The sequence below is a fragment of the Kitasatospora sp. NPDC048194 genome (genome assembly GCF_043202455.1).
In the GTDB taxonomy this organism is placed as follows: Bacteria; Actinomycetota; Actinomycetes; order Streptomycetales; family Streptomycetaceae; genus Kitasatospora.
The window spans coordinates 1-41,839 of the sequence record NZ_JBIDAK010000049.1; the positions used below are offsets into that span (position 1 = coordinate 1).

A 41,839-nucleotide genomic window follows, 5' to 3' on the forward strand; every position below is an offset into this window, starting at 1 on the left:
GTCGGGTGAGCGTCCTGTGGGCGCTCCTGCGCGACAACAGGGTCTTCACCCCCGCTCCGGTCGCGCAGGCGGGTTGACTTCGTCATTGAGACTCCTGGACAGCTTGTTGGCGTCGACACCCTTCGAGCTACCAAGAGGCCCTGCTTTCATGCGCGACTGTCGCCGCAGTCACCCGATCGAGACCCCCGTTCGACCGACAGCCCTCAAGATCGGAACAACGACCTTTCAAGGCGTAGGCATGTAATCCCAGGGAAGCTCAACTCCCGTGACGGTGTGCAGCCGTGCCATGTCCTGCCGGTCCTTGTCCGTGGCTTCATAGCCGAGGTGGCACTGCACCTGCGTCGTCGCGTCGACACACGGGACCTGGCGCCCGCCGATGGTCCCGGTGACCGGTGCCGGGTAGTGGAACCATTCACCGCCCGGGAGAAGCTGCTGCCCGCCCTCGCGGGAGGAGCCGACGATGGGGTGCAGGTCGATCTCCCGGCCTGCACTGTCCGCGACGGCCAGCCCGGTGGGAAGCCAGTCCCGCAGGACCTCCGTGAACCCGGCTTCGACCAGCGCGTCCCGCACTACGTCGAGCTGGTCCGACAGGACGACCAGGTCGAGATCCGAATGGATTCGGGTTGTCTCCCCGATCAGGGCATCGACACCCCAGCCGCCGTCCACCCAGACTGCAGCCCCTGCGCTCTTGAGCAGGTCCAGCACTTCGAGTACATCGGATTCATTCAGCACCAGGGCACTCTGGCAGCGCAGACGATCTGTCGCCACCGAGATATCCGACGGTTCGGCGCGGTTGACCACCGGCTGCTGCCCGGTTCCAACCAGCGCGCGTCCTGGCTCACCCGTTCGATCAACAAACCCCATGATCGGTACGACAACGGATTCTGAGACTGCGGTAGTGCTCACCCAGGTCCGTGCTCGCGCTCGTGCGACAGGCCGCGAACTCTCCTTCCCGATCCTGCAGGCGATCACGGTCAAGGACGGGAAGATCACCGAGGTCCGTCCGTTCTACTGGGACACACGGGTCATCGCCGACGCCTGCGCAGCGCCGAGGGTGACCGGCTGATGAGAATGGTGAGTCCGCTGGTCACTACCACTGGTTGATGGCCGCTACCAGCACGGTTGCCGCATAGCGGACCGCGAGGGTCGTACCGTGCTGCCTCTCAGCAGACTGTCCCGGTGCCGTCCAGCGGCCCGGAGCGGGGTCGGCCACCAGCAAGGACACCCGATGGTCAAGAACCACGCGGAAGAACGCCGCCCGGGCCCGCGCCGCCGAGACCGGCGAGACCCACCAGGCCGCCGGCGCCGCGTGGCTCACGAGGCCGACGGCAGATCGCGCAGGGTGCCCGCGCACACCCCGTCAGATCGCCCATAGACACGCCCAACGCCTTTGTGAGGACCTCTTACCGCCAGTCGGTGGTGGCGGCGATGACGACCTGGGCCAAGGCCACGGGTTGATTGCGGGCGATGAGGTGTCCGGCGCCCGGATGAGCCGGACTGCGGTGTGGGGAGCCAGCCGCAGCAACTGGTCGATGTCCTCGTCGGTGAGCGACGAGCCGTTGTCGCCATGGACGAGCAGGACGGGCAGGTCGAGTTCCGCGGTGATCTGCCGTAGGCGGGGAACCTGGGCGAGGATGTCTTCGACGAGCTCGGTGTGGGTGCCGAGCAGGCCTGCGGAGGCGAGGAAGCGGCGGACCCTGGCGGGTTCGAGGCAGGGGACGACGTCGACCAGCACCAGCCCTGCCACCCTGGCTCGCACTGCCGGATCCATGAGGGCGGCGATGGCGGCGAGGCCGCCGAGTGAGGCACCGACGACCACGCTTGCTGGTGGCTCGGCGTGCACCATCGCGGTGATGTCGTCCGCGTACGAGGACAGCGTCCGAGCACGGCCCCCGCTGTCGCCGTGGCCTCGCTGATCGAAGGCCACGCACCGGTACCCGGCATCGACGAGGACCTCGCCGACCGGCCCCCACACCTGCCGGCGTTCGCCGCCGGCGTGAAGGAGTAGAAAGGTCGGTCCGGCACCGACCTCCTCCCCGCGCAGGATCACATCGGGGCGCGTGATCCGTCGTACTCGTGGCAAGGTAGGGCCGGTCATGAAACTGACACCTTCCCTCCGTGTCATGTGAGGTCCCAGGTGATCTTGGACAGTCGGCACAGGGATGTCTCTGTTCACGAGTTTCGGTTCTGGCTCAACTTCTGTGATCCAGCTACCCCGTAATTAGCCTCGGCACGGTACGCGTCAACGATCGTGAGCAGCAGTGACACGTTCGGGATGTCGGCTACTTTCTCGGAAGCGGCCGAGAACAGCTTGCCGGTTCTGCTGACGGTTACGCGGCCGCCCGTGGTCGACACCGTGGCCTCACTCCAGGGGATGAGGCCCCGCTTTCCCCGTATCCCGGCCTCGCTGATGGTGAACTTCCCGAAGGTCAGGGACTGTCCGTCGTCCAGCGCTGCTCGCGCGCTGGAGATCAGGGCGCGGGTGACCTGTTCTTCGGCCCGCCTGCCGAGGAGGGCGTACTGGCGGGCCGGCGAATCGGTACCTTCCGCATGCTCGTCGTAGGAGCCGGTGATCGGTATTCTCGTGCCGTTCGATCCGATCAGGGTGTACGAGAAGGACATCGACTCGCGTTTCAGCTGCGGGTGGCGGGTGACGGTGACGTCCCGGTACAGCTCTGTCGTCTCGTCCCAACGCAGCGCCAGCGGGGTGGCCCCCTGGTCGTGCCGGACAAGGCCGTGCTCGAACTCGTAGACCCGGTTCCCGGAGACCTGCTGACCGGGGACGGCGACCAGCGGAATGGCGAGGGTCTTGCAGTGCCGGCCGAGCCGCCGCTCACCGGCGATCCGGGCGATCTCGGGCGGCACGCCAGCCGGTTCGGAGCCGACCGCGGACCAGCCGGGCCGCCGAAAGCGGACGCGGCGCACGACGCCGCTGCGGTCGACGACGAGTCGGCACAGTTCCTTGTCCGCGGCCAGGACGTGCCAGCCTCGCCCGTCCGGAGCGTGCGTGTGGGCGTACAGCGAGAAGGAGTAGACGGTCTGGAGCCGCTCCGCCGCGACCTTGATCCCGCCGTCCCCGCCCGCGCGCGCATCGAGATGCTCTTGCAGATGCTCCTTGGCCTCGGCCTCGGTGCCGAAGAGCCGAGCATTGAAGGTCACCCTGAAGCCAAAGGCTGCATCAGCGTCCGGAACCACTGCGGCCCATCCCCAAGTCCCCACCTCCTCAGGCTAACTCGGCCGGACCACGAAGGCGTGACCGGGCGGCCGCTCCGGACGTCCGGGGCCTGCCGGTAGAGGGGTTGACCGGAGACCCTCGTCCTGCTTTGGCTCTCGGGCAGCCTCGCGCCCTCGACCGATGCGCGCAAACGACAAATACCGCCGCTTGGTGCGGGTTGATGCTGGTGGCTCGCCTGTTCACCTGTCGCCGGTTCGTCATGGGGACGGGCCTGCCGGTGACTCGGCGCATCTCGGCAGGGGTCAAGTCGGGTTCATCACCCAACCTTTTCCGTAGCGCCGGTCGCTGCGGCGCGTTCGATGGCCGCGAGCAGCCGGTGATGGGCTGCGGCGGTGTGGAAGTCGGGTTGGGGCCGGCGCCCTTCGGCGATCGACTCGGCGATCTCCTGGTAGAGGGCCGCGACGTTGGCGACCGGTCCACCGGCAGGGTCGAAGGGGACGGTCCGGTAGTGGTCGGGCACCCGCACCTGCTCGCCGTTGACCCGGATGTCCCAGTCGGTCCAGTGCATGTACGTGCCTGGTCGGGTGGGGGCAACCGCCACAGCGCCCTCGGATCCGACGAGCTTGATGAGGAAGCCGTCCGGGCTCCCACTGCCTCCGTGTACGGCGACGGACGCGGAGGCGCCGTTCTCCAGGACGCCGTGGAGCAGGACCTGTGCGGGCACACCCTTGGGCACCGTGCGGCCGGTTCCCGTGACGGCGACGTGGTCGTGCGGGCGGGGCAACCTCGCGGAGACCTCGACCAGCCTGCCGGCCATCCGGTGCAGGGTGGCCAGGAAGTGGCCGGCCATGATGGTCAGGAGTGAGGTGCCCGCAGTCGGGTCGGTGGTCCATGCCAGCTCCGGCGCGATCCGGGGGCCGCCCAGTGGGTCGCCGGCGGCGACCAGGACGGCCGATTCGAGTCGGCCGATCGCGCTGGCGGCGATCAGGTCGGCGACGTACCGGGCGTCCGGGGACTGGTACCCCTGCAGGTTCACGGCGTGCACGACACCGGCCGCACCGGCCGCTCGGACGAGGTCCTCCGCTTCTGCGGCGTCCACGCCCAACGGCCATTCGGACAGCACGTGCTTGCCCGCCTCCAGCGCGGCCCTGATCACCTCGGCGTGCCCGGAAGCCCGGACCGACACCACGACCAGGTCCACGTCGGGATGGGCAGCAAGGGCTTTGGCATCGGTGAAGGCGCGTGGTACGCCGTGGGCAGCCGCCGCCTTGTCGGCGCTGGCCCGGTTGGTCGTCGCGACCGCGGTCACCTCAAACGCGGCGAGTGCGGCGAGTGCGGGCAGGTGCGATGCACCGGCCCAGCCGCTCGCTCCCACAACCCCGACCCTGATCATGTGCCCTCCCCTAGTTCTGTACCGATCGATACGAAACTAGGAGAATCGGGGCCGGGATTCAAGGGGTAACGTACCGATAGGTAAAAAACTTGAGGAGGTGCCGCATGTCAGGCGGTCGCCCACGTGCCTTCGACCCGGAAACCGCGCTCGACCGGGCACTGGAGGTCTTCTGGCGGCAGGGCTACGAGGGGACGTCCCTGTCGGACCTGACCGCGGCCATGGACATCAACAGGCCGAGTCTGTACGCGGCTTTCGGCAACAAGGAACAGCTGTTCCGAAAAGTGCTCGACCGCTACTTCACCAGCCCCGGAGCCTTCGCCGCCGAGGCCCTCGAGGCGCCCACCGCGCAGACCGTGATCGAACGGCTGCTCCTCGGGGCCGTCGAGCTGACCACGGGGCGCGACACCCCGCACGGCTGCCTGAGCGTCAACAGCGTCCACGCCTGCGGCCCGGACTCCGAACCGATCCGCCAGGAGGTGATCGCACGGCGAATGGCCGGCGAAACCGCGCTCCGCCACCGCTTCGAGCAGGCAGCCGACCTCCCGGCAGACACCGATCCGCGCGTCCTCGCCCGGCTGGTGTACACCGTCACCGACGGCATCGCCGTACAGGCGGCGAGCGGCTGCACTCGCGACCAGCTGCACCAAGTGGCCGACCTGGCATTGCGTAGCCTGTTCCAACTGCCCAGCTGACCGGACGTCACTGCCTGTGGCAGCGGTACAGCCGTCAGCCCCAAGGGATCGCTTGGTGATCCGGGAACGCCTGCCGGTGGGGCGGCTCGGCCGCCGGAATCGGCGTCATGGGACACCGAGCGGTTGGCGCTCGCGTCCGGCTCCCGCGATCGGTGACGCCTGCTGGGCGTGTGCTCCCGCCCTGGTGACGGTGCCGTGTTTAGCGTTGGCGGTGATGAACGAGGCGACGCGTGAATCGTGATGCGGATCATCCAGGCACGTCACCTGGTGAGGACAGGCCGGATCTCCGGCTGTTCCTGGACGATCAGTCGGAGGGCATCGCTCAGCAGTTGCGTGCTCTGGCCAGGGCGAAGGACCGGCTGCAGGGGCTGCTGTCGGCGGTGCTGGCCATCGGCAGCGAGCTGGACCTGCCGACGGTGCTGCACCGTATCGTCACGACCGCCATGGACTTGGCCGACGCGCGCTACGGCGCGCTCGGCGTGCTCGCACCCTCTGGCGACCACCTGGAGCAGTTCGTCACCGCCGGCCTGACCGACGACGAACGCGGGGCCCTCGCCGGGATCGACTTCCCCCACGGCTGCGGCGTCCTCGGGCACCTGATCCACCACCCCGAGCCGCTGCGGGTGGACGACATCCCCTCCCACCCGGCCTCGGTCGGATTCCCGCCCGGCCATCCGCCCATGCGCGCCCTGCTCGGCGTGGCGGTCAGCGTCCGCGGCGAAATCTACGGCGACCTCTACCTCTCCGAACGCCATGACGGCCGGCCGTTCGACCAGGACGACGAAGAGGTCGTACGCGCCCTCGCCGGAGCCGCCGGCATCGCCATCGAGAACGCCCGCCTGTTCAGCTACATGCGCGACAGCGCCGAACAGTTCCAGCGCCTGCTGCTGCCCACCCTGCCGGACCTCACCCCGTTCTCCGGCGCCGCGATCTACCGCACCGCCGCCGAACCGGCGAGCGTCGGCGGCGACTGGTACGACGCCGCCGTCCTGCCCGACCACGCCTGCGCGGCCGTCATCGGCGACGTCGTCGGCCACGACCTGCAGGCTGCCGCCGCCATGGCCCAGACCCGCAACATGCTCCGCGCCCTGCTCTACATCCGCAAGACGCCGCCCAGCGCGGTGCTGACCCAGCTCGACCACACCGTCCAGGCCATCACCGACCTGCCCGTCACCACCGCGCTGCTGGCCCGGATCGAACCCGCCGCCGACGGCTGGACCCTCCACTGGACCACCGCCGGCCACCTCCCCCCGCTCATCCTCACGCCCGACGGACCCGCCCGGTACCTGCACGCCGAACCTGGCATCCCTCTCGGCGTCGACCCCGACATCCGTCGCCCCGACCACACCCACCTCCTGCCCGGTGGCACCACCGTCCTGCTCTTCACCGACGGCCTCGTCGAACACCCCGATCACGCCATCGACGACCGCCTCGCAGCCCTTGCCGACCTCGCCGCCGCCCACGCCCACCAGCCCCTGGACGACCTCGTCCGCACCCTCGCCGACAACCACCCCAGCGACGGCCACGACGACATGGCCATCCTGGCCATCCGCACCCCCACCGAAGACCGACTCGACGGGCCGCTCCTGGTCGAAGGGTGACGCCGGGCCGGCGGCGGCCGCCGAGGGCGTCCCGAGCGCAGGCCCGATCGACCGCACCGTCCGCGTGATGCCGCAGCTGCGAAACCATGGCCGCATGACCCCCGCAGCCTTGACGGACGACCGAGAGGCACCCCCGGGCGGAGCCCGCCGACCGGGGCGGCTGGGCTGCCGGTCACCGCAGCCCCGCCACCCGGCCGTCCGCCCGGTCCTCCCTCCGGTCCTCCGCCCGGTCGTCCGTGCCGAAGGTGCGGCGGTAGGAGGCGGGTGAGACGCCGAGCGCCGCCCGCATGTGGGCGCGCAGGGAGTTCGCGGTGCCGAAGCCGGCCCGGTGGGCGACCAGGTCGATGGAGAGGTCCGTGGTCTCCAGGAGCTGTTTGGCCAGTTCGAGCCGCTGAGCGGTGAGCCACTGGACCGGGGTCATGCCGACCTCGTCGCGAAAGCGCCGGGTGAAGGAGCGCAGGCTCATCCGGGCGTGCTCGGCGAGCCGGCCGAGGGGCAGCGGTTCGCCGAGATGGTCGAGGGCCCAGGCCCGGGTGGCGCTCGTGTCGGCGATGGCGGGGTCGGGGACCGGACGGTCGATGTACTGGGCCTGCCCGCCGTCCCGCCACGGCGGTACCACGCACATCCGGGCGGTCCGGTTGGCGACGGCCGCGCCGTGGTCGCGGCGGATGATGTGCAGGCACAGGTCGACGCCAGCGGCCACCCCCGCGGAGGTGAGCACGTCGCCGTCGTCGACGAAGAGCACCTCCTCGTCGACCCTGACCGCCGGGTAGGCGCGGCGAAACTCGGGGGCGAGGTTCCAGTGGGTGGTCGCGGGTCGCCCGTCGAGCAGCCCGGCCGCGGCGAGCACGTAGGAGCCGGAGCAGATGGACACCAGCCGGGTGCCGGGGCGGATGCGGGCGACGGCCGCGGTGACCTCGGGCGGCAGCGGACCGCCGCGCCCCAGCTCCGGCATCGCGTGGGTGGGCGGGACGACCACGGTGTCGGCCGCGGCCAGGGCTTCCGGGCCGGCGGCCGGCTGCACGGTGAAGCCGGCGTCGCTGAGGACGGCGCTTCCGTCGGCGGTGCAGACCGTGACCTCGTAGAGCGGGCGGCCCTCGGCGTCCTGGGCGCTGCCGAAGACGCGCGAGGGGATGCCGAGTTCGAACGGCGGGACCCCGGGCAGGGCCAGCACGGCGATCCGGTGCGGCCCGGGCACCGCCGCCGCCCGGTGCGAGGTGTTCTGCGGTGCTTCGTCCCGGATCCGTCCCATGGCCAGATCCTGTCACATAGTGGCCGGACGGCCAACACCATGGACGCCCCGGATGCCGGAGGGTTGACCCCGTCGTGCCGGGGACCCCGGCGGTGAAGCGAATCGACCGGTCCGGCCGGACCGGGGAGAACGAGGCGTACGGACATGCGTGCAGTGGTGGTGGAGCAGTGGGGCGGACCCGAGCAGCTGGTCGAGCGGGAGCTGGCGCGGCCCGAGCCCGGGCTGAACGAGGTCCTGGTGCGGGTGCACGCGGCCGGGGTGAACCCGGTGGACTGGAAGACCCGGGCGAGCGGGGGCCTGATCGAGTGGGGCGACGTACCGGCGGTCGGCTGGGACGTGTCCGGCACCGTGGCGGCGGTCGGCCCGGGGGTGGGCGTCCACCGCCCCGGCGACGAGGTCTACGGGATGCCGCTGTTCCCCCGCCAGGCGGGCGCGTACGCGGAGTACGTGGTGGCACCGGCCAGGCACCTCGCCCCGAAGCCGACGAACCTGACGCACGTGGAGGCGGCGGCCCTGCCGCTGGCCGGACTGACCGCCTGGCAGGCCCTGGTCGACGCGGCGGACGTGCGCCCCGGTGAACGGGTGCTGGTGCACGCCGCGGCCGGCGGGGTCGGCCACCTGGCCGTCCAGATCGCCAAGGCCCGCGGCGCCCACGTCATCGGCACGGCCAGCGCGGGCAAGCACGGGCTGCTGCGCGAACTGGGTGCGGACCAGGTCGTCGACTACCGGGCGGTGCGGTTCGAGGACGCCGTGTCCGACGTGGACGTGGTGCTCGACGGGCTCGGCGGCGAGATCGCCGAGCGCTCCCTGGCGGTCCTGCGGCCCGGCGGCCGGCTGATCACCCTGCCCGGCCCGGACGACGTGCCCGCCGCCCGCGACGGCGTACGGGCCGACTGGGTCCTCGTGGAACCCGACCACCTGGGCCTGCGCGAGCTGACCGCCCTGGCCGACCGGGGCGCACTGCGGCCCGTGGTCGAGACCGTCCTTCCGCTCGGCCAGGCGGCGAAGGCCCACGAACTCGGCGAGCGGGGCCGCACCACCGGCAAGATCGTCCTGACCGTCGTCTGACCGGTCGGCCGGGCGGCAGGCACCCACCCTCCGCCCGGCTGCTCGGGTCTGCCCGCGGGCCGCCCGTCCAGCGCAGTGGCGGAGACGGCGAGGCCGGCCCCTGCTACCGGGCCAGGGCTTCGGGCGCGACGCCGGCGGCCTTCGACCTGCGGACCTTGACCTTGGCCTTGGTCAGCCGTGTGAGCGCGGCCGAGACGTCGGCGGCCTGGGCGTCGGTGAAGGCCGCTTTGAGGATGGTCGCGGCCACGGGCGCTCCGCCCGGCCTCTTCACCAGGACCGACCAGGCCAGGGGGGTGTCGGTGGCTCGGGTGACCGACACCCACGGGAACCTCAGCTCCCCGGACGCCGTCCGGATGACAGCCTCCTGATCGGTCATCACGACCGACGTGGGACCCGCCTGGCGCTGGGCGGCACGGGAAGCGGCCTTCTTGGCGACCACGGTGATGTTCTGGACCTGGATCAGGCAGGCGATGAGCGCGGCGACCGCGAAGAGGACACCGCCCGCCGCCAGGCAGAGCAGAGCGAGCAGCAACCAGGCACCGGCGACCGCCCAGCGCACTGCCGGTGCGGGGACGTTGGCTCTCACCGCGGTGGCGAGCTCCTCAGGTGCTGCGTCGTACTCCACCTGGACGTTCATGTTCGTTTCGTTCCTTCGTTCGCAAGAGGGCACATCATGGCCGGGGCGCCGCGCCCGACACAAATGCGATGCGGCTGCGCGGCCCGGGCCGCCTTCACCGCGCAACTGTCGGGGGCGGGCTGCGGCGGGGCGGCGAATGTGCCAAGAGAGGGCCTTCGGGGCACCAAGCGGATGAATCATGCATCGCGGACGACTGGCGCGCCGGGATCCGGGATAGGGGGGACAGGGCCCGTTGGCGTCGTGGTCACGCGGCGGCCCGGGCCCGCATGCGCACGGCCCCCGGAACGTGATGTGGAAAGCGAGCCCGATGTCCTGTCCGCTCCCCCGGCCGGCACCCGCTGCGAGGCCCCTGTTCGCGGTGGAGGGGGTGGACCCCGACGTGCCGGGCGCGGTCGGCCGGGTGCTCGACGAGCACTTCGACCGGTGGGTCGTTCGAGCTGCTGCCATCGACGGGACGTTCGCCGCCGACATCGCGCGCCGGGTGGCGGCGTTCACCCGGCGCGGTGGCAAGCGAACCCGGGCGCAGTTCCTCTGGTGGGCGATGCGTGCTTGCCGCTCCGGGGACGTGCCGGGCGGCGCGGCCCTGACCACTGCCGCCGCGGTGGAGCTGTTGCAGACCTGCGCGCTCGTTCAGGACGACGTCATGGACGGCTCCGACAGGCGCCGCGGCGGGCAGGCCCTCCACGCGGACGTGGCCGCGCAGTACGCACCTGGTGCCGGTGCCCGGCCGGCGGCGGACCTGGGGGCCTGCTCGGGTGTCCTGGCCGGGGATCTGGCTCTCGTGTGGGCCGACGATCTCGTCTTCACGGCGCTGGCGCAGGTGCGCCCGCACCGGCGCGAGCAGGTGCGGGACATCTGGTCGAACCTTCGGCTGGAGCTGGTGGCCGGTCAGTACATGGACTTCCATGGCCAGGTGACCCGCTCCCGTTCGCCGGGGCGGGCGGTGCGGACCGCGTGCCTGAAGAGTGCGATGTACTCGGTGGAACGGCCCATCCACCTGGGTGCCGCGCTGGCCGGTGCCGACCGGCAGCAGACGGGGGCCCTGCGCCGGGCGGGCCGTTGTGCGGGCATCGCCTTCCAGCTCAGGGACGACCTCGACGGGCTCTTCGGGGATCCGGCGGACACCGGCAAGCCCTGCGGTGACGACGTGCGAGCGGGCAAACCCACGTTCCTCGTCGCGGTGGCGCACGCCCGGGCCGTCGCTCGCCGTGACAGCGCGTCCTTGGATGTGCTCGGGCGCTGCCTGGGCGATCCGGACCTGGACGACGGCGGCCTGGCAGAGGTCCGGCGGGTCCTGGTCTCCACCGGGGCCCGGGCGGCGGTCCAGGCCAGGATCGAGCGCCTGTCCGAGCGCAGCCTGGAGCACTTGGAGAGAGCCCGGCCACAGGCTCCGGGCGCCGAACGGCTGGCGGACCTGCTGAGGGCGGCGGCGGGACTGGCGCGTGGTCCGCTCCGCGGTGAAGAGGGCGGCCCGTGAGCCGCGCCGCGCCGGCGGCCGATCACGTCGTCGTCGTGGGAGCCGGCCTGGCCGGGCTGTCGGCAGCCTGTCACCTGATCGGTGCGGGACGGCGCGTCACCGTGGTCGAGCGGGGGGACGTGCCCGGCGGCCGGGCGGGGCGCATCCGCCGCGGCGGCTACCACTTCGACACCGGCCCCACCGTGCTGACCATGCCGCACCTGGCCGACGAGGCGTTCCGGGCCGTCGGCACCTCGCTGCGCGAGCACGTCGACCTGCTGCCGCTGCGCCCGGCTTACCGAGCCCGCTTCGCGGACGGCAGCGCATTGGACGTGCACACGGACGCGCAGGCGATGGAGGCCGAGGTGGAGCGCTTCGCCGGGCCGCGGGAGGCGGCGGGCTACCGGGAGCTGCGCCACTGGCTCACCCGGCTCTACCACGCGCAGATGCGGCGCTTCATCGACACCAACTTCGACTCTCCCTGGCAGCTGCTCAACCCGGACCTGGCCCGCCTGGCGGCGCTGGGCGGATTCGGCCGGCTCGCCCCGCGGATCGGACGCCATCTGCGCGACGAGCGGCTGCGCCGGGTGTTCTCCTTCCAGTCCCTTTACGCCGGGGTGGCTCCGGGCCGAGCGCTGGCCGCCTACGCGGTCATCGCCTACATGGACACCGTGGCCGGGGTGTGGTTCCCGCGCGGCGGCATGCACGCCCTTGCCCGGGCGATGGCGGGGGCCGTCGCGGCGGCTGGTGCCGGGTTCCGGTACGGGAGCACGGTCGTGCGTCTGGAGCGGTCGGGGCAGCGGGTGACGGCCGTCGTCACGGACCGCGAGCGCATCCCGTGCGACGCGGTCGTGCTCACGCCCGACCTGTCCGCGACGTACCGGCTGCTGGGACGGGCGCCGCGCCGTTGGACGCCGTTGCGGTTCTCGCCGTCGGCGGTCGTCCTCCACCTGGGCACTGACCGCACCTGGCCCCAACTGGCGCACCACACCCTGTCGTTCGGCCATGCCTGGGAACGGACCTTCGACGAACTGACACGTACCGGGGAGCTGATGACGGACCCCTCGCTCCTGATCACCCGGGCGACGGTCACCGATCCGTCGCTCGCCCCGGCCGGCCGGCACACCCACTACGTCCTGGCGCCGGCGCCCAACACCGTCGTCGGCCCGGACGCCGCGGCCTGGAACGACCTGGCGCCGGGCTACCGCCTCCACCTGCTGGACACCCTGGAGCAGCGCGGTCTCACCGGCATCGCCGGGGCCGTCGAGGAGGAGTGCCTGGTGACTCCGGCCGACTGGACGGCCCTGGGGTACGCGGCGGGCACACCCTTCTCCGTGGCCCACACCTTCACCCAGACCGGTCCGTTCCGGCCGCGCAACCTGGTGCGGGGGCTGGAGAACGCGGTGGTGGCCGGCTGCGGCACCACCCCGGGCGTCGGCGTTCCCACGGTGCTGATCAGCGGGAAGCTCGCCGCCGCCCGCCTCATCGGCACGCCGCGCCCGGGCCGCCGCGTACCAGCGCCCGCGGCCCTTCCCGGTCGGCGGGGCGGCGCATGACGGCCCGTGAACTGGACGCCGCGGGCGTGACGGCGCCGGCCCTGCGGGCGGCGTACACCGCCTGTCGCGACCTCAACGCCCGGCACGGGCGCACCTACTTCCTGGCCGCTCGGCTGCTGCCGGTGGAGTGCCGGTGCGCCGTCCACGCCCTGTACGGCTTCGCGCGCTGGGCGGACGAGATCGTCGACGGGCTGGACCGGCAGGAGACGCCCGTCGAGCGGGACCGCCGGCTGGGGCTGCTGGAGGAGGACCTGGCCGCGGGCCTGCGGGGCGGCGGCGCGGACCAGCCGGTGGTGCGGGCGGTCGCGGACACCGCCGGCCGGTACGGCATCGACCCGGAGTTGTTCACCGACTTCCTGGCCTCGATGCGCGCCGACCTCACCGTCACCGACTACCCGACCTACCAGGACCTCTACCGCTACATGCACGGTTCGGCGGCGGTGATCGGCCTGCAGATGCTGCCCGTGCTCGGGACGGTGACGGGCCGGGCCGAGGCCGAGCCGTACGCGGCGGCCCTCGGAGTGGCGTTCCAGCTGACCAACTTCCTGCGCGACGTGGGTGAGGACCTGGACCGCGGCCGGGTCTACCTGCCCGGCGACCTGCTCGCGGCCCACGGGGTGGACCGGCCGCTGCTGGAGTGGAGCCGGCGCACCGGCCGTGACGACGCCCGCATCCGGACGGCCCTGGTCGCCGCCGCCGGGGTGGCCCGCGGCGTCTACCGGGACGCGGAGCCGGGCATCGCGATGCTGGATCCCAGGGTCCGGCCCTGCATCCGGACCGCCTTCGTGCTCTACGGCGGCATCTTGGACGCGATCGCCGGGGACGGGTACGCGGTGCTGCACCGGCGTTCGGCGGTGCCGGTGCGCCGGCGCGCCGCAGTCGCGGCGGCGGGGCTGGCGCGCGTGCTGGCCGCCCGGGGGCGGGCGGCTGTGCGGGGCGACCTGCCCGCCGACCCGCCGCCCTGCCGTTCGGCGGGCCCGGGCGGCCGGAGGGCAGGGCGGTGAGCGCGTGGCCCGGGCGGCAGTGGACCTCGCCGCTGCGGCTGCGCCGGGGCCCCGCCTGGGCGCGGCAGGAGCCGTCGTGGCAGGCGGCGAAGCCGGCACTGATCGCCTCGGCCCTGGAACGGGCGGCGTCCCGGCCGTTCGGGAACTGGTACGTGGTCGGCGCGGCCGGGAGCATCGCCTCCCGCGGCCGCCCGTGCGGACGCCTGGTGGGCGGGACGGAGGTGGTGCTCTGGCGGGACGGCGGCGGGACGCTGCGGGCCGGGTCGGGGATCTGTCCGCACCTGGGCGCACCGCTCAGGGACGGCCGGGTGGTGGGCGGCACACTGGTGTGCCACTGGCACGGTCTGGTGCTCGACGGCGGTCGGACCGCCGGGTGGAAGCGCTACCCGGTCTACGAGGACGGGGTGCTGGCCTGGGTGCGGCTGGACGCCGTCGGCGGCGAGGAGCCCTGGCAGCAGCCGGCGGTGCCGCGGCGCCCCGCCCCGAAGGGGGCCGTCACCGCGGTGTACACCGCGGTGGGCCGGTGCGAGCCCGAGGACGTGGTGGCCAATCGGCTCGACCCGTGGCACGGCTCCTGGCTGCATCCCTACGCGTTCGCGGACCTCAGGGTGGTGGAGGTGCCGGACGGCGCCGGGGCCGGGCAGGACGGGTTCGTCGTCGACGTGTCGTTCCGGGTGGCGGGACGGCTGGTCGTACCGGTGCGTGCGGTGTTCACCGCGCCCGGGCCGCGGACCGTCGTGATGCGCATCGCCGAGGGCGAGGGAGCCGGCTCGGTGGTGGAGACCCATGTCACCGCGCTCACCGCCCCCTTCTCCCCCGCCCCGCGTTCGGCGGTCGTGGAGGCGGTGGTCGCCTCGTCCGGACGGCGCGGCTTCGCCGTGGCCCGGGCGCTCGCTCCGGTCCTGCGGCCGGTGGTGCGCCGTACGGCCGGGCGGTTGTGGCGCGACGACCTGGCCTATGCCGAGCGCCGCTGGGCCCTGCGCAGCACCGGCCGCTTCCCCGGATGAGCGCCCGGGCGGCCCGCCGGCCTCCGGTCAGCGGGCCGCCCGGCGGGCCAGGGCTCGCAGCGGGCGGCAGCGCCCGGCCCGGGGGACGGACCACAGGGTCTGGCCGGCCACGCCCCAACGGGCGAGCAGGGCGTTGGCGGCCTGGAAGCCGGTGGTGGCGGCGCGTTCCATCAGGGCGACGGGCAGGTCGGTGCGGATCAGGTCCCCGGCGAGGACGACGGTGGGGTGCGGGGTGATGACGCCCGGGCGGCGCGGCCATCCGCCGACCGGGAACGCCGGGCAGTCGCCGCGCCATTCGTGGCGCACGTCCACGGTGCGGGCGCCGCGGGTCTCCGGGTAGACCTCGTGCAGCCGGGCCGTCATGCGTTCCTGGGCGCCTTCGCGGTCGGCGTCCTCGTCCACGGCGTAGGCGTGCAGTTCGACCACCGATCCGCCGGTGCGGGCGGCCCACCGGGCCGCTTCCCCCTCCCAGCGGTCGAGGACGCTGATGTTGTCCAGCCCGTCGTAGCCGCTGGTGCCGAGGAAGCCGGGACGGTGCGCAGCGAGCGGGCGGTCCAGCCAGAGCCGGGAGACCAGGAACGGCGGCGCGGTGCGCAGGGCGGCGATGTCGGCGCGCCACCGCGGGTGGCCCAGGTGCTCCGAGGCGGCGACCAGGCGCCGTAGGCCGCCGGCATCGAGGGCCAGGACGACGGCCTGGTGGCGCTCGGCCCCCCGGGCCGGGGTCACCACCTCGATGTCGCCGTCGGCCAGCGGCCGGACCCGGTCGACGGGGGAGGCGGTGCGCAGATCGACGCCGAGCGCGCCCAGGTAGTCGGCGAGGGGCTGCCACAGGGCCTGCGGGTAGGGCTCGGTCGGGACGTCGAACAGCAGTCCTTCGGAAGATCCGAGGAAGTAGATGTGGAACATCAGCAGCAGTTCGGCGGCGGACAGCCGGCGCGGGTCGGTGAAGAAGCTGCGGGAGAACACTTCGAAAGCGAGGTGGTGGGCAGCGCGGGGGAAGTTGATCCTGTTCAGGAATTCGTGGGCGCTGGTGCCGTCGTACCGTTCGAACACCTCGGGTACGCGGACGTCGAGCAGCGGCAGGGCCGCCCGTGTGTCCAGGGCGGCCAGGTCACGCAGCCCGAAGGTGGGGCTGAGCAGGACGAAGCCGGCTGCGCTGAGCGGAGGGGTGCGCGGTACCCGGGCGAAGCTGTCGGTCAGTCCCGAGCGGTGGCGCAGTGGGTAGTCGGGCAGGGCGGCCAGCCGGGTGAGCCCCGGGTCGGTACGCCGCAGCAGGCCGCGCAGGTTGTAGTACTGGCGGAAGAAGGCGTGGAAGCCGCGGCTCATGGTGGCCGCCGAGCCGTCGGCGAGGCGGGTGGACCAGCCGGCGACCCGCCCGCCCAGGACCGGCTCCCGTTCGTGGAGGGTCACCGCGATGCCGCGTTCGGCGAGTGCGGTGGCGGCGGCAAGGCCGGCGATGCCGCCACCGACGACGGCGACCCGGGGCGGTTCGGCTCCGGGGAAGCGGGCGTGGCCCGGTGCGGCCGGCACCGTTTCGGCCCGGCGGTCGCGGCCGCGCCGGGCGGCGGGTGTCGTGTTCTTCACGCGTGCGCCTGCGGGTCGGCGGGGCCCGGCCGCGTCGCGGCGGCCCCGGGCGGGGCGGCGGCCGGGCGGGGGCGCGCGGCCAGGAAGGTGTGGACGATGCCGGTCTGCCATCCGGCCGCCGGCAGGGTGCGCACCGGTGCGAATCCCGCCCGTGCCAGGCGGGCGGCGAAGTCCGGTGCGGTGTCGAAGTCCAGGACGCTGCGGCGCAGGTGGCGGTAGAGGGCGCGGTCGCCGGTGAGTGCTCCGGCGGGTTCGATGACCGTGCGGCAGACGGCGTTCCACAGCATCCGGTGCGCCGCCGAGCCGCTGAGGCTGTACTCGTGGACGGCCAGGCGCCCGCCCGGGCGCAACAGGGCGTGCACGCCGGCGAGGACGGCGTCGGGGTCGGTGGTGTTGCGGAACAGGTACGCCGCGAACACCGCGTCGTAGCGCTGCCCGGCGCCGGGCGTGGCCGCGGTTTCGGTGCCGGTCTCCACCAGGTGTTCGGCGGTGCGGTGAAGGAAGGTCACGTTCCGCGGCCAGGACTTCGCGGCCGCCCGCGCCAGCATGCCGGCGGAGGCGTCGACGGCGGTGATCCGGGCGTGCGGCGCGGCCTCGATCAGCGCCCGGGTAGAGGCCCCCGTGCCGCAGCCGAGGTCCAGCACGTGCAGGCCGACCCCGCCGTCGGACAAGCGCAGGCGGCGGGCCGAGCGGCGCAGGGCGGCGAGGTGGCCGGGGTTGAGAGCGGTCAGCAGGTCGTAGGCCGGTGCGGCGTGGTCGAAGGCACGCACGAGGTCGCGGTCGTGCAGGAGCGGCGTCATCGGAGCTCCTCGGAGGAGTTCGGGGCGTGTTCCGGTCCGCTGCCGGCCAGGGCCCGGCGAGGCAGCAGGGGGAGTTCGGCGGCGCAGCGCAGCATCGGGCCGACGGGGCAGCGCAGGCCGATGCGCAGTTCCTCGGCGGGGGTGCTCCTGCCGTCGAGGAAGCGCAGGACCTGTTCGGCGGGGGTGCGGCGGAACAGGTCGGTGAAGAAGCGGGGGCCGTCGATCCGGCCGGTGTCCAGGGCGCGCAGCAGGACGGCGTCCATGGCCAGGGCCCGTCGGCGGTGGGGTGCGGGCGCGGGTGCGGTGCGGCCGGGTGTCGGTGGCCGGGCGAGGGCCGCGGCGATGGCCCGGCTCTGCCGCTGGATGGCGGCGAAGGTGTAGCCCGTGGCTGGGCGGGTGGCGCCGCCGGCGGTGCCGATGCGTACGTGTGCGGGCCCGGCACGGCGGGGGAAGCGGCCGTCCGTCATGGGGATGACGCCCTGTTCGGCCTCCGCCACCGTGAACGGGCCCAGGCCGAGGATGCGGTGGGTGTAGTCGTGCAGCGCGCGCTCGTAGTCGGCGGTGGTCAGGGGACGTCGGGAGAACTCGGTGTACTCCACGAGGGCGCGGTCGGGGGCCAGGGGAAGGACGTAGCCGAAGGCGAGGCCGTGTGCGGGCTGCGGGAGGCGGAAGTCCATCAGGTGGGCGGTCGAGGGGTCGAAGCGCGGGCGGTCGGTGTGCACGAACCAGCCGCGGAAGTGTTGCAGGAGGGTGGTCCGGGCCAGCGGCGGCCGCACGGGCGGCCTGGAGTCGAAGACGTACCGGGCGTCGAGGGTGAGCGGGCGTCCGGCGGGGTCGGTGGCGACCACGCGGGCGCCCGGGCGTCCGTCCGGCCGGGTCTGCACCCGTTGTACGGTGGCGCGCACGATCCTGGCGCCGGGGTGGGCATCGAGGCGGTCGTGGACCAGTTCCTCGAACGCGGTGGAGCGCAGCATTCGGTAGCGCAGTGGGGCGGGTTCCGCCTCGACGGCGTTCCCGTCGGGGCCGGTGATCCGCAGCCGGGACCACTGCGCGGTGACAGCCTGCTCGTACTCCCCCGGGCGGTCGTCCCAGAAGCACCAGGTCCGCGGTGGCGGGCGCAGCGGACCCTCGGGGGTCTCGACGACGGTCAGGTCGAGCCAGGGGCCGGGCCGGTCTCCCCCGTGTCCGTGCCCGTGTCCGTGTCCGACCAGCCAATTGGCGAGACTGAGTCCTGCGGCTCCTCCGCCGATGACGACCAGGGGGCGGGCCCCGGCTTCAGCGGTCCTTCTCAACCTCAACCTGCCTCCGCCTTCCGGCTTGGACGGGGTCTGACGGCGGTCTGCGCCCGGCACTGTCCGCTGGCGGTCAGGCAGGCCCGGCGGGCATCGTCCCAGGCGCGCGGCGGTGTCGACGGCGTTGTCGCGTTCCGGGCGTGTCACGTGCGGCAGAACCTGCCTGGAGATGTGGTGGCCATCGAGAAGACGGCAGCCGGCGGCGCCACGGGTGGCGGCGATGCCGGCGAGTTCGTCGAGGCCGTGGGCGGGATAGCGACGGCCGCGATCTCCTGGCGGCGTCTGCGCGTCGAGTGGCACGGCAGGCCCGAGGACTGGGAGCAGTACACCGGAGGCTCCGCGGAAGCGTTTCGCCTCCGCGGAGAAGAACAGCGGCTGGGAGCCGTCGAGGCTGCCGCCCGGCGGCGTGCGCCGGGCCGGGTCGTACCTACCTGTGGCGCCCGAACTACCCAGCCTGGCGCCCGTCCGGGTCGAGCAGTTGGCCCGGCGGCACGGGTGGTCGGTGGACTGGAGGAGGAGCAACTCGGCGAAGGGCGAGCTGTGCTTCCACCGGCTCATCCCGCCCCCGGTGCAGGCCGGCGTGCCGGACCCCGCCGGGCCGCCGCCGGCGCCCGGCGAGCCGGGACGGCGGGATCGGTGCGGGGCGGGTCAGCCGGTGACGGTCTCGGCGTGCCGGGTGAGCGCGTCCAGGAGCGCGGTCTGCTGGTCGGTCAGCTTGCCGTCAGTGCGGGCCCTGGCCTGCTTGCGCAGCCAGGTGCCGGGGCGGAAGGCCGGGTCGTCGCCGAGGCCGGTGCGGTTCGCGGGGCCGGTGAGGGTGCCGCCGGCGGCGAGGTAGGCGAGCAGGCGCCGGTAGGAGCGGTTCCAGTCCGGCTCCAGGCGCCACAGCTCGTCCAGCGCGTCGAGCTTGGCGACCTGCTGAGGCGTGAGGGCCTCGGCCTTGCGCTGGCGGCGCATCCACGCGCCGACCGCATAGCTGTCCAGCTTCTCGGTGGCAGGGATCGCCAGGTGGCCGTGCCGGGTGGCCCAGGCCCGGGCGTAGGCGTAGCCGCGCTCCCAGGCATTCGCGTGCTTGGACCAGATCATGCCGAGCGCGTCCAGTTCGTTGATCCGGGCCGGGTCGAGGAGGTGCCGGCCGTTCAGGTGCCGCTGGCGGTCGAGCCAGGAGATCAGGTCGCCGTGCGTCTGCTTGTCGGTGGGGTCGAGGTGGCCGTGCTCCAGGTGGAACCGGGCGGCGACGGCGTACATGCGCTGCCACTCCGTCGCCCGCGGGCTGAACGCCCGCAGCTTCACCGTCTGGAGAATCGCGCCGACGTGGCGGCGGGCGTCGATGCGCAACCATTCCATCGGCGACTCCACCACCGGCGCCGTCGGCTGCTGCTCGCCCTTCGCCGCACCGGTCTCGCCTTCGGCGGGCGAGACCGGTGCGGTGGTGTGTGCGGTGGGCTGGGAGCGGGTGCCGCGCAGTTCGGTGATCCGGCCGACCACCCGGGCGTCGTGCGCGGCCAGCGCCCGCAGGACCCGCCAGATCGTCCGGAACGAGCTGGCCTCGATCGCGGCGTCGGCCTCCGCCCGCACCGCCGCCCCGGCCTCGCGGACCTCCGCCGGGTCCGCGGCCGCCGTGCCGTCATCACCGACCTCCGGCGAGGGGAGGTAGACCGGGATGATGACCCAGGAGACCTTGCCCTGCCGGTAGGACTGGCGCAGCGCCCGGCCGACGGCCTGGACGATGTCGATCACGCTCGACTTGGGGTCGGCGAAGCAGATCGCGTCGACGGCGGCGATGTCGATGCCCTCCGTCAACAGCCGGCTGTTGCACAGGATCCCGCATTCCTCGCCATCCTCGCCGGTGTGGGCCTTGAACTCCGCGAACGCGGCCCGCCGCTCGCGCAGCCGGTCGGTGCCGGCGACGGCCTTCGCCCAGATCCGCTCCGGCCGGTCCGCGTCCTTCAACAGGGCGGCCGCCGCGGGCAGGCTGTCCGCGAACTCCCGCGCCCCGGCCACCCGCGAGTGGAACGTGATCACCCGGCGCAGCTCCAGGTCCGCGACCGCGCGCAGCACGGCGATCTGCAACGCGAGGCGCAGGAGTTCCTCGTTGGTGCGCTGTGAGCGCAGATCGGCGACGGCGGGCAGGTTGAGGAGGTCGCGCAGGTCCTCGTCCGTGACGACGGGGACCAGGACGCGGTAGTCGGCGAGGTAGCCGTGCTCGATGCCCTGGCCAAGAGCCCAGGTGAACACGGTCGGGCCGTAGATGGTCTCATCGTCCATCGAGCACAGCGCGGGCAGCTGCTCGGCACCGTCGGCGAGGTCGGCCAGGCCCGCCTTCGCCCGGCGGTCGTCGGCGATCCGCGGTGTCGCGGTGAAGTACAGCCGGCGCACGGCGGGCACCTGGGCGTCGTCGTGGACCGCCGCCCACGCCTTGCCCTCGGAGCCGGCCGTGCGGTGCGCCTCGTCGACCACGACCAGGTCCCACGCCGGGAGGCCGAACTGCTGGTGGGCCTGGACGATCCGCTCCAACGAGGCGTAGGTCGCGTACACGGTCACCGGCTCACCGCGCCTTGCGGAAGCGACCAGGTCGGCGATCCGAGCGCCCTGCGTCGACACCTGAGCCCACACCCGGCCGCCGGCCTCCGCGCTCTCCAGCGCCTCCTCCCGCGAACACGCCGCCACCGCCAGACCCCGGCGCCCGCCCCGCAGCGACCACGCCTCCGCCGTCTGCTCCAGCAACTCGATCGTCGGCACCAACACCAGCACCCGCCCCCGAGCCGCCAGCCGCCGAGCGCAGCCGGCGGCGATCAGGGTCTTGCCCGAACCGGTCGCCGCCACGACGGTCGCCCGGCCACCGTCCTTCACCGCGCGCACCGCCGCCGCCACCGCGTCCTTCTGGAACCAGTGCAGCGGCAACGGGTTCACCGCGGCGATGGCGGACGGCTGCGCCGGGAGCTGCGGTACGGCCTGGGCGCGCAGAGCGGCCGGCACGCCGTGCTCGGCGGCGGCGGTGGTGGTGGTGTCCACGGCGGTGGCTTCTCCTTCGTCGACTGGGCGTTGCGGAAGGCAGCGCGGGGCGGGTCAGTCCGGCTGGGCGTACTGGTTGAGGGCGTCGATGAGGCGCTCGACCATGTCGCCGAACTTCGTGATCTCCCAGTCGGCAGTGAAGCCACCCTCGGCGAGGAGGATGTCGGCGAGCTCGTCGGTCAGCTCCTGCGCGTCCTCCTCCCCTGGCGCCACGGCGAGGTCCAGGACGACGCCGCGGGCCTGGGCGGCACGGCGCAGCAGCGCGAGTTGTTCGTCCGGGCCGGTGAACCAGGTGGGGCGGTCGGGGTCCGGTGCGTGGGGGTCGCGGGTTGCGGTGGTGAGGAGCCGGCGGGCGGTGCTGGGTGAGATGCGCAGGTTCCAGGCGATCTGGCTGACCGTGTGGCCGCTGTCCTCCAGCTCGATGGCCTGACGGCGCAGCTCTTCCCGCTCGACAGGGCTGCGGCGTTGGGAGACTCGTTCGGTGTTCATCGGTGCTCCTCGGGTACCCAGGCGCGGACTTCGAGGTAGGCGATGTCGGCGTCCTCGACGGCGCGGCCGGTCTCCACCAGCCAGGCCTTCATGGCCTCGGTGACGTCGCCGTGGTGGTCGGCGACGCGCTGGGACCACTCGGCGGCGTCGAACCCGCCGGTGGAGGCGGAGCCGTAGGTGCGCTCCTCGGTGCCGTCCGCGCGGGGGACGAAGCCGCGGCGCAGGCCCGGGGAGTCCTCGGTGGAGCCGGCCGACATCGTGTACTGGTCGGCCTTCATCCGGACGGTGAAGGCGAGGCGGCCGCCGGCCTGGCCGGTTTCGTGCACCACGGGGGCGAGGTGGGAGGCGCCGGAGCGGATGGCCTGCTTTCCGGCGCGGCCGGCCATGGAGCCGCCCGCCTCACCGACGACGTCCTTACCCCGCACCCGCGCCTTCTGCCCGGTCCTCGTACGGCGCCGCTCCACGTTCTCCTGGGCCACGGCTCCGAGCGCCTCGACGTCGCGCTCGCCTCCACGCACGGCCCGCACGACCTGGCGCAGCGCGGCAACGAACGCCGCGCCCTTGCCCTTGGTGAAGAACTGCGACACCAGGCTCGCGTCGCGGCCGAGGATCTTGGCGACCTGGCGTTTGGTGTAGCCCTCGTCCAGCAGTTGCTGGGTCAGGCGGGCGGCCTCATTGGGGTGGGTCGGGTCGGCCGGGCTCACTGGTCACTTCCCTTCTCGGCGAGTTCGGCGCGGCCCAGGGCGCGCAGCTTGAGGTACTGCTCCTGGCTGGTCGGGTGCTCGACGGGGCCGGTGAGGTGGCCCTTGAGGAGGTAGTCGCCCGGCTCGCCCCGGTAGGGCCAGGGCTGGCGCTCGGTCAGGGCGATGCCGTCGGTGCCGAAGTACACGACCGTGCCCGGCCGCGCGTGCAGCGCCCCGGCGTGGGCGATGACCTCCTTGCCCTGCCGGTACTTCATGTCCAGCAGCGCCGCCCGGGCCCCCGACCACACGTACGCCGCCCACTCCGGGTGGGCGTACGGGTCGCGGGAGAAGCCGGCCTGCCGCTGCCAGGTGACCACCTCGCTGTCCTGGCCGAGGATCTCCACCCCGGCCGGGAGCGCCTCGCCGATGGGTGTGGTGCCGGAGACCAGGCGCGGGCGCTGTGCGAAGCCGCCGAGGCCGAACAGCAGCACGGAGCGGACGGCGCGGGAGGCGAGGTAGGCGGCGGTGCGCTGGCGCTCGTCGCCGTGGAGGGTGGAGAGGTTGGTCAGGTCCGCCCAGGCCGACTTGAGGCGCTTGCCCCACTCGTCGAGCGGCTTGCCGTCCTCGAAGAGCAGGCCGCCGAGGATCTCGACCTTCCACGGCATCAAGTGGTTGGACAGCGCCAGGTGGACTTCCGCGCCGCCTGCCCAGGTGGTGAAGGTGGCGCCGGGCTCCGAGGGGTAGACCCAGGCGCGGTCACCGGTGACCGGGGCCGGGAGGAGGCCGACGTGGTTCCAGCCGGCCGGGACGGTCACGCGCACGTTCCAGTGCGAACAGGACATCAGTGCCTTGATCTGTTCCTGCTCGGTCATCGCCGCGAACGCGGCCGCGGTGATCCGGCGCGGGGTGCCCACCGGGGACTTCCACAGGTGCTTGGCGTAGGCGAAGGTGCGGTCGTACTCCACCAGCGCGGGCAGTTGCTCCGGCACGCGCGGGGGCAGGATCAGCTCGGTGCGGCCCTGGCCGCCGGTCGCGTGCAGCAGCCCGCGCAACTCCTCGGACAGCACCGGGTAGCCCCCGGCCCACTCGCCGGTGGTCGGGATGGTGCGCGACCACAGGTCCCGGCCGGTCTGCGACGGCGAGCCCATCAGCACGGCGTCGTCCCAGTGCCGGCGCAGCGCCTGCCACAGCAGCCGGAACGCGTCCCGGCAGGTGGTGACGTCGGCGCCGTCCGGGTCGAACCACTCCCCCATGGAGCGGATCTCCGTCACCGGCCCGTCCGGCGCGGTGGTGGGCGCGTAGCGGCCGACGGGCTGGCGCTGGTGGACGAAGTGCCCGGCGAGCTTGTCGCGGCCGGCGCCGACGGCGGTGGTCCACCGCTCCGAGGGCGTGTTCAGCCAGGCGGCGACCGCGTCCTTGAGGGTGGAGTAGCGCTCGGCGCCGTCGTGCCAGGGGGCGCCGGCCGTGATGTAGATCCGCTCGGTACCGGGCGCGGTGTGCAGGACCGCGTCCAGGATCTCGCCCGGGGTGCGGGTGCCGAGGTCGAGCCGGACCACACGGTCGCGGACCGCGAGGTCGCCGGTCGCGGCGTCCAGGAACACCGTCGAGCGGGCCTGCTGCGTGAAGTTGGGGCGTTTGGAGACCAGGCCGGTGGTCACGGCCTCGAACCGGGCACCGGCCGGCCCCTCCGGGAGGCTGGGCAGCTCACGCGGCCCGGCCTCAGCCACCGGACGTGACGCGGCAGCGGCCGGGACGACCGGGGCCGCCTGGGCCGCCGGGGCCGCCTGGGCCGCCGGCGCAGCCAGGGCCGCCGGGGCGGGAACGGCGGGCTCGGCCGGCGCGGGCTGCTCGGCGACGACCTCGACCCGGTGGTCCTCGACGTCGACCGGAGCCGGGGTCGGGGCCGGCTGCTCGGGTACGGGGGCCGGGCGGGTCAGCACCGGTGCGACCGCGGCGGCGGGCTCCTCGGCCGGCGCGGCCTCCGGGGCCGGAGCGGGCGCCGCAGCAGCGGCGGCGGCCCGGTCGTCGGCCTTGGCGGCGCGGACGGCGGCCGGGGTCGGGTCCAGCAGCGGGGCGATCCGCACCACGTCGCCGACCGACAGCCCGGAGGCCTTCGCGACGGCCGGCGCCTGGGCGCCTTCGTACCCCGCGAGCCCGGCAACCCGGCGTGCGCGCTGCTGGTTGAGCTTGTCCAGCTCCTTCTGCGCGGCGGCGACCTGCTTCTCGGCGGCCGTGATCTCGGTGCGCAGCTGGCGCAGAGCGGCGAGTTCGGCGGTGTACGTCTTGCGGTCCATCAGGCCGTCACTCCCCGTCCGCGGTGCCGGTGTCCAGGGGGCGGGCCCGGCGGGCGAGGGTGAGCCAGCCGTCGGGGCCCTGGGTGCCGTGGATGTCGGCCAGGCCCGCGAGTAGGAACGCGTACGCGCCGCGCTTCGGCGACCGCGGCTGCGCGGTGCCGGCCTCCCACTTCGCGAACGTCTCCCGCCGGGTCCTCAGGGCATCGGCCACCTCGACCTGGGTCAGGCCGGCCGCCTTGCGCAGCCGCTCCCGCTCAGCGGGTTCCGGCAGGTCACCGCCCTCCCGGGCCTTGGCCAGCAGCGCGTCCACCGCCGCGAAGATCTCGGACATCACACACCTCCTGTCGAGGAAGGTATCGCAGAACGCCGTTTTCAACGCAGCATCTTCCGCCGCATGTGCGCCTCACGATGACCTCATTGCGATGAGGTGCCCCGTGCCCGGGCCTGAGCGGCAAGGCCCGTCCGGAGGTCGGGAGACCGGTACGGAAGCGGCACACGGCGGCGTAGTCTGGTCGCCACCTCGGCGGTGGAGTCGCTCACCGCCGGCGTGGTCGTCCCGGCCGAGGGCGGACGGCTGTGTCGGTGGGATCGCCCGCTCTGGCCCTTCTCGTGACCCGGAGGACGTCATGACCGCACGAAGGCGCCGATGGTGACGACCTCCGGGGCTGCGGCGCGACCGAGCGGGCGGCGTCTGCTGCTCGGTGTCCTCCGGGACGTCGCGGTCCCGATCGCGTTGTACTACGGCCTGCGCGCCGCCGGAGCGAGTGTCTTCGTCGCACTGCTCGCCGGCGCCCTCCTGCCGGCGGTCACCACGGCGGTGCAGTGGTGGCGCACCCGCAGCCTGGAGGGCATGGCGGGCTTCGTCGCCGGGACCATGCTGCTGGGCGTCGCGGCCGCGCTGGTCAGCGGCAGCCCTCGGTTCCTGCTGGCGAAGGACGGTTGGCTGACCGGCGTGGCCGGGCTCTGGTTCCTGATCTCGATCAGGGCCAGGCGTCCGCTGCTCTTCCACGGCGGCCGCCCCTTCCTGGAGGGGCGGTTCCGCTCCGACGGCACGTCCTGGGACGTGCTGTGGGAGCGCGAGCCGGCCTTCCGGCGGATCTGGCGGGTGTCGACCGCGATCTGGGGTGTGGCGATGCTGCTCGACGCCGTCGTGCGGGTGGTCATGGCCTACGTGCTGCCGGTGGATCTGGTGCCCGGCCTCGGCGCGCTGCTGTGGCCGGTCACGCTGCTGCTGTTGCAGGTGGTGAACGGCGTCTACTACGAGGTGGCCGGGTTGTGGCGGCTGACGTCGGGCGCGCCCGGGCGCTCGGTGGACGGCTGAGCGCGCGTCCGGGGCGTCCCCGGCCGGCCGGCAGCGGGTTCGGGGGCGGGGGAGGCAGCGCGTGCCGGGCCAGGCGCCGTGAACGGCCGGCCGCCCGTTGCCGGCGACCGGCCGAAGGCCGAGCGGTCCGAGTCGGCGCCGCCGTCACGGCATGCGCGCGCTGAGGGTGCGGACCACCTGGCGCAGCACCTTGTCGCTCCAGTTCCGGTCCGCTTTCGGGTATTCCCCCACTCCGCCGGCCGTGGAGGAGCCGCTCACCTCGAACTCGTACGGTCCCTGGTGGCAGGTCAGGTTGCCGCTGGCGAGGTCCTCGGCGTAGCAGCCCTGCGGGCCCAGTGAGGTGCCGAGGTCCTCGAACTCCTTGTGGTACTTGGTCGCGTCGTCGCGGCCGTGGGCCAGGTCGTCGGCGTAGTTCTTCGCGACGAGCTTGGGGTCGGCGACAGCGGTGAAGGTGAGTTTGATGCTGCTGTTGCTGGTGCTGTCGGACTTGTCGGGCAGGCCGAAGCTGAACTTGCAGCCGGCGTCGGGCACATCGCCCGTCGTGCCGGGGTCCGCCTCGGTCAGCGGGTTGAAGTTGATGATGGTGACCTTGACCGACTGTCGCTTGATGGCGTCGGCTTGCGGAAGGATCGCCTTGATCTCGGCGTCGCTCAACACCTCGCAGCCGTGCGGCCATTGGGCCAGGGGAAGCGAGCGGCCCGACGGCGGCTGCGCGGTGAGCCGGTTCCCCGATGGCTGCGCGGAGCCGAACCTCAGGGCGGGCACTTCCTTGCTGCATCCGGCGAGCAGCAGTACCGCCGCCCCGGCCAGGGCCGCGGCAGCGGACAGTGTGCGGGTGCGCGTCGTCATGGTTCCCCCCGGAAGTGTGCGTGGCGTGACTGGCAGGTGCGCCGACGAACAGGACGGGGATGATCCTTTCATTGGAGACACCCGTGGTCCATCCGGCCATCAGCCGCCCTGGCGCCGGCGGCGGGCAGGAGGGCAGGGGGCAGGGGGGAAGACGGCACGATGACCGCGCGTCAGGCGGCCTGCCCGGCCCGTACGGGAGTGTCCGGCCGGTCAGGCGCGGGCCGCGGGCCCGCCCGATCGCCCGGCCGCCGGGCCACCCCCGGGTGGACCGAGGTCGGGGCGGCAGGACGCGGCGGACGGGCGGCTAGGGCGTGCCGCCCTGTTGGCGGCCCATCCAGTCGGTGATGGCCTGCTCGGTGCGGGCGAGCGCGTCGGTGGGGCTGAACTGCAGCAGCTCCGTCCCGGCGTCGACGTACGGCCGGTGGCCCGGCGGCTGGTAGAACGCGTCGCCGGCCTCGTACACCTCCTCGTGGTCGGCGAAGGCGAAGCGCATGCGCCCGGCGATGACGTAGCCCCAGTGCGGGCACTGGCACCTTCCGTCGGGCAGCGACTGCAGCGGCCCGTCCAGGTCGGCGTCCGCCGCGGAGGAGACGAATTCGACGGTGTAGCCGTTCATCTCCTCGCGGCGGTCGGTCACGGGACCGAACTCCTGGACATTCGTCGCGGACTGCTTGGATACCTTCGGCATCGCTCGGCTCCTCTCGGTGACGGCCCCCGGGACTTCCCGTCGTCTCGAGTCGACCACTCCGCACGGCCTGGTGCATCCGGTGGGGCGGGCGGCGGCGGACCGCTCGCCGCCGGGCCGCCGCCGGGCGGCGGGCAGCGGGCGGCGGGACAGCGCTTCGGAGGCCTCGGCCGGGGCGTGGAGCGGGATGCCGGCTCGAAGAGCGCTCAGAGGAGCCGGAAGGGCCCGGGTGACCGGGCGCGATTCGCCCCTATTCGAGAAGGAGCAGGATCGCCACCGTCTCGCCCTCGGCGTCCAGGCACTCGGTCGTGTTGGAGCCGTCCGGATTGGCCAGGACGCCCAGCACGGTGCCGGTGCCGTCCTCGTCCGGGATCATCAGCCAGCCGTTCGCGAAGTCGCCCTCGACCGGCTCCACCGGCCAGTCCGCCGGGTCCACCGAGGCACGCTCGAGCATCTCGCGGAGGTTCTCCAGCCTCCAGCTGCCGTCCTCGGCGGCGCGCGCGTGCAGGGTGGCCCAGGCGCGCTTGAGGATCCCCATCCCCGGCTCGATCCAGGACCTGCGGGGGGTCGCGTGCACCACGGCCACGCCGGACGGGGTCGCCACGCGGTCGCCCCAGTCCTGCGTCCGGACCGGGACGCTGTCGCCGGGGTGGACCAGGACCGCCACCGGGCTGCCGGGTGCGCTCTCCCGGGCGATCGAGTAGACCGGCGTACCACCGGGCCGCATCGGGAAGCCCCCGGCCTCCGGCCCCAGCGGGTCGTAGATCGCGCCGTCGCCCCCGGCCCCCTGGATCAGACCGAGCCGCTCGATCCGCCAGCCGTCCAGGGTCCGCACGCGCTCGGACGGATCGGCCAGGGCCTTGCCCAGCGCAGGCATGAACGCGTACTCGTCTTCCTCGTAGGACATTTGATGATCACTTCCCGACGTCGTAGTTGCCGGGGAGCATAGACCGTGGCACCGACACGCCGGCCCAGCGCCTCGGCAGCGCACCGAGCAGTCCCCACCTGCCCGGTCGGGCGGGTCCGGGTGGCGGCGGGCGCCGCGGCGGTGTGCAGGCCGACGCCGTGGAGGCGGGCCGTCCCGCTACTTCCTGGTCACGCGCTGCCCGTCACCGCTCGGGCCGGGACACCGATGCCGGCGGCCGAACGCCTCGATCGCCGGGCGGGGTGTCGCAGCTCGGGCCGCCCGGGCCGTCGAACTGCACCGAGCTGAAGAAGTCCCGGTAGTCCGGGAAGAAGTTGCCCTTGCCGGTCGGCCCGCTGGAAGTGACCACCGTGCAGCCGGTGTAGTTCGCGTCGGACCACAGGTGGATGGTCGACGCGGTCCGGTTCCAGTCCGACTTCGCCCGGTCGTTCATGCCGAGCACCGCGAGGTCCGGCGCGCTCGCCGTCAGCCTGATCATGTCGCCGGTGCCGTCCAGGCCCGAGAACAGGCAGTAGTAACCGGCAGGGCACCGGTCGTACCCGTCCGCCGCATGGACCGTGGAGACCGGCAGCGCCATGGCAGCCCCGGCGACCACGGGCACCAGCAGCGCACGCAATCTCTTCCTCACCAACTTGCGCTCCAAAGCATCGCCGACTCACGGGCAGAAGAGTGATCGTCCTCATCAACGAACTGCCTCGTACAGCGGTAACGGCCGCAGAGCCCTGGGCCCCGCCGCCGTTCGCGGTTCGCATGCGCACCCCCCGGGCCGCTCCCCCGCCCGGGGTCCGGCGGGCTGCCCGGATCACCCGGGCGACACGCGCGAGCGTCGCGCAGCGTGTCGGGTCGACTACTGGTAGGGATGGGGGCTGTCCGCTTCGGAATGGAGCCCGCATGACCATCCTCACCGACGACGTCGTCCCGCCCGCCCCCAGCCCGCCCGTCCCCGAGCGGAGCTGGGCCAGGCGCGGCAGGGTGATCGTGGACTGGCTGACGACGACCGATCACAAGAAGATCGGGAGCCTCTACCTGATCACGTCGTTCTGCTTCTTCCTCGCGGCCGGCTTGATGGCGCTGCTGATCCGCGCCGAGCTCGCCCGGCCCGGCCTGCAACTCCTGTCGACCGAGCAGTACAACCAGCTGTTCACCATGCACGGCACCGCGATGCTGCTCATGTTCGCCACGCCGCTGTTCGCCGGCTTCGCGAACTGGATCATGCCGCTGCAGATCGGCGCGCCGGACGTCGCCTTCCCCCGGCTGAACATGTTCGCCTACTGGCTCTACCTGTTCGGCTCCCTCATCGCCATGTCCGGCTTCCTCACCCCCAACGGGGCCGCCGACTTCGGCTGGTTCGCCTACACGCCCCTGTCGGACGGCACCCACAGTCCGTGGGTGTCCGGCGACATGTGGATCATGGGCCTGGCGTTCTCCGGCTTCGGCACCATCCTCGGCGCGGTCAACTTCATCACCACGATCATCTGCATGCGCGCTCCGGGCATGACGATGTTCCGGATGTCGATCTTCGTCTGGAACGTCCTGCTGACCTCGGTGCTGGTCCTGCTGGCCTTCCCCTGCCTGGCCGCCGCGCTGCTCGCGCTGGAGGCCGACCGCAAGTTCGGCGCCCACGTGTTCGACCCCGCCAACGGGGGCCCCCTCCTGTGGCAGCACCTGTTCTGGTTCTTCGGCCACCCCGAGGTGTACATCATCGCGCTGCCGTTCTTCGGCATCATCACCGAGGTCATCCCGGTCTTCTCCCGCAAACCGGTGTTCGGCTACAGCGGCCTCATCGCCGCGACCATCGCCATCGCCGGCCTCTCGGTCACGGTGTGGGCGCACCACATGTTCGTCACCGGACGGGTGCTGCTGCCGTTCTTCTCGTTCATGACCTTCCTGATCGCGGTCCCGACCGGCGTGAAGTTCTTCAACTGGATCGGCACCATGTGGAAGGGCTCGCTGAGCTTCGAGACACCGATGCTGTGGACGGTCGGCTTCCTCGTCACCTTCCTCTTCGGCGGCCTCACCGGCATCCTGCTGGCCTCCCCGCCGATCGACTTCCACGTCTCGGACTCGTACTTCGTCGTCGCCCACTTCCACTACGTGGTCTTCGGCACCGTCGTCTTCGCGATGTTCGCCGGCTTCCACTTCTGGTGGCCGAAGATGACCGGCAAGATGCTGGACGAGCGCCTCGGCCGCATGTGCTTCTGGACGCTGTTCATCGGCTTCCACACCACCTTCCTGGTGCAACACTGGCTCGGCGCCCAGGGCATGCCCCGCCGCTACGCCGACTACCTGGCCGCGGACGGCTTCACCACCCTGAACACCGTCTCCACCATCGGGTCCTTCGTGCTCGGCCTGTCGATCCTGCCGTTCCTCTACAACGTCTGGAAGACCGCCGTGTACGGCGAGAAGGTGGCCGAGGACGACCCGTGGGGCTGGGGCCGCTCCCTGGAGTGGGCGACCTCCTGCCCGCCGCCGCGGCACAACTTCGTGACCCTGCCCCGGATCCGCTCGGAGTCCCCCGCCTTCAACCTCCACCACCCCGAGGTCCCCGACGAACTGCAGGACGCCGGCCGCCAGGGCGGCACCCTCGTCAGCAGCGACGAGCGCGGGCACTCCACCGATGGTTGACCCCCGACCCCGGGCCCGCCGCCTGCTGCCGTTCGGTGCCGCGGCCGCAGCGGGCGACGAAGCCGACCGGGGCACCCGGCAGATGGAGGGCTACCTGTACTGGCAGGCCGAGAAGGCGCGGGCCGCCCGGGCCGCCCGCGCCTTCACCCGCCTGCTGCCCTGGCTCACCACCGCCCAGGCCGACGAGGTCGAACACCACTACATCCACACCGACCTGCAGAACACCCGCCGGCAACTCGAACACCTGCGCAGCCACATCACCGCCGTCCGCGCCCAGTACGAAGCCCGCTACCACCAGCTGCGCACACGCTGCACGGTGACCGCACTCACCGTCACGGCCGTCGCGGTCTCCACGGCCGCGTACACCGTCCTGCACCCCCACGGGTGAGGGCGCCTGCGAGGACCGGTCGCGCGTTCTGAGGGGCTGGGCCCGTCCGCCGGATCCTGCGGGCGGGCCCAGCCCCTCACCCCCTCGCCCGGCCGGCCGTGTCCACCGAGCCACCGAACCGCCGAGCCCGGGCTCGGCCGGGTCATCAGGCCGGGCCGCACAGGGTGGGCTCCGCGGCACAGTCCGCCCAGTGGGCGGGGTGGCTCGCCCCACCCAGGTCGTACAGGGTCCGCTGTGCCAGGTGGGCCGGCAGGGCCTCGACCGTGAACGGCTTGCCGCGGTCGTCCACCCTCGCGGTGAACTTCCCCTCGGGGGTCAGGTAGTCGACCTGGAAGGCCCAGGAGCAGACCTGCCCGGCGATGCCGCCGACCTGGACGGCGATGTCCCCGGGCGTGGTGGCCTGACCGAGGTCGAGCTTGTGGTGGGCGAAGTAGTCCGTGTTGACGGCGCCCCCTTGGTCGTCCAGCTCGACGGCGGGGGTGCCGGGCGGTAGGGCCGCCGACAGGAAGACGTTCGGCACGCCGCTCTGGCCCGCCGACGGGGCCCGCACGGAGCTGACGGCCCGACTGGGGCTGCAGGAGACGTCGGTGATCCCGATGTTCTCGACGGTCACCGAGGAGGAACGGTCGCTGGTGAAGTGCAGCCGGTAGGTGTCATCCCCCACCATGCCCTGCTTCTCCCACTTCTCGATCGCCTTCAGGGCCGGATCCCGGGTATCGGCCCAGACCTTGGGCGGATCGCCCTCGGGCAGCAGCCGGGCTCCCAGCGGTTCCAGGTAAGCGCGCACCCGGGCGAGGTCCTCCGGTTTGAACCGAGCGAGCCCCGCCTGCTCCGCCCTGGTCAGCGGCCGGTCCAGCACGAAGGTCCACACACCGTGGCGACGCAGGTCCGGGCCGTCCACCAGCACCTGGAACGGGACGGTCCGCTGGTCGACGGACTTCTCCGCCTGGCGCTGGAGCGCTGCGTCGTCCACCGCGGTCCGGCTGCCGTACCAGTGTCGGCCCACCACCACGGCCGCCACGAGCGCCAGCGCCAGGGCAGCGCCGCCGACCGCCCGGGCGGGCGTGATCCGGCGCCCCGGGCCGCTGCCGGGGCCGTTGTAGTACGTGACCGGCGCGTTGACGTCCCGGCCGGCCCGGTACCGGACGGAGACGGCACTCGCCGCCCGCGCCCGAAGCTCGGCCACCTCCCACCGCAGCGCCCCCAGCTCCCACTGGTCCTCCGCGAGCTGCTCTCCGTGTCCCGCCAGCGTGGCCTCGGTCCGCGCCAGAGCCTCGACCGCCGCAGCCAGCCGCCGCTGGACCTCGGCGGCGGCACGGTCGTCCCGCACCTGGGCGATCTCGGTCCTCAACCGCGCCAGCTCATCCGCCACCCATGCCAGGGGACGCGCGGCATGAGCGGCCTGCGCCAGTTTCTCCAGGTCCGCCCGCGCTGCGGCCTCCGACGGCTCGCCCAGCTTCTCCGCGACCATCGCGAGGAAGCCGGGCAGCATCTGCCGGGGAGCGGTGATCCGCAGCCTGCCGTTGAGGAACTTGCTGTACTTCTCCTCCGACCAGCCGAGCCGCTCGGCCTGGTCCCGCTGCAGCAACCCGACGTCCCTGAGCTTTCCGGACCAGCACTTGAGCGCCTCCGCCAGCTCGAGGTCCGCCCCGGACAGGCTGCTGCCAGGATCGTTGTGCCCCACCGTCACTCCCAGGAATTCGAGTTGCCCAAGCTTCGACAACTCTTGCCCCTGTCCGCAAGTGAGCTGGCCGGATTGGGTGTTGACCATGACTCAGCCGACATCGGGGCGCCGCCGGCGCCCGACCTCCCCGCCCCCGGCACTGGTCCAGGCCGCCGGGACCGTGCCGGTCCTCGCCGGGGCGCCCTGGTGGTGTGCCGCCCTCGCCATCGTCTGCACGACCCTGCTCGGACTGGCGACCGCGCTCTTCCCCCAGGACAGCGCCGACCGCCGCGCGGTGATCCAGAGTTGGACCGACGCCAGGCGGCGTACGGGCGGCCCGGCCGCGCGACGGCGCGGTGAGCCGGCAGCCGCCCGGGCGGTCAGCCGGTGACGGCCCCGACGGGGCGACGGGATCGCTCGGGCCGGACGATCGGCCCCCTTCGCCACGCTTCGGTCCAACCCCGTTGCCGGGCAATGCGATTGGTGTCTCGGTCGGTTTGCTCGCGCCGATACGGGCTACACGTCGGGCATGACTGGCAGATACCGAGGAGTGGAGACGGCCCGCGCGGTCATGGTCCTCGCCGACATCGTCGCGGGGATCCTGGGGCTGTGGATCGTCCTGTACGTGCTGAACGCCAATCCTTCGAACGACTTGGCGCATTGGGTCCACGAGGCGGCCGACTGGCTGTCCACCTGGGCGCACGACCTGTTCACGCCGTCCCAGGGGTGGCTGCGGACCCTGCTCAACTACGGCATTCCCGCGGTGGTCTATCTGCTCGTGGGCCACATCGCGGCCAACTGGCTGCGGCGCGTGGACTAGCCTGCCGGCCGATCAGAGCGGCGGCGCGGGGCGCGGCGAACGGGCGGCGCGGGCGGGCTCGGGGTCCGGCGGGGTGCTGTCGGCTACCCCGTTTCGGCGACGCAGGCGCGCGCCTCTGCGAGGTAGCGCGCCACCGGGCCCAGGGTCAGCATGCCGCTGGCGGCGCCGGCGTGTTCCGGGCCGGCATCGCGGAGGCAGGATGCGGCGTGTGCGGCGATGTCGCGTTCGCCGAGGCGTACGGCGGCGCGGGCGGTGAGGCACCACATGGCCTCCTGGAGGTGGTCGTGCGCTGGTTCGGGCACGGCGGCGAGGGCGGTGCGGGCCTCCTCGACGCGGCCTTGGGCGAGCAGGACGTGGGGGCGGGCCCACGGCCGGTACGGGCCCCAGTCAAGGTGCGGGTCGGTGGGTGCGGGCCGGTCGTGCAGCAGGCGCAGGCCCAGGAGAGCGAGCGGGAACAGGCCGCGGTGCAGCCCGGGCATTCCGGCTGTCCGGAGGGCGTTCTCGGCGGCGCGGTAGTGGGCGGCGGCCGTGGCGGCGGTCGGTCCGCCGGGTTCGGTGCTGCGGGCGGCCGTGGCTCGGGCGCGGAACCATCCGGTGAGGACGGGGACGAGGGGTGCCTCGGTGGTGGCGGCGAGTCGTTCGGCGGCTTCGGCGTGCGCGGTCGCGGTGTCGAGGTCGCCGAGGGCCGAGGCGCACTGCAGGCGGATGAGGCGGCCGAGTACGGCGAAGTTCGGCAGTTCGTGGCGGGTGGCGAGGTCGAGGATCTCGGTGCCGATGCCGTCGCGTTGCGTCGCGAGCCCGGGGCGGGTGAAGGTCTGCAGGAACGTGCCGTTGAGGGCGAAGGCCAGGAGTGCGGGGTCGGCCAGGCGCCGTGCCAGCTCTTCGGCCTGTCGTGACGCCTGCTGGGCGCGCCTGGACTCGGTCGCGGTCAGGTCGGCGCTGCGGCTCTCGACGGCGATCGTGGCCAGGAGGCGGGCGGACAGGTCGGCGGGGCCGTCGGGTCCGAGTGCGGTGAGCGTGCGCTCGGCGGCCGCCACGACGGCGCGGGACTGGTCGGGGTCGTCGGCCCGGCTCCACAGGGCGGGCACGTCGTAGGCGCCGATGATCCGGGCGACCAGGTGGGCGTCCGCGGTGCGTTCCGCCGCCTGGATCGCGGCGAGGCGCTCGCGCCGCGCGTGGACGAGGGCGTCGCCGCCGGCCAGGGCGAGGGTGCGGGCCAGGTCCACGGTGGTGCGCGGACCGAGGCGGACACCGGGGGCGCTCCAGGCGGTGCGTGCGGCGTCGAGTGGTGTGCAGCCGTTGAGGATGTCCGTCTCCAGGCGCTGGAGTTCGGCGCTCGGGTCGAGTCCGAGCCGGTCGACCAGCATGGTGCGGGCTCGGCGCAGGGTGGCCAGTGCGTCGGCCTGGCGACCCGCGCGGTGGAGCGCGCGGGCCAGCAGGGCCCAGGCCGGCTCGCGCCAGGGGTGTTCGGCGACGTGGGCGCCGAGTTCGGCGACGAGGTCGCCTCCTTGCCCGGAGTCGAGGAGGATGCGGGCGCGCAGTTCCACCCCTTCCAGTCGCAGTTCCTCCAGCCGGGTCCGCTCCCGCTGCGCCCAGGCGGAGGCGGGCACGTCGGCGTAGGCGGGGCCGCGCCAGGCGGCGAGTGCGGCGTCGAGGTCGGCCGCCGCGTCGGGGCCGGTGGCCGTGTGGGGGTGGCGTCGGGCGCGGGCCACGGCGTCCTGGAAGCGGTGGACGTCCACGTCCTCGCGCGGCAGGCGCAGCGCGTAGCCGGGGCCTTCGGTGACGATCACGCGCGGCGGGTCGCGGGGCGGCCGGTCGGGTTCGAGGGCGCGGCGCAGTGCGGCGACGAAGGTGCGCACGGCGCCCACGGCGCGGACCGGTGGGTCGGTCCACAGGTCGTCGACGAGGGTGTCGGTGGTGACCATCCGTCCCTCGGCGGCCACGAGCCGGGCGAGTACCTCGCGGTGGCGGGGTCCGCCAAGGTCGACCGGGCTGCCGTCGTCGCGCAGGGCCCGCACGGCGCCGAGTACGTCGATTCGCATGCCCCCATCCTCCGTGGCCGGGGCCGGCTGCGCCCAGCCGTACTGATCGGCTGCTGATCGCCTTCGTCCACGCTGGTCCGGTCAGCCCCCGATGCGAAGGACGGCCTTCATGACGCTCACCATTCCCGGCTTCGATCTCACCCGCCTGCCCGGTGCGGACGGTGTGGAGCTGGCCGCCGCTGTCGGCGGCCAGGGCAGCCCGGTCGTGCTGTTGCACGGCTTCCCCCAGACCCACCTGATGTGGCGGCACGTGGCGGAGCGGCTCGCCGGCGAGCACACGGTGATCTGTCCCGACCTGCGGGGCTACGGCGCCAGCGACAAGCCGCCGGCCACCGGCCCCGAGGTGTACGCCAAGCGCACCATGGCCGCCGACGTCGTGGCCCTGGCGGCGGCGCTGGGCCACGAGCGCTTCGCCCTCGTCGGCCACGACCGGGGCGCCCTGGTGGCCTTCCGGGCGGGGTTGGACCACCCGGAGGCCGTCACCCACCTGGGCATCCTCGACATCGTGCCGACGCTCGACATGTGGAACGTGCTGCACGGCGTCTCGGCGGCGGTGGGCTACCACCTCTTCCTGATGGCGCAGCCGCCGGGCCTGCCGGAGACGTTGATCGCCAACAGTGCGGACGCCTTCTTCGGCTCGTTCCTGGACGCCTGGGCCGGCGACGCGAGCGCCGTGCCCGAGGAGGTGCGCGCCGAGTACCTGCGGGCGAGCGCCGCGGCGGTGACGTCGATCGTCGCGGACTACCGGGCCTCGGCGGGGATCGACGTCCTCCACGACCAGGCGGACCTGGACGCGGGCTCGCAGCTGGCCATGCCGGTGACCGTCGTCCAGCAGGACTGGGGCACGCAGTTGGGCTACGACGCCGCCGCGGTGTGGCGGGCGTGGGCGCCGGACCTGGACCACCGGCTGACCCGGGCGGGGCACTTCATGGCCGAGGAGGCGCCCGGCGAGATCGTGGCGGCGATCCGGGAGCTGTTGGCCCGCTGAGGCTTCCCGCCCCCGCCGCTGCCGGGCACCCGGCAGCGGCGGGATCGGGTACGGGTTGCAGCCCCGCGCTTCGGCCCGGTCCGTGGGCGCGGGCCCGGCGGGGGCGGGGATATGCCCGGGGGTGCGGCCGTCGCGGCGTCCGGCCGCTGAGGGTGGTCAGCTCTCGGTCAGCAGCGGGGCGAAGACCGCGAACCACAGGGCCGCGAAGGTGGCCACCGTCATCACGGGTACGAAGAACCGGGTCTCCAGCTTCCCGCCGGTCCGCCGGATCAGCACCAGTTCGAAGCGCCTGCGGTACGGCCAGAGCAGGGGTGCGCCCCGGCGGGTGAGGCAGTCGCCGAGCAGGTGGGTGAGCGCCCCGAGGCCGACGGTGTACGGCAGCCAGGTGGCGATGTCGGCGAACCGCGCGGCCACCGTCGCCGTCCCCGCGCCGGCCAGGCCGACGGAGGTCAGCCAGGCCGTCGGTCCGTGGCCGGGCGGGTGCAGGTGCAGGGCCCGCACCGCGAGCGCGAGGAGGACGAAGGTCGTACCGAGGGTGAAGCCCTCGCCGAGGCGGGTGACTCCCGCCCAGGTGCCCCAGCTCGTGAGCGCCGCGAACACCAGGGAGTGGGTGGCGTGGCGGTGGCCTCCGCACAGCCGGGCCACCAGGCGGCACAGGCCCCTCGACAGGGGGCCCAGCAGGTGGGCGGGTGTCGCGTCGTGGTGGTCGAGGTCGGGCAGTAGCGCGGCCCCGGCGCACAGCAGCGTGCCGATCAGGACCTCGCCCGGCCGCGGTGTCGTGCCGAACAGTGCCTGCGGCAGGACCGGCGCCGTCGCGGCGTAGACCAGTGCTCCGCTGATCGCGTGTGACTGGCCCAGCATGACGCCCCCCTGCCCTCCCTTTCGGCCGCCCCCTCCGGACGCCGCCCGCCCGGCACCGGGCCGGGCGGAGATCCGTCTGCTACCCCGCGCCTGCCCGCCCATTCCCGCCGCTCCGGGGAGCGGGGGCGGCCGGCGTCGGGAGGCCGGTCTCGGCGGTCAACTAGCCTGAAGGTGACCGGCGTTGGCGCGCGGGATGGCCGGTCACCGCTGTCCGCGCGCCGTCGAGGGCACGCCCTCGTGGGCACGCCCCCGGGGCGGCCGGAGCCGTCCTGCGCGCGGCGGGCAGGACGGCCCGGATCCGGAGCGGGTCAGCCGACGTCGATGCCGGTGACCACCGGGGTGCCGATGCTCACCGCGTCCTCCTCGTACCCGGCGGCGGTGAAAGCCCGCCGGGCCAGGCCCAGCGCCGTTTCACCGGCGGCGGTGTGGTCGGGGGCCTCGACCTCCAGGCGCAGCACGAAGGTGCCCTCCGGTTCGTCCAGGGTCAGGACGTCGAGGTCGGGTACCTCTGTGCCGGCCTCCTCCGGGTCCGCGCCGTGCACGACGGCCAGCAGGGTGCGGCGTGCCTCCTCCCCCACCGGGTGACGGACTGTTCCTGGAACGGTGATCACGTAGCTGCCCATGTCCTACGTGTCACCGGCGCGCGGCGTCGGAAACCTCGGAGCCCGGGTGTTCGCACGGGAGCGTCGCGCGGTGGCGGCCGCCGTCGCCCGCGCGGGCGCCCGGGCCCTCAGGCCGTGACGTGGTACCAGAAGCCGCCGGTGCGCAGGCCGGTGTAGTGGACGGTGGTGCCCGTCTCCTTGGCCTCGTACATCATGTCCGTGCCGGTGGCGGGGTCGGTGCCGGCGTAGAGGACGGCGTGGGTGGTGGTGTGCGCGCCCGTTCCGAAGTACTCGAGGTCGCCGGGGCGGCGCTGGGACTCCGTGATCGGGGTGAGGTGCCTGTCGAGGGTCTGCTGGTCGGTGTCGCCGCCGTGGGCGAGGTCGAGGCCGGCGCCGAACCAGTAGGCCGCGCGGACCAGGCCGGAGCAGTCCAGTCCGGCGGTGGTGTCGGCCGGGCAGGGCTGGATCGGGCCGGTGTAGCCCTCGCAGGTGCCGAGCGAGGGGCCGGGGCCCTCGCCGCGCAGCGAGTGGCCGCCGCCCCACACGTACGGGACGCCCAGGTAGGACTTGGCGGCGTCCAGGACCCTGGCGGGGTCGACGGGGCCGCTGGGCGGCGGGGTGGGCGTACTGCCGTACAGGGCGTTCTTGGTGGCCGTGTCGACGACCCCGTTGACGGGCAGGGCGTGGAAGGCCTGGAAGTTGCGCACGGCCGTGTCGGTGGCCGGCCCGAACTGCCCGTCCACGGTGAGGCCCGCGCCGAACGTGTCGAGGATCGTCTGCAGGGTCGTGACGCACGCGCCGCCGGCGCCGGTGCGCAGGTCGCCGCACTGGGTGCGCAGGTCCACGGTGCCGGGGGCGGCGGCCGCCCCGGCGGGTGGCGGGGTGGGCGCGGCCGTGGCGGGTGGGGCCGCGACGGCGTACGCGCCGACGCCCGCCAGCAGCGCTGCCAGGGCCAGGCTCTGCGACAACCGGCGCCGGGTGGGGAGGAGGGTGCTCACAGGTGGTTCTCCGGGGTCCGTGGTGATCCGTCGGTCAGGTCGGGGCGGGTCACCGTCGACGTTCGGTGCTCGACGGGCTCGACGGGCTCGACGGGCTCGTCCGAGGTGTCCGACGGGCTGATCCGGACGATCCGTACCAGGCGGGACCCGGTCCTCACGGCCGTGTCCCCTCCCCACGCCGGAGGGACGGCGGTGGGATCGGCCACTCGGAGGACAGCCGCCCCCGGGGCCGGGGCGGGGAGCCGACCCAAGCGGGTGGGAAGGCGGCCCGGCCGACGTCGGGTTCCCGACGGGGGCCCGACGGGGGCCTGACGGGGGCCTGACGAAGGCTGACGGGGGCTCGGGTGCGGGCGGATCCGGCCGGGCATGGTGACGGCCCCCGCCGACGGGTCGGCGGGGGCCGTCAGGTGCGGCCGGTGGCGTGTCGCCGTCAGTAGATCCAGCCGGTGTAGTGGGTGCCGCCGCTGCTGTTCCTCCCGCTCTCGGTGGAGTAGGAGGTGCCGCGCAGGGGCGTGTCGCAGAACAGCCACACGTCGCCGCTGTGCGTCTGGTAGTCGTTCCAGTCGCCGCTGTTGGAACAGCCGCCGCCGCTCTGGAGCGTGAAGTACAGCCGCTCGTCCGTGGTCGCGCGGGACGTGTCGACCGTCCAGTGCAGGTAGCCGCCGGACCGGTCGGAGAAGGTGTTCAGGCACATGCCCACGGTCGCCCCGTGGGTGGTGCTGTAGTAGACGCAGGTCGTGTTCGCGCTCGCCGGCGCGGCTCCTGCCACCAGGCCGGCACCGGCGAGGCCGAGCGCCGCCGCTCCGGCCGCGAGCCGCTTTCCGATGGTCATGCTGATCCCCCTCCCGGCCTCCGACCACCGGAGGCCCAGCAGAAGTGTGGGCACTGGCCGGCGGAAGCGCAGCCCTGTTGCGCCAAGTGACAGCCGCGATTCCTGTTCCGTTCTGTTCGTGCTGTTCTTCGCCACCGCGCGGAGGCGGCCGGCACCGCGCGGAGGTTGCCGACCACCTCCGCGCGGCGCCCGCGGGCGCGGCCGCCTCCCCCGGCGGCCGCGCCCGCCGTCACCACCAGTCCAGACCCAGGCCCGGGCCGGCGTGGCCGGCCGGGGCGGGGGTGTCCTGCCCCAGGCCCCGGCGGATCGCGATCTCCACGGGCGAGTACGCTCCGTCGGCCCGCTCCAGTTCGTACGGCGCGGCCGGCAGCAGCGGCGGCTGGGCCATGAAGCGCGGTCGGACCCCGTGGTGCGGTTGCGCGGCGTGCACCAGGAACGGGTGGCACAGGAAGACGTCGCCCGGAGAACCGGTGGCGAGGGCGAGTGGCCGGTGCTCGGACGCCGCCACCACGTCGGGCGCGAGGGTCAGCACGCTCGCCCCGTCCTCGCCGTACTGCTCCAGCACCTTGGGCACGTCGAGGTGCGAACCCACCCTGATCCGGGTCGGGGCGTCCTCCTCGCCGACCTCACTGAACAGGAACAGCATCAGCAGCGCCCGGCCCTGGGAGCGCAGGTTGGCGAAGTACCAGCTCTCGCCCTCCGGCAGGTAGCTCCCCTCGATGTGCCAGCCCGCGTCGGCCGGCTCCTCCTCGTGCGGGAAGCGCAGCGGGAACGTGCCAAGCGAGTAGCGCGGCTCCCAGCGTCCCGCGCCCACGAGCAGGTCGTACGCGTGGTGCAGGGACGGGGAGTTGGGTGCGGCGGCGAACGGGCCCTGCGCCATGCCGCCCACCCAGTGCACGGGCTGCGTCCACGTCGACGGGTCGTCCGGGTCGCAGTCTGTCTCCCGCCACAGCAACCGCGCGCAGTCCGCGGCCACCCGCGGCGCAACGGCGCCCTCCAACTTCACGAAGCCGTCGCGCAGGAAACGGGAAACCAAGGTCGTGTCATCCATGTCCTCATCGTGCGGCGATGCCCGACCCGGCGACCCGACATTCCCCGCACCGTCTTTGTCGGGTGGCCGCGACCCTCCTCCAGCCCCGCCCGGTCGCCCCTAGGGCCCGTCTTCAAACCCCCGTCGTCCGCCCGGAGGGCGGGCGGGGCGGCGTTGGGGTGCGTGCATCGCAAGGCGGAGGATGGGGGCACCTC

General features: G+C 73.5%; 39 protein-coding genes and 1 pseudogene. 14 read left to right on the top strand and 26 right to left on the bottom strand.

Features of this window, described 5'->3' with window-relative positions; translation table 11 throughout:
* Positions 1-225 precede the first annotated feature (225 nt).
* A complete protein-coding gene (locus tag ACGF07_RS33775; RefSeq protein WP_392905168.1) occupies positions 226-864 on the bottom strand; it encodes a nucleotidyltransferase domain-containing protein in 639 nt (212 codons plus the stop codon).
* Positions 865-886: 22 nt separating this feature from the next.
* Between ACGF07_RS33775 and ACGF07_RS33780 the strand changes: the two are divergent.
* Positions 887-1,066: pseudogene (locus ACGF07_RS33780) on the top strand (nuclear transport factor 2 family protein); the annotation flags it as partial.
* Positions 1,067-1,360: 294 nt separating this feature from the next.
* Here ACGF07_RS33780 and ACGF07_RS33785 read toward each other — a convergent pair.
* From ACGF07_RS33785 to ACGF07_RS33795, 3 genes are all read right to left on the bottom strand, one after another.
* Complete coding sequence (locus ACGF07_RS33785; protein WP_392905170.1) at positions 1,361-2,098, bottom strand: alpha/beta fold hydrolase; 738 nt, start codon at positions 2,096-2,098, stop codon at positions 1,361-1,363.
* A 74-nt stretch (positions 2,099-2,172) separates the two neighbouring features.
* Positions 2,173-3,195: a DUF6585 family protein gene (locus ACGF07_RS33790; protein WP_392905172.1), complete on the bottom strand. Its 1,023-nt coding sequence runs from the start codon at positions 3,193-3,195 to the stop codon at positions 2,173-2,175.
* 296 nt (positions 3,196-3,491) lie between these two features.
* Positions 3,492-4,568 (bottom strand): Gfo/Idh/MocA family protein, encoded by a 1,077-nt coding sequence (locus ACGF07_RS33795; RefSeq protein ID WP_392905175.1) that lies wholly within the window; start codon positions 4,566-4,568, stop codon positions 3,492-3,494.
* 104 nt (positions 4,569-4,672) lie between these two features.
* On the opposite strand from ACGF07_RS33795, the gene ACGF07_RS33800 reads away from it, so the two are divergent.
* Positions 4,673-5,260 carry a TetR/AcrR family transcriptional regulator gene (locus tag ACGF07_RS33800; RefSeq protein ID WP_392905178.1) on the top strand — a complete coding sequence of 196 codons (588 nt, stop codon included), beginning with the start codon at positions 4,673-4,675 and terminating at the stop codon, positions 5,258-5,260.
* Positions 5,261-5,589: 329 nt separating this feature from the next.
* Positions 5,590-6,861, top strand: a complete 1,272-nt coding sequence (locus ACGF07_RS33805) for a PP2C family protein-serine/threonine phosphatase (protein ID WP_392905181.1) — start codon at positions 5,590-5,592, stop codon at positions 6,859-6,861.
* Between the two features lie 172 nt (positions 6,862-7,033).
* Here the strand turns inward: ACGF07_RS33805 and ACGF07_RS33810 are convergent, their stop codons facing one another.
* The gene (locus ACGF07_RS33810) at positions 7,034-8,113 is read right to left on the bottom strand and encodes a GlxA family transcriptional regulator (protein WP_392905184.1); all 1,080 of its coding nucleotides are present in this window, start codon (positions 8,111-8,113) and stop codon (positions 7,034-7,036) included.
* Positions 8,114-8,257: 144 nt separating this feature from the next.
* On the opposite strand from ACGF07_RS33810, the gene ACGF07_RS33815 reads away from it, so the two are divergent.
* A complete protein-coding gene (locus tag ACGF07_RS33815) occupies positions 8,258-9,181 on the top strand; it encodes an NADP-dependent oxidoreductase (protein ID WP_392905187.1) in 924 nt (307 codons plus the stop codon).
* Between the two features lie 103 nt (positions 9,182-9,284).
* Here the strand turns inward: ACGF07_RS33815 and ACGF07_RS33820 are convergent, their stop codons facing one another.
* Positions 9,285-9,818 (bottom strand): hypothetical protein, encoded by a 534-nt coding sequence (locus ACGF07_RS33820; RefSeq protein WP_392905189.1) that lies wholly within the window; start codon positions 9,816-9,818, stop codon positions 9,285-9,287.
* 367 nt (positions 9,819-10,185) lie between these two features.
* On the opposite strand from ACGF07_RS33820, the gene ACGF07_RS33825 reads away from it, so the two are divergent.
* The 4 genes from ACGF07_RS33825 to ACGF07_RS33840 are packed head-to-tail and all read left to right on the top strand — an operon-like array spanning position 10,186 to position 14,841.
* Positions 10,186-11,295 carry a polyprenyl synthetase family protein gene (locus ACGF07_RS33825; RefSeq protein ID WP_392905191.1) on the top strand — a complete coding sequence of 370 codons (1,110 nt, stop codon included), beginning with the start codon at positions 10,186-10,188 and terminating at the stop codon, positions 11,293-11,295.
* On the top strand, positions 11,292-12,830 hold the full coding sequence (crtI, locus tag ACGF07_RS33830; protein WP_392905193.1) for a phytoene desaturase family protein: 1,539 nt from the start codon (positions 11,292-11,294) through the stop codon (positions 12,828-12,830). The genes ACGF07_RS33825 and crtI overlap by 4 nt, the downstream gene beginning before the upstream one ends.
* Positions 12,827-13,834 (top strand): phytoene/squalene synthase family protein, encoded by a 1,008-nt coding sequence (locus ACGF07_RS33835; RefSeq protein WP_392905195.1) that lies wholly within the window; start codon positions 12,827-12,829, stop codon positions 13,832-13,834. Before crtI ends, ACGF07_RS33835 begins: the two co-directional genes overlap by 4 nt.
* The gene (locus ACGF07_RS33840; protein WP_392905198.1) at positions 13,831-14,841 is read left to right on the top strand and encodes a DUF5914 domain-containing protein; all 1,011 of its coding nucleotides are present in this window, start codon (positions 13,831-13,833) and stop codon (positions 14,839-14,841) included. Before ACGF07_RS33835 ends, ACGF07_RS33840 begins: the two co-directional genes overlap by 4 nt.
* 27 nt (positions 14,842-14,868) lie before the next feature.
* On the opposite strand, the gene ACGF07_RS33845 is transcribed toward ACGF07_RS33840, so the two are convergent.
* The 8 genes from ACGF07_RS33845 to ACGF07_RS33880 form a co-directional block, all read right to left on the bottom strand.
* Positions 14,869-16,425 (bottom strand): FAD-dependent oxidoreductase, encoded by a 1,557-nt coding sequence (locus ACGF07_RS33845; RefSeq protein WP_392905200.1) that lies wholly within the window; start codon positions 16,423-16,425, stop codon positions 14,869-14,871.
* Positions 16,422-17,225 carry a methyltransferase gene (locus tag ACGF07_RS33850; RefSeq protein ID WP_392905202.1) on the bottom strand — a complete coding sequence of 268 codons (804 nt, stop codon included), beginning with the start codon at positions 17,223-17,225 and terminating at the stop codon, positions 16,422-16,424. The genes ACGF07_RS33845 and ACGF07_RS33850 overlap by 4 nt, the downstream gene beginning before the upstream one ends.
* Entirely contained in the window at positions 17,222-18,517 is a 1,296-nt protein-coding gene (locus ACGF07_RS33855; RefSeq protein ID WP_392905204.1) for a lycopene cyclase family protein, read from the bottom strand. Before ACGF07_RS33855 ends, ACGF07_RS33850 begins: the two co-directional genes overlap by 4 nt.
* A gap of 648 nt (positions 18,518-19,165) precedes the next feature.
* Positions 19,166-21,529, bottom strand: a complete 2,364-nt coding sequence (locus ACGF07_RS33860) for a Helicase associated domain protein (protein WP_392905206.1) — start codon at positions 21,527-21,529, stop codon at positions 19,166-19,168.
* Positions 21,530-21,583: 54 nt separating this feature from the next.
* A complete protein-coding gene (locus ACGF07_RS33865; RefSeq protein ID WP_350743925.1) occupies positions 21,584-22,018 on the bottom strand; it encodes a helix-turn-helix domain-containing protein in 435 nt (144 codons plus the stop codon).
* A complete protein-coding gene (locus ACGF07_RS33870; RefSeq protein WP_392905209.1) occupies positions 22,015-22,722 on the bottom strand; it encodes a helix-turn-helix domain containing protein in 708 nt (235 codons plus the stop codon). Before ACGF07_RS33870 ends, ACGF07_RS33865 begins: the two co-directional genes overlap by 4 nt.
* Positions 22,719-24,995 carry a hypothetical protein gene (locus tag ACGF07_RS33875; RefSeq protein WP_392905211.1) on the bottom strand — a complete coding sequence of 759 codons (2,277 nt, stop codon included), beginning with the start codon at positions 24,993-24,995 and terminating at the stop codon, positions 22,719-22,721. The genes ACGF07_RS33870 and ACGF07_RS33875 overlap by 4 nt, the downstream gene beginning before the upstream one ends.
* 7 nt (positions 24,996-25,002) lie before the next feature.
* On the bottom strand, positions 25,003-25,326 hold the full coding sequence (locus tag ACGF07_RS33880; protein WP_392905213.1) for a helix-turn-helix domain-containing protein: 324 nt from the start codon (positions 25,324-25,326) through the stop codon (positions 25,003-25,005).
* A gap of 315 nt (positions 25,327-25,641) precedes the next feature.
* Between ACGF07_RS33880 and ACGF07_RS33885 the strand changes: the two genes are divergently transcribed.
* Complete coding sequence (locus ACGF07_RS33885; protein WP_350743921.1) at positions 25,642-26,316, top strand: VC0807 family protein; 675 nt, start codon at positions 25,642-25,644, stop codon at positions 26,314-26,316.
* Positions 26,317-26,460: 144 nt separating this feature from the next.
* Here ACGF07_RS33885 and ACGF07_RS33890 read toward each other — a convergent pair whose 3' ends face one another.
* The 4 genes from ACGF07_RS33890 to ACGF07_RS33905 all read right to left on the bottom strand — a co-directional run bounded on the left by ACGF07_RS33890 (position 26,461) and on the right by ACGF07_RS33905 (position 29,403).
* Positions 26,461-27,165: a hypothetical protein gene (locus tag ACGF07_RS33890; RefSeq protein ID WP_392905215.1), complete on the bottom strand. Its 705-nt coding sequence runs from the start codon at positions 27,163-27,165 to the stop codon at positions 26,461-26,463.
* Positions 27,166-27,469: 304 nt separating this feature from the next.
* Positions 27,470-27,853 carry a hypothetical protein gene (locus ACGF07_RS33895; protein ID WP_392905217.1) on the bottom strand — a complete coding sequence of 128 codons (384 nt, stop codon included), beginning with the start codon at positions 27,851-27,853 and terminating at the stop codon, positions 27,470-27,472.
* 247 nt (positions 27,854-28,100) lie between these two features.
* Positions 28,101-28,757 (bottom strand): hypothetical protein, encoded by a 657-nt coding sequence (locus ACGF07_RS33900; protein ID WP_392905220.1) that lies wholly within the window; start codon positions 28,755-28,757, stop codon positions 28,101-28,103.
* 202 nt (positions 28,758-28,959) lie between these two features.
* Positions 28,960-29,403 (bottom strand): peptidase inhibitor family I36 protein, encoded by a 444-nt coding sequence (locus ACGF07_RS33905; protein WP_392905222.1) that lies wholly within the window; start codon positions 29,401-29,403, stop codon positions 28,960-28,962.
* Positions 29,404-29,666: 263 nt separating this feature from the next.
* On the opposite strand from ACGF07_RS33905, the gene ctaD reads away from it, so the two are divergent.
* Positions 29,667-31,400, top strand: a complete 1,734-nt coding sequence (gene ctaD, locus ACGF07_RS33910) for a cytochrome c oxidase subunit I (RefSeq protein ID WP_392905225.1) — start codon at positions 29,667-29,669, stop codon at positions 31,398-31,400.
* Positions 31,393-31,788, top strand: coding sequence for a cytochrome C oxidase subunit I (locus ACGF07_RS33915; RefSeq protein ID WP_392905227.1), 396 nt, complete (start codon positions 31,393-31,395; stop codon positions 31,786-31,788). Before ctaD ends, ACGF07_RS33915 begins: the two co-directional genes overlap by 8 nt.
* Positions 31,789-31,933: 145 nt before the next feature.
* Here ACGF07_RS33915 and ACGF07_RS33920 read toward each other — a convergent pair whose 3' ends face one another.
* Positions 31,934-33,511, bottom strand: a complete 1,578-nt coding sequence (locus ACGF07_RS33920) for a hypothetical protein (protein ID WP_392905230.1) — start codon at positions 33,509-33,511, stop codon at positions 31,934-31,936.
* Positions 33,512-33,557: 46 nt separating this feature from the next.
* Between ACGF07_RS33920 and ACGF07_RS33925 the strand changes: the two genes are divergently transcribed.
* Together ACGF07_RS33925 and ACGF07_RS33930 are read left to right on the top strand one after the other, a co-directional pair.
* Positions 33,558-33,842 (top strand): hypothetical protein, encoded by a 285-nt coding sequence (locus ACGF07_RS33925; protein ID WP_392905233.1) that lies wholly within the window; start codon positions 33,558-33,560, stop codon positions 33,840-33,842.
* Positions 33,843-33,980: 138 nt separating this feature from the next.
* Complete coding sequence (locus ACGF07_RS33930; RefSeq protein WP_350743913.1) at positions 33,981-34,271, top strand: hypothetical protein; 291 nt, start codon at positions 33,981-33,983, stop codon at positions 34,269-34,271.
* An 83-nt stretch (positions 34,272-34,354) separates the two neighbouring features.
* Here the strand turns inward: ACGF07_RS33930 and ACGF07_RS33935 are convergent, their stop codons facing one another.
* A complete protein-coding gene (locus ACGF07_RS33935; RefSeq protein ID WP_392905235.1) occupies positions 34,355-36,313 on the bottom strand; it encodes a BTAD domain-containing putative transcriptional regulator in 1,959 nt (652 codons plus the stop codon).
* 109 nt (positions 36,314-36,422) lie between these two features.
* On the opposite strand from ACGF07_RS33935, the gene ACGF07_RS33940 reads away from it, so the two are divergent.
* Positions 36,423-37,301: an alpha/beta fold hydrolase gene (locus tag ACGF07_RS33940; RefSeq protein ID WP_392905238.1), complete on the top strand. Its 879-nt coding sequence runs from the start codon at positions 36,423-36,425 to the stop codon at positions 37,299-37,301.
* Between the two features lie 156 nt (positions 37,302-37,457).
* On the opposite strand, the gene ACGF07_RS33945 is transcribed toward ACGF07_RS33940, so the two are convergent.
* From ACGF07_RS33945 to ACGF07_RS33970, 6 genes are all read right to left on the bottom strand, one after another.
* On the bottom strand, positions 37,458-38,162 hold the full coding sequence (locus ACGF07_RS33945; protein ID WP_392905241.1) for a metal-dependent hydrolase: 705 nt from the start codon (positions 38,160-38,162) through the stop codon (positions 37,458-37,460).
* A 308-nt stretch (positions 38,163-38,470) separates the two neighbouring features.
* Complete coding sequence (locus tag ACGF07_RS33950; protein WP_392905243.1) at positions 38,471-38,785, bottom strand: hypothetical protein; 315 nt, start codon at positions 38,783-38,785, stop codon at positions 38,471-38,473.
* A 107-nt stretch (positions 38,786-38,892) separates the two neighbouring features.
* Entirely contained in the window at positions 38,893-39,762 is an 870-nt protein-coding gene (locus ACGF07_RS33955) for a peptidoglycan-binding protein (protein ID WP_350750323.1), read from the bottom strand.
* Positions 39,759-39,920: a hypothetical protein gene (locus ACGF07_RS33960; RefSeq protein WP_392905246.1), complete on the bottom strand. Its 162-nt coding sequence runs from the start codon at positions 39,918-39,920 to the stop codon at positions 39,759-39,761. The genes ACGF07_RS33955 and ACGF07_RS33960 overlap by 4 nt, the downstream gene beginning before the upstream one ends.
* 272 nt (positions 39,921-40,192) lie before the next feature.
* Positions 40,193-40,594: a hypothetical protein gene (locus ACGF07_RS33965; RefSeq protein WP_392905248.1), complete on the bottom strand. Its 402-nt coding sequence runs from the start codon at positions 40,592-40,594 to the stop codon at positions 40,193-40,195.
* 229 nt (positions 40,595-40,823) lie between these two features.
* Positions 40,824-41,645 (bottom strand): phytanoyl-CoA dioxygenase family protein, encoded by an 822-nt coding sequence (locus tag ACGF07_RS33970; RefSeq protein ID WP_392905251.1) that lies wholly within the window; start codon positions 41,643-41,645, stop codon positions 40,824-40,826.
* Between the last annotated feature and the right edge of the window lie 194 nt (positions 41,646-41,839).

Coding starts and splice junctions, on each gene's coding strand:
- ACGF07_RS33875 (WP_392905211.1), bottom strand. CDS start 24,995: ATGGACCGCAAGACGTACACCGCCGAACTCGCCGCTCTGCGCCAGCTG.
- ACGF07_RS33865 (WP_350743925.1), bottom strand. CDS start 22,018: ATGAACACCGAACGAGTCTCCCAACGCCGCAGCCCTGTCGAGCGGGAA.
- ctaD (WP_392905225.1), top strand. CDS start 29,667: ATGACCATCCTCACCGACGACGTCGTCCCGCCCGCCCCCAGCCCGCCC.
- ACGF07_RS33950 (WP_392905243.1), bottom strand. CDS start 38,785: ATGGGCAGCTACGTGATCACCGTTCCAGGAACAGTCCGTCACCCGGTG.
- ACGF07_RS33970 (WP_392905251.1), bottom strand. CDS start 41,645: ATGGATGACACGACCTTGGTTTCCCGTTTCCTGCGCGACGGCTTCGTG.
- ACGF07_RS33850 (WP_392905202.1), bottom strand. CDS start 17,225: ATGACGCCGCTCCTGCACGACCGCGACCTCGTGCGTGCCTTCGACCAC.
- ACGF07_RS33800 (WP_392905178.1), top strand. CDS start 4,673: ATGTCAGGCGGTCGCCCACGTGCCTTCGACCCGGAAACCGCGCTCGAC.
- ACGF07_RS33890 (WP_392905215.1), bottom strand. CDS start 27,165: ATGACGACGCGCACCCGCACACTGTCCGCTGCCGCGGCCCTGGCCGGG.
- ACGF07_RS33900 (WP_392905220.1), bottom strand. CDS start 28,757: ATGTCCTACGAGGAAGACGAGTACGCGTTCATGCCTGCGCTGGGCAAG.
- ACGF07_RS33815 (WP_392905187.1), top strand. CDS start 8,258: ATGCGTGCAGTGGTGGTGGAGCAGTGGGGCGGACCCGAGCAGCTGGTC.
- ACGF07_RS33930 (WP_350743913.1), top strand. CDS start 33,981: ATGACTGGCAGATACCGAGGAGTGGAGACGGCCCGCGCGGTCATGGTC.
- ACGF07_RS33925 (WP_392905233.1), top strand. CDS start 33,558: ATGACTCAGCCGACATCGGGGCGCCGCCGGCGCCCGACCTCCCCGCCC.
- ACGF07_RS33795 (WP_392905175.1), bottom strand. CDS start 4,568: ATGATCAGGGTCGGGGTTGTGGGAGCGAGCGGCTGGGCCGGTGCATCG.
- ACGF07_RS33810 (WP_392905184.1), bottom strand. CDS start 8,113: ATGGGACGGATCCGGGACGAAGCACCGCAGAACACCTCGCACCGGGCG.
- ACGF07_RS33915 (WP_392905227.1), top strand. CDS start 31,393: ATGGTTGACCCCCGACCCCGGGCCCGCCGCCTGCTGCCGTTCGGTGCC.
- ACGF07_RS33835 (WP_392905195.1), top strand. CDS start 12,827: ATGACGGCCCGTGAACTGGACGCCGCGGGCGTGACGGCGCCGGCCCTG.
- ACGF07_RS33935 (WP_392905235.1), bottom strand. CDS start 36,313: ATGCGAATCGACGTACTCGGCGCCGTGCGGGCCCTGCGCGACGACGGC.
- ACGF07_RS33880 (WP_392905213.1), bottom strand. CDS start 25,326: ATGTCCGAGATCTTCGCGGCGGTGGACGCGCTGCTGGCCAAGGCCCGG.
- ACGF07_RS33940 (WP_392905238.1), top strand. CDS start 36,423: ATGACGCTCACCATTCCCGGCTTCGATCTCACCCGCCTGCCCGGTGCG.
- ACGF07_RS33820 (WP_392905189.1), bottom strand. CDS start 9,818: ATGAACGTCCAGGTGGAGTACGACGCAGCACCTGAGGAGCTCGCCACC.
- ACGF07_RS33885 (WP_350743921.1), top strand. CDS start 25,642: ATGGTGACGACCTCCGGGGCTGCGGCGCGACCGAGCGGGCGGCGTCTG.
- ACGF07_RS33945 (WP_392905241.1), bottom strand. CDS start 38,162: ATGCTGGGCCAGTCACACGCGATCAGCGGAGCACTGGTCTACGCCGCG.
- ACGF07_RS33965 (WP_392905248.1), bottom strand. CDS start 40,594: ATGACCATCGGAAAGCGGCTCGCGGCCGGAGCGGCGGCGCTCGGCCTC.
- ACGF07_RS33895 (WP_392905217.1), bottom strand. CDS start 27,853: ATGCCGAAGGTATCCAAGCAGTCCGCGACGAATGTCCAGGAGTTCGGT.
- ACGF07_RS33785 (WP_392905170.1), bottom strand. CDS start 2,098: ATGACCGGCCCTACCTTGCCACGAGTACGACGGATCACGCGCCCCGAT.
- ACGF07_RS33775 (WP_392905168.1), bottom strand. CDS start 864: ATGGGGTTTGTTGATCGAACGGGTGAGCCAGGACGCGCGCTGGTTGGA.